The organism is Mesorhizobium sp. M7A.F.Ce.TU.012.03.2.1 (assembly GCF_004006095.1).
Lineage (GTDB): Bacteria > Pseudomonadota > Alphaproteobacteria > Rhizobiales > Rhizobiaceae > Mesorhizobium.
The window spans coordinates 2,197,331-2,252,971 of sequence record NZ_CP034779.1; the positions used below are offsets into that span (position 1 = coordinate 2,197,331).

A 55,641-nucleotide genomic window follows, 5' to 3' on the forward strand; every position below is an offset into this window, starting at 1 on the left:
GTGTATAAGAGACAGCCATAGATTCGCTTGGCATCCGCGTAGTCGCWGCTCCCCTCATTCCCATCGGACGCATTCATCGCCATATCGCGCGGGTCCAGATAGCCTTCGAATGCGGATTCTGCAAAAGGACCTGCCAGACACGCAACTATCACTTGGATCGCTTCATCGCGTTGGAAATGTCGATCCATATCGTTCTCGAAAATCGGCTTTCGCTCCGAGGTGAATCCTTGCGCTGAATAGAAAACCGTGCCTTCGACAAAACCACCGCACTCTCCGTCACCGGCGTCGGGGTAAATACTAACACTTGAGAAAGCAGGGAGTTCACGGTCGTCGTCGAACGTCTGACGGTGCAAAACGATGGCGGCCACCGCGTGCCCGGCTTCGTGATGCGCGCCACAAGCGGCAGATATTGGGAGGCTNAAACGATGGCGGCCACCGCGTGCCCGGCTTCGTGATGCGCCACAAGCGGCAGATATTGGGAGGCTACATTCATGCGGTGCGGCTCTCAGGTCTAGTTTCCATCCAAGCCCTGATATCGGATTCAAGCCATGCGACTCGGCCGGGGGAGATGCGACGCCGCTTAGGGAACAGGCCTGCCTTCAGAGTCGCGCGGTCGCGCTCGAACTGCGTTCCACTGAAGTGCTTCAGGGTCTTTGCCGACTGGCCGGCGGCCCAGGCAAGTGCCCGCTCGCCTTCCACATCTTCAAGCCAAAGATAGAGATCGTCGTCGGGAGCATCCAGCGTTGGACGGACATCAAATGCGTTCATGTCCGGACAGCCTTCAGAAAGAAGGGATAGAGGCTTCCGTTTGATCGGGAACGCTTAGTGTTGGTAGCGGCGCCCACATGTTCGAAAAGCGTGATCATTGATGAGTTCTTCCAGTCGGTGCGGCATCGCAGTGCTTTTGCGCATAGGACCGCAATTGTCGTGCCAACTGGGAAAATCGTTTCGGAACAACGCGATCGCTCTGGCAGCGTTGTGTCAGATGTCCGACATCGTCGAGAATCCGACAACGAGTGCTCCTCCTAATCACCGGATCAACCTCCGGCGCCAGTCGGTGACACCGCATTCCTCTGTCTTTCCAGGAGACGGCGTGGACATCAATGCCGTTCCTCACCGAACCCGCCTCCTAGCCCTTCGCCCATACGTCACGGCCGCCCCCCGGTTTGGCTTCAACCTGAAGGATTACGGCGTCCTCTTCGCAGAGAAGATCGGGTTGTTCGTGGCGCGCGCAGCGGAGCCCAAGGAGCTTTTCTGGGTTGCGGATACTGGCATGTCGATATTACGACCGTGTGTCCTTCGACAAGCTTGGTGGCTTCTTCAACCAGAATCTCGCCGCGGAAATCGAATCGTTATCTGCGCCGCAAAGTGCGGCCGGTGAGCGGCGTGGCCCTGCGTTCCAGTTGGCCACGGTCCTCGCTGGGACGAGCAAGTAAATGGCTTGCGCAGCAACGGTGCGATCACACCTGGAGCACGGCGTCATCAGGAAAGCGCCATCCTTGTGCGCCCACGACACCCTGGTCGCCATCGGCCGCATCGCGGGGGGGCACTGTGGGCGATAACCATTCATTGATCTGGGCGATTGAGGGTTCTGCCGGGGCGCTATTGCTGCTCGGTAGGGCTGCGGGCTGGCGAGTCTACCAAGGCGAGCAACGACAGGCGAGACGGCAGACATTACGTGACGGAACTTGATATTGCAGTGCAGCAAGCGTAGAGCACCGCGCGCTTATCGGAGTGTCGTCCATGGCCCTTACCAATGCTGGTAACGAGGCAGAACCTGTCGAACAATCGAGCCATTCTGAGGTCGAGCAGCACAGCACCAAGGCGCTGATGTTGGGCGCACTAGGTGTCGTTTATGGCGATATAGGCACCAGCCCGATCTATGCATTTCGCGAGGCGTTGCATGCATCAGCGGGTGGCAACGTCGCCAGCCGTGGCGACATCCTCGGCGTACTCTCGCTGATCATCTGGTCCCTGACGATCACCGTGACGATCAAATACATCATGTTCGTGCTCCGCGCCGACAATCGAGGCGAGGGCGGAGTGCTGTCGCTTATGGCGCTGGCGCGCAACAGTTTCCCGACCTGCTCTGCGGTGATCCTCGGCATCGGCATCGGCATCGGCATCGTCGGCGCGGCGCTTTTTTTTGGCGACGCCGTCATTACGCCGGCAATCTCGGTACTGTCGGCGGTCGAAGGTATGAATGTCGTCACGCCGACGTTCCAGCCCTATGTGGTGCCGCTGACACTGGCCATCCTGGCGATCGTGTTTGCGGTACAGCGGTTTGGCACCGGCGGCGTAGGATTGGTGTTCGGACCCGTTACCGCGCTGTGGTTCCTGGCCATCGGCCTTTCCGGGCTCAACCACATCATGGACGACCCGGAAATCCTGCTGGCAATCAGCCCGCATTACATCGTGTCGTTCCTGGTCAACTCGCCTGACGTCGCCTTCGTTACGGTTGGTGCAGTCTTCCTCGCCGTCACCGGAGCCGAGGCGCTCTACGCCGACCTCGGCCATTTCGGCCGCAAGCCGATCGTGCTCGCCTGGCTGGCGATCGTGTTCCCTTGTCTGTTGCTCAATTATGTCGGGCAAGGCGCCTTCGTGCTGGCAAATGGCGGCGTTGTCGGTCATCCGTTCTTCGAGATGAACCAGGGCTGGACGCTTATTCCGATGGTCGTGCTTGCCACGGCGGCGACCGTGATCGCCTGCCAGGCGGTGATCTCCGGCGCCTTTTCGCTGACCAGGCAAGCGGTACAGCTCAACATGCTGCCGCGTTTCGTCATCCAGCACACGTCGGAAAAACAGTCGGGCCAGATCTATCTGCCGCGCATCAACCTGATGCTGGCGCTGGTGGTGATGCTGCTGGTGGTCGGCTTCGGCGAATCCAGCCGGCTGGCCTCGGCCTACGGTATTTCGGTGACCGGCAATATGCTGGTGACGAACATACTGCTTTTTGTTGTGATGACGCGCATCTGGAAATGGCCGCTCGGCGTCGCGATAGCCTTAATGGCGGTGTTCGTCTTCATCGATACCGGCTTCTTTGCAGCTAACATCGTCAAGGTATTCGAAGGCGGCTGGGCCTCGCTTGCCATTGCCGCAGTGATCGTGATGACCATGTGGACTTGGATAAGAGGCAGCAGGTATCTATTTGACAAGACGCGCAGGAACCAGATTCCGCTCGATTTCCTTGCGGGCAATCTGTTGAAGAAGAAACCGCAGCTGGTGTCCGGTACGGCCGTGTTCCTGACCAGCGATCCCGCCAGTGCGCCGACCGCGTTGATGCACAGCCTGAAGCACTACAAGGCGCTGCACGAACAGAACGTCATCCTCTCTGTGGTGACGGCGCAGCAGCCCGTGGTGCCCGACAGCGAGCGGATCAAGATGGAAACGATCAATGAGCTGTTCATGCGGGTGACACTGACCTTCGGCTACATGGAACAGCCTAACATCCCGCGTGCGCTGGCGATCTGCCGCAAGCAGGGTTGGAAGTTCGACATCATGACGACGTCCTTCTTCCTGTCGCGTCGCTCGCTCAAGGCGTCACCCAACTCCGGCATGCCGGTGTGGCAGGACAAGCTGTTCATCGGCTTGGCGCGCACGGCCGCCGACGCGACGGAGTATTTCCAGATCCCGACCGGACGTGTGGTCGAGATCGGAACGCAAGTGGCCGTTTAGGTATGCCCGGTTAAGCAGAATCAATTGGCATTTCGCGAGCCGGTGAATGCCTGACCGGGCGGAGGCCACGATGCTTGCGCCAAACTGGGGTCCGGTTCCAGGCCTGAAGCTTCCGGCCCCGAAAGCCGTCCTTTACGCCTGCGATCATTTCCGTTCCGCATTGTCTTGCCGACCCACCAGTCGAGATGCGCTGAAACGACCTCGCCGGGCAGCAACTTATCATTTGAACCTAATCGATGTGCCGCAAGTCCGACCTTCATTCTTCAGTTCACAGGCTAGCGTTGCCAAAATCCGCGTGCCGCCTAACCGGCGCCGCACCGTGACCTGTCAGGATGCTATGCAGGCGCGAGGCAGAAGCTGGCTCGAGGCCGCCGGCCTGGTGCTGGTCCGGCAGCGGCCGGGCTCGGCCAAAGGCTTCATGTTCCTCTGGAGGATGAGACGGGTGCGGCAAACGTCGTCGTCTGGGTCAAGATCTCTCGAGAAATTCCGGCGCGTGCTTCTTGCTTCGGCCATGCTCGGCGTCCGCGGACGCATCCGACGGAAGAGGAGGTGGTGCACCTCGTCGCCCACGAGCTGACCGATCTGTCGGCCGGGCTGGCCAGCGTGGGAAACCGCAAGACGCCGTTTCCGTTGCCGCACGGCCGAGGGACGAGGCTCATCACGGCGGATCGGGCATCGATCCGCGCGGCATGCCGAAGGGGCGCGACATCGTCGATGCAGTATGACCATATCGACCCTATCAAGTTCAAGACGCGTAACTTCCGGTAGCGCTTCCGGAGGCCACTTCAGCAGCATGTTGTGCACACTTTTGTCGGACCCTGTTAACTGCCGATTGGCAGCAGGTCACCCCGTGCCGGATCCCAAATGTCGTCGCTCTCAAGCGCAACGACTGCCCGCACCCTTTTTAAGTCAGCGAGCACCTCCACCGCCGGACGCCGCCCCGTTTCCTGAGCCGCGGCGTAACGGGTGTATTTGTGACTGTCCGGCTCAAACCACTTCAACGATTCCAAAGTAGCCATGGCATCGCCCTTGCGGCTGCGCGTGATGCGAATGATCGTGATCCCATCCTCAGCGCTCGCGTCGAATGGAGACACGCTGCCAACGCTTCATCTGCTCTACCCCATCTTTGTTCCAAGGCGGTCGGATCATCTCAATGAGCCCTGCCTCGGGGTGGCCAAAGCATGCATATTTATCGTTCGGCCCCGCATCGAATTATCATCTGCGATGTGGGACTCGATCTTGGGTTGGCGACGGCTTAGCTCCGGGAGTAGACGTCGGACCACTGATAAGTGCCGGACCTTCTCCACAATTTCTCGGCGGACTCATCGTGAACGCTCGATTGGACGTAAATGCGGTTCGCGGAAACGCAGGTCTGGCCGGCATTGCGGAACTTCGCCTGGACCGCACCGTCAACAGCACCGTCAATGTCGGCATCATCGAAGATGGACGCATAGATCCAGGTTGACCACGCCATCGGGAAAGCCGGCCTGATGGCGAGAGCAAACATTGCACCTAGCCACGCCACGATAAGATCGAGCGCGGCTTCGTTGCGTGCGGGTCTGTGGTCAGTGGAGGGCGGAGGAAAAGCGCTCGGCGTGCTCGCCCTCGCGATACCACTGGTTCGCGCCGGCAAGCGCCCGTTTCTGAGGCAAATCGCCGAACAGCTGGTAGAGCCTTACTCTCAGGGCTTGGCATCTATGTCGCCTACGACCGCCACATGCAGCCCGTCGCGTGCGAAAGCGGCTTTGTGGAAGGCGCTTAGATCGGAGGGCGTTACGCTAGTCAGGCTCCCTTGGGCGGTCTCGAATACGGATGCGTGCCGTAGATTCCGCGCCGCCAGGCCAGCTCGGCGATCGCATGAGGTTCGCGCTCATTGGCAATGATTTCGGAGAGAAGCTGGGCGCGTATGCGGTCGAAAAGTGCTGGTGTAGCCGGCTGCGGGTCCCGCCACCGAGAATGTCGGCCAGCAGTCGAGCGCCGCGGCCTCGCACCAGGGACCGCCCATGAATGACTCATGCGAGGCGTCTCAAGGCTGTCCGCGATCCAGCGCCAGATCTCCGCCTCGCCCGAGGGGCGCAGAGCTGGCCGGTTGTGCAGGAGCCGTAGGCAATATCCGCCTTCCTCGTTCGGATGGGTAACGCTTGCGATACGGAGTCTTGACTTTGGCAGTCGCTCTGTGACATTACCTATATAAAGTTCGAAAGAAGGCGATATGGATCATGCATAGGTCACAGAGACCCGAATGAAGGCAACGTATAAACGCACCTATTCGCGCTACGCGATGGAAGCGCTTGGCCTTTTCGGTAAGACCATCCGGCTTGGCCGGATGCAGCACCGGTTAACCGCACAGGAGTTAGCCGAGAGAATCGGTGTTTCACGCAGCACCCTGCAGCGCATCGAGAAGGGCGATCCCAAAGTCGAAATCGGACTGATGTTCGAAGCTGCTGCCATTGTCGGTGTGAAGCTGTTCGATGCCGACGGCAAGGGCATCACAGCCCTCACAGGCCGCATGGACGATCGCATCGCGCTGCTGCCGAAGCACGTCTACAAGGCCAGCAAGCAGATCGTCGATGAGTTCTAAGGTCCCCAAGTACGACGAAGCCTATGTCTGGGTCTGGCTGCCGGGCGAGACCGCGCCGGTTGTCGCCGGGCGGCTATATGCCCATGACGGACTCGTCAGCTTCAACTATGGCAGGAGCTTTCGTGAACTGGGCAGCGCGATCCCGCTTTATCTCCCGGAACTGCCCCTGAAGGCAGGCGAATTGCCTTTGCTTCCTGGCCTAACCATGCCGGGATGCATCCGCGATGCTGCCCCTGATGCCTGGGGACGACGGGTTATCCTAAACCGCAAATTCGGTGTGAAGGGCGATGAAATCGCGCGGCTCGATATTTCAGAACTGACGTTCTTGCTGGAATCAGGCTCGGACCGCATCGGCGCGCTCGATTTTCAGTTTTCGCCCACGCATTACGAGCCGCGCGCACTGGCCAATGCCACTCTCGAAGAGCTTGTCCAATCGGCGGAGCGGGTAGAGAAAGGTATTCCGCTCACCCCCGAATTAGATCAGGCGCTGCATCACGGCAGCTCGATCGGCGGCGCAAGGCCAAAGGCGCTGATCGAGGATGACGCCGTCAAGCATGTCGCGAAATTTTCCTCGTCTGCCGACCTTTACAGCGTCGTCAAAGGAGAATTCATAGCCATGCGGCTTGCCGCCTTGTGCGGCATCAGAGCGGCATCCGTCTCGCTCGTTCGCGCCGCAGGCAACGACGTGTTGCTCGTCGAGCGATTCGACCGGATCAAGGTCACGGGCGGCTGGCAACGCAAATCCATGGTCTCAGCGCTGACGATGCTCGCGCTCGATGAGATGATGGCGCGTTACGCCAGCTACCAGGATTTGGCGGAGATCATTCGCCACCGATTCACCGCGCCGTCGGAAACTCTGCGCGAGTTGTTCAGCCGCATTGTCTTCAACATACTTTGCGGCAACACCGACGATCATGCCCGCAACCATGCGGCATTCTGGGACGGGGCTAAGCTCACCCTCACGCCTGCGTACGATATTTGTCCGCAGGCCCGCAGTGGCCAGGAGGCCAGCCAGGCCATGCTCATCAGCGGCAATAACCGCATGAGCCGGATAGCGTCCTGCCTTGAAGCGGCGCATCACTTCCTGCTCAGCGCGCCGGAAGCTCTTGCGATTGTTGAAGGCCAGCTCCGATGCATTGCGGAGAATTGGCCGCGTGTCAGCGAGGAAGCTACGCTATCCGGCATAGATCGCAATCTGTTCTGGGGCCGACAGTTCCTCAATCCCTACGCTTTTACGGCGCTGGAAGGAAGCGCCGACGTTCTCCGCGCTCTGGCTGACGAACTACGCAACAGTGTTCACGCCTGATCCGGCGCTGGATTTCGGACAAGCTCGGCAAGCGCAAGACGCCACAATATGGACAACCCTTGCCGTGCCAGGACGAAGATTGAACAAACGGCTCTTCAACAGTGACAACGTGCACTGCGGAGAGATGTTGAGCTGACACCGCAAAAGCCCAAGACGCGCGACTTCCCGCGATACAACTCCACATAACTGAGCGTCTACAAGCGGTGCAGCCAGCCAAACATCCAGCCATCAAAGCGATGATCGTCTGATCTTTTGCCGATGACATCACGTCGGGGAAGACTTTGTTCGAGCGCTTGCCGCTTCATATCGATACCGGCCTGGGCGTAGCGCATCGTTAGTTCAGCCCGAGTGGACTGGCCATCGACTGATGGTGGCGATGTCAACACCCGCCTTGACGAGGTGGATGGCCGTCGTGTCCCGCAAAGGGCGATGATGGATGCTCTTTTCCGCCATGGTGGTTCCTTCGCCCGCAGCCATGTGTGCGCAGCAAGTATCGAACACCGAACCGGGTGAGCAGTGTGGGGCGGTCGTTGCTTTGCTCGGCGGGACAGGGCGATACCAGACGAAGGTCACAATCGAAGATTCAGGATCCCTGAACTCGTGCATCCGTATTGAAACATCAGCGAAAACAGAGCGTAATCCCGCTGTCCAGAAGGCGTGCGGCGGTCGATACGCGCCAGGACGCTCTTGATTTCCGGGCTCATCGAGATATTCGACAGGTGCCACCCACGCGCCCTCTTGAAGGGAAGTGTCACCACCAGTTGCAGCGTATCCTAGTATTCGGGGTGCTCCGAAATCAGGAACCGCGCAAAGGCATGCATCGCCGCCAGCCTTGCATTGCGGGTCGCAACTGCCACGCTCGACCTCAAGTGATGTGAGAAAGCTGCCCATGCTGTCGGTATTGATGTCGGAGACCGCTTCTTTCAAGAATATCTTCCCGCTCTCCCGCGGCATGAGCCCGTGGCATGCTTCGGCCCAATGCTGTGGATTGATGTTTCTTCATGCCACAACCTCGCTGACGAGACCGCCGAAAGCCCCTTCAAAGCGGTCGGTGGCGATCTCTCGCAGCTTTGGAAGGTAGTGCATTGATTTTTCGTGGAATGGGGACCCTGTTTAAAGGGTGATTTTCGTCCAAACGGGACCCCTTAACGATGGGGTCATCAAGATGCCTCCGGCTTGATCGGAGGCATTTGTGTTTTGGATGTTGGTTTTAGAGACGATTGCAAAGATACGTCGGCTGTCGCTGGTCCAGGGGAAGTCGATCAAAGCGATCTGCCGTGAGCTGAAGATCTCGCGCACCCGCTATGACAGTCTCAGGAGGACAAACAGCCATGGAACGCACCGAGGTACTGGAACTGATGGGAGCGCTGAAGCTCTACGGAATGCGCAGAGCCTATGACGAGATCATGGGCGCGTCGCCATCAAGCGACGGCACGAGCCGCCCAGGATTGTCGGTGATCTCTTGCAGGCCGAGATATCGGAGAAGCAGGCCCGCTCCATCAAATACCAGTTCGCTGTCGCCAAGTTGCCGCTGGCCAAGGACATCGACGACTTCGACTTCGCCGACACGCCGGTCACCCCCTGATGCGCGATCTCGCCCGGCCGCGCCTTCGTCGCCGATCAGCGCAACATCGTCCTGGTCGGCCGCCTTCACGGGTCACCCAACTCGCGCGGAAGGTCGACCGCATTGCGACGGGCGCGTGTCGACTTCCCAACAATGTCAGACAGGAGACGCAACGCTATCGGAGCGATCGCATTGCCCGAAACGATTTTCCCAGTTGGCACGACAATTGCGGTCCTATGCGCAAAAGCAAACTAGACCTGAGAGCCGCACCGCATGAATGTAGCCTCCCAATATCTGCCGCTTGTGGCGCATCACGAAGCCGGGCACGCGGTGGCCGCCATCGTTTTGCACCGTCAGACGTTCGACGACGACCGTGAACTCCCTGCTTTCTCAAGTGTTAGTATTTACCCCGACGCCGGTGACGGAGAGTGCGGTGGTGNTCGTTTTGCACCGTCAGACGTTCGACGACGACCGTGAACTCCCTGCTTTCTCAAGTGTTAGTATTTACCCCGACGCCGGTGACGGAGAGTGCGGTGGTGTTGTCGAAGGCGCGGGTTTTTATTCAGCGCAAGGATTCACCTCGAAGCGAAAGCCGATTTTCGAGGACGATATGGATCGATGTTTGGAACGCGATGATGCGATCCGGGAGATAGTTGCGTGTCTGGCAGGTCCTTTTGCAGAATCCGCATTCGAAGGCTATCTGGACCCGCGCGATATGGCGATGAATGCGTCCGATGGGAATGAGGGGATAGTTGCGTGTCTGGCAGGTCCTTTTGCAGAATCCGCATTCGAAGGCTATCTGGACCCGCGCGATATGGCGATGAATGCGTCCGATGGGAATGAGGGGAGCTGCGACTACGCGGATGCCAAGCGAATCTATGGTGAGTTGCGGTTCCTGATGCCGCGCCGCCCCGATTGGGGGCGGATCGAAGATTGCACGGCCCGGCTAGTACTCGATCACTGGTCGGCCATCGAAGCATTGGCCGCGCATTTGCTGGTCAAGCATGATCTCCAATTCGATGAGGCTCTGACGATTGTTGCGCCGCATCTTCCGCCATGCCAGCAGCTACGCCGCCAGAGCGTCATCCGCAGCCTGCTTGATCAGCCATTCGATGTGATTTGACCACATCTGCAACACCTCGCGCTTCTCCTTGACGTTGCTATAGAGATTGTAGATTTCGCCAATGTCTGTCAAGGACGCCGCCTTGTGATTCAGTATGTGCTCGATGACGTGTGGCAATACCTGCCGCCTGCCGAGATTTGTCGCGAGCGTCCTGCGCAGATCGTGAAGGGTCCAGTTCTCCAAAGCCACCCCGTCAGTATTGACCTTGCCGTCTAGAGCCTTCTTGCCCTTCGCGTAGCCTGAGAAGTGGCTTCTTTCGTTGCCCCTCGCAGGGAAAAAAACGTGTCATTGGTCTTCGGTACCGTCTGGGGGACCGACACCGCCAGTGTGGACAGCGGAATAAGCGTAGGCTCTTCGTTCTTCGTGCGGTCACCCGATAGTTCCATGTTCCGGCTTCAAGGTTGAGGACCAACGCATCGCGGCAACTTCCGTACGCCTCTGTCCGGTCAGAATGAGCAGCTTGACGATGGAGCCGAACGAATAGCCGATATCGCCCGGTTCGGGCTCACAGCCCGTTCATATAGCCGCCAGTTCGGCATCGTTCACCACTCGCTTGCGCTTGACGATCGGGGCCGGATCCGGATTTTCCAATCCCTCGCGGGGAAACCGCGGATGAGCCGTTGCGGCGGTTTGCGACACCAGTTGAAAAATGCCCGCATACACCAGAAGGCCGTGTTAGCCGCTTGCGGGTGACCCCCGGCGACGATCTCCTTGGTGATGTTAGCAATGTCGGTGTCGATCACATGGTGGATAGAGCGACTCCCGAGGGCAGGCACAAGATACCGGTTCAGGCTGGCCTCGACCAGTGCGGTGTTTTGAGGGTCGTTACTCGGCGGCCTGGAGGTGACCGCCATCGCCGTCCTCGGTATCGTCAGCGCTGATATGCGCCTGATCGGCAAGGAAGGCTGGCAGTTCCGATGGAGCTATGCTGGAATTTGGGTGACGAGGCTGATCAAGCGGCGCTCTGCGGCTTCGTTTCGATGACCTGGATTCCGTCCAGGAACCTGGCATCTGCGATGAGTTTCGGCAACTGATTTTGTCCTTTCAATCGTCGCCACTTCCTGGCCGCGGCCAACAGCTTGAAGACCATCAGCTGGGCGGTTTTCGAGGATAGCGAGCCCTTGGTACGCACCGTGCGATAGCGAACGGTTGCAAAGACGCTTTCGATGGGATTGGACGTTCGCAGATGATCCCAGTGTTGGGCGGGGAAATCGTAGAGCGCCAGCGACGCAATATGATCTTTCGTCAGGCAGTCGACCGCCTTGGCATACGCCTCGGCCTCCATCTCGATCGCATGCGCAAGCAATTTGCGCGCGCCGCTGCGAAGTACATCCGTCAGGGTATCATCGATTTCGTCGGGCTGACGAAGGCGAACAATGTGTTGATAGTCTCGTTCATGGCGTATCACTCTCCTTGAGAGGTACTGGCAGGCTTCATCACCCGCCTCGATACGCCGCTCTCCTCAAGCCGCCATCATCCAGTTTCCGCCATGGCTCCCCCTGATTGATCCGCTTCACCTGTGCAACTGCACAGGCTGCCCTAGCGGGGAGATTGGCCTCCAATGGCGAAAGCTTGCCGCAGGAGACCCTCCGATGACCGTGCCTATGGCGCCGCCGCTACGACAACTTGCCGACAAGCAGCGTGCGATCCACTGCCGCGCTACTGCGCCTTCAAGGGACGTCTGGATCGCGACGCAGGAGCCGATGACTGTTACGGGATCAATTCCAGGTCGCGCTGGCCGTCGCTGTGCCAGTTCGACGGTCTGGTGGCAATTTGGGCACATCTTCTGTCGCCGACAGTGGCGATGGCTGACGCTTCAACGAAATGGGGTCTTCGACGTCTGCTGCCTTCGCCGATGCTTTGCGAAGTGGCATAATGTTTCGACGCACGCAGGCGCGGGCAGGGGATGTCAGTCATGAATCTCCTGACTGGCGCGGATCAGGCCGATTGGCGGGATGAAAGATCATACGACTACACCGCTGGCCTGACGCTGCGGGAGTGGGCTTGGGAGTTCTTACGCCGCAATCCAGCGTTCCAGCGCGATCTGACCGCTGCGCGCCAGCATTGCAAGACTTGGTCTCTCCAATCCTTTCTCGATATGGTCGCGTCGGCCGGCGACCTGTCACGCTGGGGTGTTCTGTTTCGCGGAGTCTTGTGGCCGCGCTTCGGTCGTATTCTGGTGTCCGCTCTGGTGCGTCCATGTGCTGCCGGTCATTGCGGAACGGTTGCCTGCCTCGTCGCCGACACCGCCGTTCGAACTCTCGGCATTGCCCTGTCGTGCAATCGTCCTGCTGGCGCCCGACAAGAGCCAGCATGTTCTTCTTCGCAATGCGGACCACGCGCTGCAGCTCGCCGTCTCGGGCGCGAATATCCTCCACCCTGTTTGCCTGCATACGCAAGCCATCTGGCCCGCGGTGCTTTTAAAGCATCGACTGAGGGGACTGGAGTGCCTCAATGCTCTCAGTCTAGGGCAACAGTTGCCCCCCCGCTTGTTTGCGCCGGAAAAGCGCGGCGTTCGTTTGTCCTTCGTTCTTCGTGCGCTCGACGGTTCGCTCGCCGGAGCACCTCATCGCGAGCTCGCCGAAGTTCTCATCGGTCAACGGCGCGTCCATGCCGACTGGGCGGATCCTCGCGATCATCTGCGCGACCGCATCCGTCGGGCCGTCTCGCGTGGCCGCGCGCTCATGAATGGTGGCTACAGAGATTTCCTAATTTGAAAAGCGACAGTCCGCGCTGTGCGTCGGTGGATGAACGTTCGCTCGCAGCTGTACCCGTCACCAACAGTTCGCCCGCCGACAGGACTGCATGGCGCCTTGCAAGTGCGCTCTGGTCTAGCTTGTCGATGCCGAAATGAGATGGGCGAGGGTGCCAAGGCGGTGGTTCATTAGGGCCGGCCTCGACCTGGACGCACATCATTGGTCGGAAAGCGGCGTGCACCGCAATGTCGCCATAGCAGCCAAGATCCTTTGAGGCCGGACCTGCAGTCCTGTTGGACCGGCGGGTGCAACAATATGGAGGGATCTGAGGCCTCACACCGTTCCCTGGTCGACAGCTCGGTCAACATAGCACCCACCGCTTGATTATGGAAATGGTGTGCCTGGAGTGCAGCGAGTAGCGGCTTGCTGCGCACTGTCCTAAGAATAGCAGTCATGACCCGTCTGGGGTTCTGCAACACGACGATTCAACCGCTTGGGCATTGTCGCATATCCCACAATGTAGAATGCGCAACAGGGCAAAAGCTGATCCATCGGCGGTTTATCAATGCTTTTTGGCTTGGCACGGCACATGCAACGCAATCGGCAAAAGGCGCACGAACTGAGTGGCCCATCGGCCCTAGGAGCGCTGACTTATGCCCTCCCAAGGCATGTCCGGCCCGGCAGCGAGCTCAGTCTCCTGCCGGGCATCCGTGTTTCAGGTCAACGGCGTTTGGAACTTCCAATTAGGTGGCGGCATTGACCGCAGGCCGCCCCCCGGTGGGGCGGAGAGACAGTGCAGCAGGTTTCAAATCCCGCCCATGCAAAGATATTTCATTTCCAGATAGTCCTCGAGGCCATGACGAGAACCCTCCCGCCCGATGCCGGATTGTTTGATCCCGCCAAACGGTGCCGCCTCCGAGGACATGCGTCCCGTGTTGATGCCAACCATGCCATATTCCAGAGCCTCTGCCACACGCCAGACCCGCTTCAGGTTTGAGGCATAGAAGTATGCGGCGAGGCCGTAGATCGTGTCATTGGCCTCGCGCACGACCTGATCCGCATCGTTGAAGCGAATGATCGGCGCGAGCGGCCCGAATGTCTCCTCTTGCGCGACTGCCATGACGCTGGAAATCTCGGTGAGGACCGTGGGTTCGAAAAACGTGCCATTCTTGCCGATACGCTGGCCCCCGCATCGTAAGGTCTGGCCGGCATTGCGGAACTTCGCCTGGACCGCACCGTCAACAGCACCGTCAATGTCGGCATCATCGAAGATGATGAAAGGTGCATTGCCGCCGAGTTCAAGGCTGACCTTCTTGATCTGGTCAGAGCACTGACGCATCAGCAGCCGTCCGYCCTCGMTCGAACCGGTYAAGCTGATCTTTRGAATCTTGYAATTGGTGCAGAGTTCACGGCCCACGCGATCACCTTCGGACGCATAGATCAGGTTGACCACGCCATCGGGAAAGCCGGCCTGATGGGCGAGGGCGAACATTGCGCCAGCCACGAGCGGCGTCTGTTCAGCGGGCTTGAGCACGATTGTGCAGCCCGCAGCCAAGGCCGGCGAGATTTTGCGCGCCACCATGGAGGCCGGGAAATTCCATGGCGTGATCGTGCCAACAACGCCGATGGGCTGCTTGATCACTAGCATTCGGCGGTCTGTCGAGGGTGCCGAGATCGTCTCGCCATAGACGCGATTGGCCTCCTCGGCATACCATTGCAGATACGCCGCCGCATGCGATACCTCTGAAATGGCTTCGGCAAGCGGCTTGCCCATTTCCGCAGTCAGAATCGCGGCGAGATCGCCTGCATGGTCGATGATCAGCTGATGCCATCGCCAAAGAACGTCGCTACGTTCTCGGGCCGTCAACGCGGCCCATCCCGACTGCGCAACATAGGCCTTGTCTACCGCAGCACGTGTCTCCTCCACGCCCATATCGGGAAGCTCTGCCAAAACTTCGCCGGTCGACGGATTGACGACCTCGAACGTCTTATTGCCAACTGGTCTGCCGAGTGCCGGCAGGCGGTCGATGGCTCCAAACAGGTGCGGGGATTTCAGACGGCGGATCATCGGCAGGCACAGGGGCAATACCGGATTCCTCCTCAACGCAGCGAACATCCAGGTCGACAGGCCGTCAGTGTGTATTCTGCACCAGTGGGTTCGTCGTAGGGCCTCGGCAAAGCAGCTGGTAGACCACGCTAGCCCGATGAAAAGACAGCAGTTTCGTTAGTTTGAGTGCCCGCGGTTCATCAATTGATGGATTAAGCAGTCGGATGTTTGCTTCATCCACCATGCCTGCTGTGCATGCGACTGAATTCTGCAAAAGGCGGCATGCATGCTGAGGAGCGCCTTTTCGGCGAGAGGCCCCTGGACCGCCAATGCCGCGCAAGGCCCGCGAAACGACTCCGCGGGTCTGCATGATCTGCTTGGCCCACCGGCCTCCATATTCGCTCTTCCCACGAGAAGCCCCAAGGAAGAAGGAAGGCGAGATGAGTTTCTTTACTCATCCTTGCCGCCCAGCGGCGGGCCGACCACCAAAATGGCGGGCTCGGCCGAAAGCAGCTTCTTGGCCGCCGCCTTGACCTGTTTGAGCGTCACCCGACCGATGCTGCGGGCGCGACGCTGGTTGTAGTCGACGTCGGCATTTTGAATCTGCAAATCCAGGAGCCGGTCTGCAATCGAGCGGGTCGAGCCCAGTTGGTCGATGGCATAGGCGCCGATCAGGTGCTTCTTCGCCGCCTTGAGCTCGGCCCCGGTCGGTCCTTGCTGCGCCATCTGCTTTACCACATCTCGCACGATGCTCAGTGTTTGGGCGGCGCAGTCCGAGCGTGTCTCTGTCGTAACCAGAAGCTTGTCAAGGGTCAGTTCAGAGCTGACGTGATAGGCAAGGCCGCGTTTTTGGCGTACCTCCTCGTAAAGGCGGGAAGTCAAGTATGAGCCGCCAAGGATGTCGTTCATCAGCACGGCGGCGTAGAAATTCGGCGCGCTACGCTTCACGCCAGGCCAGGCCAACGTTAGCGAAGTCTGCGGCAGGTCGTAGTTCTCCTCCACCAGTTGACCGAGTTTCGGCGCGACATCGTAGACGGGGACGAGGGTTTGTTGCTCAGGCAAATCACCAAACAGCTGGTCAAGCCTTTCCCTCAACGTGTTCGCGTCAATGTCACCCACCACGGCAATATGGAGCCCGTCGCGAGCGAAAATGGCCTGGTGGAAGGCGAGGAGGTCGGACGGCGTGATGCCGGCGAGGCTCTCTTTTGTGCCTTCTCCCGGCCTTGAACAAGGATGCGCGCCATAGATCGCGCGCAGCCATTTGCGCTGAGCGATTGCGCCAGGGTCTCGCTCGCTGCCGACGATGCCGGAGACAATCTCGGCGCGGACGCGATCGATCGGCCCCTGGTCGAAGCGCGGCGCGTTCAGCGCGAGCCGAAGCAGGCCGAACGCGGCGTCCTGCTTTTTGGAAAGCATGCACACCGATCCGTAGATGTCGTCGCTTTGCGCGTCCAAACTCATTTCGGCGCCGGCATCGTCGAGCTTCACCTGGAAGGCATCGCTGTCGTAATGGCCAGCGCCTTCGATGAACAGGCCGGCCATCAGTTTGGCCATCCCCTCCTTCCCGACCGGGTCCTGCGTGGTGCCGCCGTTGAAGGCAAAGCCGATGTTGACGATTTCCACTGTGTGGTCCTCCACCAGCCAGGCGATGATGCCCTTTTCGGACTTCACCTCCTGGATGTTCATCGCAGCATGGGGCTGAGCGCCGAGCGTCATCTCTTGATTCTCCGTCTTGGGCAAGAGATAGCCCGTGGTCGAACGGTCGAACGCGAGATAGCGGGCGGCAACTGCTTTGATTTGCGCGGCGGTAACCCTGCGGATGCGAGACGGCCGTTCCTCGACATCTTTCACGGTGCCGCCGGTGGCCAGCGTCGAGCCGTAGATGCAGGCGAGGTCGTCCTGGTCGTCTTCGGCAAAGATCATATCGCGCACAAAGCGCTCCTTGGCCTTGCCCAGTTCCTCGCTGCTGACACCATCCTTGGCAATGCGAGCGACTTCGGCAGCGGCCGCCGCTTCGAGATCGGCCAGCTTGGCATCGCCGCGCGGCGCGCCATAGATGGCGAACCTGGTGTCGTCGAGCATGGTGCCCTGGAAATAGGCGCAGGCGCTGGAAGCGATACCTTGCTGGACAGCGAGCGCCTGGTAGAGCCGGCCGCGGTTACCGCCGCCGAGAATTTCGGCCAGCAGGTCGAGCGCTTCGGCCTCGCCCGGCTTGGCGGTATGGTAGGACGGCACCACCCACTGCGTCGAAAAACTCGGCACGCTGACGCGGGCGTCTGAGAGCGTGACGGTGCGCCTGGTGTTCTGCTCGGGCTCAACCGGCCGGATGCGCGGCGGCAGGTCAGGTCCGCGCGCCACCTTGCCATAGGTCTTCTCGGCCAGCACCTTCACCGTCTCCGGCTCGACATCGCCGGCCACGATCAGCACGGAGTTGTTGGGCCAATAGTACTTTTCATAGAAGGCGGTGGCGTCGACGCGGCTCAGCTGCTCGATCTCCTGCATCCAGCCGATGATCGGGATGCGATAGGGCTGGTTCTGCCACAGCGTCGCGTCGATCTCCTCATGGAGCACGTCCTGCGGGTTAGTGTCGGTGCTTGAGCGGCGCTCCTCGATGACCACGTCGCGCTCGGTCTTGACGACATCGTCGGTCAGGATGAGGTTTCGCATTCGGTCGGCCTCGAAGCTCATCATCAGCTCGAGCGCCGACGGCGCCACTGTCTGATAGAAGGCGGTGTAGTCGGAGGAGGTGAAGGCGTTGTTGGAGCCGCCGATCTCGAACACTGCGCGGTCGAATTCGCCGCCCGCATGGTTGGTCGTCGCCTTGAACATCAGATGCTCGAAGAAATGGGCGATGCCGGATTTGCCCGGCGGCTCGTCGGCGCTGCCGATCTTGTACCACACCATGTGGGTGACGATCGGCGCCCGGTGGTTGGGAATGACGACCACCTCCATGCCGTTGTCGAGCACGAAATCCCTCGCCTTGCCGTCCTCCCATGCGACGGGGATCGGAGCCGTCCCCGCGCCGACCAACTCGGACGCAACGGACGTCCTGCGAAGCCCATGAGTGCGGGGCTTGCTTGGTAGTTCTGATAGGGAGAGTGGGGTTATGGGCTGCGTTCCTGGCAAAGTGATCTGTTCCTCATTTTGAAGGATCTATGTCTCCCGAATGCCTATTGGGAGAAAGTGGATCGGCACGCGACGCCGAGCCACATGAGCCGTCAGCGTGTTGCTGGGCCTGACGCGAGCCTCATCTTTGGATGCGTCCGGGAAACTTTCGGCATGGTGAGGCCATGGGAAGTCTGCTCGTTATCCATTGGGTGTTTGCGGATACCTGAGCATGCCCCGTGCCAAGTAAGAAAGCCCCGATTCGCAAGGTTTGATCCAACCTTGATACTTGCGATATCCGACATTGTCGGGCATCCGACAGAAAGCGCCTTTCGCCGGCGCGCCGGCTATGACGCTCGCCTCCTCCGGCGTGACGACGATCCTTTGGCGGGCGCCGCGCACACCGATCTGCCCGCCTATCAGCACCGCGACATCGAAGGACAGCGCGATCGTGACTGGATGGGTCTTACGCAAACATGCAGCAGTGCCACCGCGATCAGGACTTCATCCGCCCCACAAAGACCCGAGCGCGAGGGACGACGTGTAAGGCAACATGTCATCCTCGATAATGATGCCGCGCATAAAGAGGTAAGGTCCCTCGTCGTACCGGCGAGCCCCTTCGCTGGGTCTCGCGAGGGTCTGGTTTGCGAACGTCGACCGACAGCATCACGGCATGGGCGGCCCCATCGGTAGGCAAGCATTGACCGTGCCATCAGCGTTGAGGCAGCGCAGAGCCCAATTTCCCGGTGCCAGCCGGTACGTTGGAGCTTCAACTGTGGCCAGCCAAGCGGGCCGAGGCCGTGAAACTCCTGATACCCTGGACCGTCCGGATTGCAACGCACGGACGCGCGACGACCCATGTGGACCTTGGATTTCACTACGCACTTACGCTGCTTTGGCCTTGTCAGCAGCCTGAGCATAAAGCGTGCTCAGCTTTCAGGGCGAGCCTCTTTCATGTTGATAGCATCTGTCGTCATTCAGGATCGCCCCATTTTAGCATGCCGCTTGCAGCTTCAGACTGTTGTCAGCCAGGGCCGCCATAAAGGGTCTCGTTTAACGCATTCGGGAGGCTTCATGACTCGACCACATTAATTTCGGGCGGTTCGCCGGCGCTCCGAATGGCACTTAACACCAGATCCTCTCCAAACCCGTGATGATCCAAGAGGAAAACGAAAAATCCCTAAATCAGAAGCACCGATACGGTCGGCTCCAGGCTGATGAAATTGCGGTCTCACTGGCCACGCACGATACTTGCGATGGCGATGGCCATTGCAAAGGCCGGTCAAGCACCCAAGACGCTGACAAGCACGCCTCCGACCAAAGCTCGATCGTTGGCAGCCTTTCTAGCCGTACACTTGGGGCATTTTGGGTCGGCGATCCGGACGCCGATTAAAACCTGCCGGTCGTCTAAATGGAATGGTTGGTCCGGGTCCTTACTGGACCTGCGCCAACCCGATCGGGCCGGCGCACAGGGGCACCCAGACAATTGGACACGTCGCCTATGCGCGGCGGCTTGCACTTTCTCGGATGGCCTTTTTTCTCCCCGGGCGAAATCGAGCGAGCGGTGAGGCGGAGCCTTCGATTTTGCCGATCATGTCGTGTCGCTTCGATCGAACTGCTCAGACGATGATAGCGGCATTGATTGCCGCGGCCGAAATGCGTTGTGTGAAGTACGATTTCTACGCCGTATACATACTGCCGTACAGTTCGCCATGTCAGCAGCCTTGCCAGCAATCCGCCCTGTGTCCAACTGTCATTGAATTCACCGGTGTCATTGAGGAATTCGTATGATCGCCTCGAAACCATCATTGCGACCGCGGGCGGGCGACGCAAGCTCTAGACTGCCACCGATCCGCTGGATAACCATGTTAGCGATATGTAGACCAAGGCCTGAGCCCGCAGCAGGAGTAGCACCACGACTAAATCGCTTTGTAAGCCCTTCGAGGTCGGGGAGGGGCACCACCGGTCCGGCGTTTGCAATAGCGATGGTTCCATCAGTTTGGACGGAAACTGTTGTCGGAACAGTGGGCAGTCCATGTATCAGCGCATTCTCGATCAGGTTACGAAGGAGGATCCCAAACGCATCGACATCCACTTTGCGCATCAAAGTGGGGCAGCCGTCGACGTTAAGATGCAGGCGTCCGGCATATTGCGGCTTTTTCCTCAGGTCGTCGATTTCCAGCCGAACCGATCGGACAAGATCGATCGCGTGATCCGCCATGCCAACCCCCGATTCGGCTTGAGCGAGCTGAAGCACTTTTTCGACAAGGCGGCCAAGGCTCGACAGCGCTTGCTCGATGCCGCGCGCACGCATTTTGGCCGACCCATTGGGAAGCTCGGCCACTAATCTCTGCATCTGAGCGATTGAACCTGCGATCGGCGTGCGCAGTTCATGCGCACTGTTTGCGGCGAACTCGCGTTCGGCCTCGAGAGCCGCCCGCAGACGATCGAGAAGCCGATTGACGGATGCCGCGATTGGAGCCAACTCTGCCGGGAAATCGCCCAAGTCCATTGGTGACAGATTGCCGCCGTCGCGCGATCCGATCTGCTGTCGCAGTACCTCGATTGGCCGCAGCGAGCGCCGGATCACGATCCACCAAACAGCTAAGCTAAAGGGCAGGAGCACGAGTGTCGGAAGGAAGACAAAAAGTGCGCCCTTCGCGATTGTGGTACGGCGGCCATGAAGCGGTTCGGCCAACTGATGATACACGCCGTCTTGGATCTCCTCTGTGTAGACGCGGTAATCAGCGTTTCCCCAAAAGCCGTTACTCAGGGGAGCATCAGGGAAGGGCTGCTGACCCTCTTCCGGTTCAGAAATAAGCACTACCCCGTACTTATTAATAACCTGCTCACGATAGGTCCAGTACTTTTTATAAGTTGGCAAGTGGTTATTGTATTGATCAACGTGTTTTCCATTCAAGACCTTGATCAGCTCTGGTTGTTTGTACTTTGCGCTCGCCTGGAGCAAGTCATCCGAACTTTCGTTTACATTATTGCAAAAAATGAACGCAGCAATGGTTGGGGCGGCGATCCAAACCAGGAGCGTTGCCCCGCCTAACCACGATATCAGCTTTCTCGTCATGCTGTTCGAGTTCGTCATGTGACCACGAGCCTGTATCCGGAGCCACGCACGGTTGCTATTCTATCCCCGCCGATCTTCTTGCGGAGCCGGCTGACATAAACCTCCACTGTGTTGCTCTCGAACTCCGAATTGAATGAATAAAGCGCGTGCTCGATCCTCCCCTTTGAAACGACCGAACCGGGCCGGCGTAGAAGGCAGTCGAGCACCGCCCATTCGCGTCCAGACAGGTGGACCTCCTGCCCGTCGCGGAAGAGGCGTCGCTCGGCTGCCTGTATGGAAAGCGTCCCAACCGAAAATTGCGGCTCCGGAAAATGCCCTTGGCGACGTGCCACTGCACGGATGCGTGCCGAGAGTTCCCCCAGATCGAACGGCTTGACCAAATAGTCGTCGGCGCCAGCGTTGAGCCCCTCGATGCGATGCGAAATCCGATCGCGGGCTGTCAGAATGATGACCGGCGTTGGCCCCTTGATCAGCTCCCGCAGATAGTCGATGCCATTGCCGTCCGGCAGGTGAACGTCGAGCAAAATAACGTCGTAGCCGGCCACAGCTGCATGACCGCGCGCTCCGGACAGGCCCTCGGCCCAGTCGACCGCGTGGCCACCAGCCACCAAATGATCGTGCACAGCACTTCTAAGGTCCTTATCGTCTTCAATGAGCAGTATTCGCATCAGGCTGCCGAGCTCCGGTATGAGGGCAAGGCTCCTGCCTTATTGATCGAAGCTGACAGTAGGCTGAACCGGCGCCAGCGAATATCTGGGGGCTTTCAGGCTGCTGTCAGCTACAATTGCAAGAAAGGGGTCGTTAACAAAGCCAAACGAAGAGGCCTTATGAAACCCCTCCTGATCTCGGCACTTTTGCTCAATGTGACCACCGGCGGCTGTACACTGGTTGGCGGGCAATTCGACGTGGCGGTCAACGAATGGCAGCCGCGCCACGCGTCAATGTCCAGGCTTGAAACTGACAGGTGTCTTAAATACGAGGGCACCGTAGCGGGTGCCTCCAGTTATCGAACAGTGCCTAGCAGGTCAGAAGTGCACTTTGACCATAGGGGTCGTCCGTATTTTCGGCGCTCGCGAACAGAGTCGACGGTCAATCGATGCGCCACTGCCAGAGTCTGGAACGGTCAAGTGTTTGTTATCCCCCGTCCGGGCCATATTCTCTGCCGAGGACCAAGAAGGCCCTATTTTCGGTGCCCACGAACAGAGCCAACGGTCAATCGATGCGCCACTGCCAGGGTCTGGAACGGTCAAGTGTTTGTGATCCCCTGTCCCGGCCGTGTTCTCTGCCGAACTCGCCCTTGTAGTCGGCACACCAAAGATCGTTAGGGCGACAGCCGTTTGAAAGTGGTGCCCCGTCGCCCTGTTGCGCCTGCGCTTGCGGCGCTCGACCATGCCGTGGCGGTCGAGCACGGCATGCACGGTCGAGATCGCGGGCCGGTGCACATCCGGATACTGCCGGGCCAGCCGCTCGCGTATCTTCGGCGCACCCCATGTCGGCTTGTCTTGCTTGAGGCGCACAATCAGCTTCTCGATTTGAAATGGAAGCTGATTGGCGTGGCGATAGGGCCGCCGCGATCGGTCCGTCAGCCCCTCCAGGCCGCTGTCGTTGTAGCGCGTGAGGATCTTGTAGCCGGTCTTGCGCGAGATATCGAACTCCCGGCAAAGCACCGCCATCTTCTCGCCGTCCAGCAGCCGGGCGACGAACTTCAGCCGCTCTTCCATGACGTTACACTCCTTCCAAGGCACCTTGCTCTCCTTGCAAAGGGCCGAAAGTGTAACCCATCTATCCGGAATGAACTGTCACCCATCTCTCGGGAAGGGCAGTCATGGCCAAGGCAACTGGAAGCCGAATTTTCTTTTGGAGTATGAATCAGCGCCGTCTGCCGAAAAGCGCGTCCACGATCTTCCCTTTTGAAACGACCGTGCAGGGCTGGGGCAGACGGTAGTCGAGCACCGCCCATCCGCGTCAAGTCAGGTAGACCTCCTGCCCGTCGCGGAAGAGGCGTCGCTCGGCTGCCTGTATGGAAAGCGTCCCAACCGAAAATTGCGGCTCCGGAAAATGCCCATGGCGACGTGCCACTGCATGGATACGCGCTGAGAGTTCCCCCAGATCGAACGGCTTGACCAAATAGTCGTCGGCTCCAGCGTTGAAGCCCTCGATGCGATGCGAAATCCGATCGCAGGCTGTCAGAATGATGACCGGTGCCGATTCAAGTTCCTTGATCAGCTCCCGCAGATAGTCGATCCCATTGCCGTCCGGCAGGTGAACGTCGAGCAAAATAAGGTCGTAGCCGACCACAGCTGCATAATCGCGCGCTTCGGACAGGTTCTTGGCCCAGTCGACCGCGTGGCCACCAGCCACCAAATGATCGTGCATAGCACTTCCAAGGTCCTTATCGTCTTCAGTGAGCAGTATTCGCATCATGCTGCCGAGCTCCGGTATGAGGGCAAGGCTCCCATCTTATTGGTCGAAGCTGACAATAGGCTGAACCGGCGGCAGCGAATTATTTGGGGAGCTTTCAGGCTGCTGTCAGCTACAACTTGCAAGAAAGGGGTCGTTAACAAAGCCAAACGAAGAGCCCCTATGAAACCCGTCCTGACCTCGGCACTTTTGCTCAATGTGACCCCCGGCGGCTGCATCAGCAAATTGATTTGGGAAACAGGCGCGCCGGTTCTAATGACCGACGCAGGCCGAGGTCTGGAACAGCTGGACCAGCGAACGGCGTCTTCGGTTTTTCAGGCAACAGCCACATGGAAGAATATGATTGGCTCGACCATGCGCCGAGCTTTGTCGAACGGATTGGTCGCGGGCGCACCACCACAGATTATGGCAGGTTTACGCCCTGGCCTTGACACCCGGGGTGATCGTCACCGGCGGAGCCGCGGCGTACTGATCGGATATCCAACGTCGCTGAGTCTCTCGTCGGTGCAGTGGATCTCTCGGCTTAGCCATCATGCAAAAAACGACGGTTCCGCGACACCACTTTTCAGGTCCGTGACACAGGCTTTGTGAGCCGATCTGTTGTTCTTACCCCAGGCTAATGGCTGAACAGCTCTGTCGCCGGCTCGATGCGCCAGATGGCGCGATGTTTTGAACCCTTTCACGAGGCGACGGCAGCAGCCGACCGGCTCTCCTATCGCGGCTCCCGCGATCCACACACCCAACAAGGGAATCTACCATGGTAATGAAGGCACCGGTTGCCGACGCTAGGAATGGGTCGGTAGTAGATCGGCTGGTCGGCATCGACCTCGCTCGGGGCCTGGCTGTCTTCGGGATGTATGCCGCCCATCTCGGTCCCGACCCCGGCGAAGGAGGACTAGTCGGGTTTCTGATGGAACTAACCCATGGGCGGCCGTCGGCCCTGTTTGCCGTATTGGCCGGTTTTTCAATCCTCCTGATTACAGGTCGCAAGGCGCCGAAGTCGGGGATAGCCGGTAGACAGGCCATCGCCAGAGTCGCAATTCGTGCCCTTGTTTTGCTCGCGCTTGGCTCAATCCTGGGCTGCCTCGGTACCCAGGTCGAAGTCATCCTAGAATACTACGGAATTTGCTTCTTGTTGGTATTGCCGCTCCATCGGCTCAGCGCATATCAGCTGGGCTTGATCGCTGCCGCTACGGCATTAGTTCTCCCGCAAGTCCGTTCCTCCCTTCTGTCGGTTGCCCCCAACCTCCTCGACCCGGTCTTCAACCTCATGGTCAACGGCTACTATCCCGCGGTGACCTGGGTTCCTTTCCTCATCGCTGGCATGGCCATCGCGCGCCTTAATCTTAATACGCTAGCAGCGCATTGGCGCCTTGGTCTGGCGGGGGTCGCGCTGGCCGTGTTGGGCCATGGGGGATCCTTGCTCGCGCTGAGTTCCCGCGCTTTGACTGAAACTTCCTTGTGGTGGTCTGACGTTGACGGCGCTTTTGAGCCTTCCAAGTCGTCATTTATAGTCAAGTCGTCATGGATAGCCGCACCTCATAGCGAAACGACGCTTTCGATCGTGGGCAGCACCGGTTGCGCAATGATCATCTTGGCGGCTTGCATGCTCGCTGTGGATGCGCTCCCGCGTCTGCGAAAGCTGGTCTGGCCAATAATCGCAGTCGGCTCGATGTCTTTGACGGCCTATGTGCTGCACATTGCGGGAATAGCCTATCTTATGAAGATAAACATTTTCAAAGACGAGAGCCTGTCCACGCTCTTTGGCTTCGTTGTGGTTATCAGCACTTTTGCGGTGCTTTGGCTGCGCGTCTTCCAGCGAGGACCGATGGAAGTACTGATGGGTTGGGTCGCAGATCTCGCGCGTCACATCCGCTGAGCACCGCCGCGCCCCGGCCTCCCGATCACATTACGGACAAGGTGGGGCTTTGTCCAAAGCTTGTTCGCGGCAGGGGAGGGTACTTCCTCCCACCCTGCCGCCTTGTTGATGGAAGCTAAAACGGTCGCGCAGGCGCTAGAGTTGCATCGGCATAATCAGCTTAAACTCGCGAAGTTAAACCCGCGGTTGGTCTATCTCGGCCCGCCTCACCTGAAAGGCTAAGGTATCCGTTTCGGTCAAGGGTTTTAGGGGCCATTTTCGCTGCGCCTTGAGGAGAGCGTTTGCTAGGATGAGGAGCTTTCGCAACAAGATGATGACCTTTGCGGGTTTGCCTGCCGCCTTTAGCGCCTGGTATTTTGCCTTGAGGTCGGGGTTGAAGCGCAGGGCGAAGGCCGGGCATGTAGAGGGCCTGGCGAACATTGGCCCGGCCGCCCCGGATGAAGGCGCGGCCGCTCCATTTTGCCGAGGCCGGCGAGGCTTGCGGCCTTTGGTTCCGAGTTCCGGCATGTCGATGGTGAGTGTGCAGGCGGTGGCATCCGATGCGCCATATGCTGGTCAGGATTTCGCGGCGCTGGACAGCGTCGGGATCGGCTTTCATGAGGGTAAGCATCGTCTGATCGATATCGCTGAGTTCACGTGGATCTGCTTCCAGCCACTCGTTGTTGTGGCGCCTGAGCAAGGCAAGCGGTCAAGGTCTGGCTCTGGTGCTGGCTGCGGTGCGATCCCCGCACGGGCCAGGTGCCGATCGTGTCGACGATCCACCTCGCCGCAACCAGAGAGCTGCTACTCTCTTCCGCTGTTCATTCTGGCCTCTTCGCAATGAATGTCATAAAATCACCTGTCGCAATTAATGGTTTTTGATTTGGCTCCAACAGCTGGCAGATATCGCCTAGAGTTCCGCAGAGAGCGTCGAAAGTTTTGGCCGCCTTCTTCCCCAGCCGCGCCTTGAGTTTTGAGCAGACCTGTCTTGATCGGGTTGAGATCGGGCGAGCATGGCGGCAGGATCAGGAGCCAGTGCCCCTTTGGCCAACCAGTGGGCGGCGCGTACCTTGCCGACAATCTGGGGTTCCGAACCCGACAGTTGGTTTTCAACCCGACAGTGGCCCGCCTCAGAGCAGGCTACCGCCCTTCGGAGCAGGCAGAAGCTAATCGAGGTTCGCGGGTTCCGGTTTGAATGTGCAGGTCGCTGCGCGCCTGATCTTTCGGTCTGGCGGCACATGACAAAAACCCTCATTTTGGCCGACGATACCCGGTCAGGAGCGGGTATCGCAGTCGAGAAGCGACCCGAGCACGTCCACAAGATGGGCCGAGTTTGCAAGGTGTGTCATTGTTTCTGTCAACGTTCGAGCGACAGCGCACGACGAAACGTCTGGCATACGCCTCGTCTGGCACGCGCCTCGCATATGTTGCAGTTGCTGCTGGAGATCAGGCGATCGAGTGGGCCTTGCAATTTTCCGATTTTGCTGCGCCTAAAGTCTCGTGTACAAATCAGGCTGGCGTGAATGGCCTGCCTAAGTTGCGACTTATTACAAAGGAATGGATATGGCGACTGGAACGGTGAAGTGGTTCAACAGCACGAAGGGTTTTGGTTTTATTCAGCCTGACAACGGCGGTCAGGATGTCTTTGTCCACATTTCCGCTGTTGAACGAGCGGGCCTGTCGACCCTTAATGAGGGCCAGAAGATCAACTACGAGGTGGAACAGGATCGCCGCACGGGAAAGTCCTCTGCAGGCAGCCTCAGCAAGGCTGGCTAACGGTCCGGGAAAGCCTTGGCAAGGTTCGTCATCGCCGGAACGCATTGACGGCTCGAAACCCGGGCCGGAGCATGCAAGTTAATGCCGCGGCAGGGATTGCTGGAGCCATCATGAATTACTCTGGAAATGAGGCTCTTGGACGGGAAAGGCGGGGCTCATCCCCGCCCTTTGATTCCGCGCAGATTGGGCCTACGGCTGCTGCGCGTCCGAACGACTGTTGATACGGATTTAGGCTGCGACCTTCTTGCGGGTCCGTTTCGCCGGCGCCGTGGCTGGGGCTTCCGGCTCTTTAGGTTTGCGGCCGAGTCCCATGGTCTTGGCCAAGGCGGAGCGCGCAGCGGCGTAATTCGGCGCCACCATGGGATAATCCGACGGCAGACCCCATTTGGCGCGATATTCGTCTGGGGTCAGACCATAGTGCGTCGCCAGATGGCGCTTTAGCGATTTGAATTTCTTGCCGTCTTCAAGGCTAATGATGTAGTCCGGTTCGATCGACTTTTTGATCGGGACAGCAGGTTTTTTTACAGGCACAGGCTCTTCTGCCGGTATGAGTCCAGCCGTGCCGTTTAGAGCCCCGTGCACTTGGGCGATCAGGGCAGGAAGCTCCCCCGCCGGGACGGGGTTGTTGGAGACGTAGGCTGATACAACATCGGCAGTGAGCTCGATGAGGATGTCGGTCTTGTGGGGTTCTTCTGTCATAAACTTCTCCGGGCAGCTTGAAACACAGTTGGGCGAAGTGTCGCTTCATAGTGGCGGTTGCCGCTGAAAGCAAATGGATCGACGGGTGCGCTGCTCCTCCACCATTGAAGTCTCGGCGACGCATCCCGTCATCGTCCATCGCTAAAGGCAGCGTATTGAATTATGGGAGCGGTCGCGCCCGCCCCACCATAGCGATACAGCAAGACAATCAAAAAAGCCGGTCTTTGCTTGGCCCCAAATCTTTTCTCCTTTCGTGAACGCTGAGCTGCCAAGCTGCTACAGTTCACGTCGCGGGGCAACCGTGCACAACACAGGAGTCGCCCGAGCGATACATTCTTCACTTGCCGCTTATCAGCGCTGGTGATTGCACTTTGCAGCCTGCCTCCGGACCCGCAGCGCTCACGCTGTTGGTTTTGCGCCTGCAGGCGTCGGAAGTCGGATCGCCGCAGCTAATTTCCTCAGGCGGACGAATTCAACAAATCGATTGTTTGGATCGAAGGCATCCACACCATCGATGCCTCTAGAATATGATCCAGCTACAATCACCGTGCTGTAATGGCAGGGACGGCCAGCACAAGCGCGACACGATCCGGCGGGTCCATCGCTGCGTTACGTGGCTACTGCATCGGGCGCTCGGTCGACCGCCTTAAGCCAGGTCGCCGCATTGCGAGACGGTGACCGGCGAGGGAGAGGGCGCTCTGGCAACGAAGCGAGGCGGGTGGCCTTGCGGGTGGCCGCGTGATGTCATCCGGCTCTCCTGCCGATCTCTGCCGGCCAGATCTGGAGCAACTGTTTTGCATAGATATGGCTCTCTTCAGGGGGCCATCTATGATGGGAGCCGAGCGCGTGTTCGAGCCGGGGAACAGGCTGCGCATGCACTGTGCCCACCTATTGCGATCGTGCTAACCTTGGTTGTTCGGACTTGCCGTTAAAGGCAAGCGACAGATTGAAGTTATGCTGCACCATCTGATTGCCTGGCTCGTTTTCGAGAGCTCGCCGATACAGGGCCTGTGCCGCGTCATGCCGCCCCTCAATGTCCAAAATCACGCCCTTCGCATTCAATGCACGTACGTTTCCTGGGGCTGCAACCAAGACGCTGTCGAGCACCTCAACCGCTTCGTGCGGGCGCTTCTGGCCCACCAAGGCATTTGTAAGTCGTATCGCCGCATCAACATTGTCCGGGTGCTGCTTCACCTCATCCCGCAAAGCCCGCTCTTGAACATCCTGACCAACTTCGCGCAAAATGCGTTCGCGCATAGCCGGATCGATTTGATCGGCGCTGAGCAACTCGGGGGAAGATGTCTCCTGCACGGAAAGAGCCGGCTTTTGCCAGCTGGCGCAACCGCCCAAAGGCAGAATGGCGAGTACGGCAAAAAGAAGTGAGTTCCGGCGCAGAAACATAGGCGATGGAGAAACTGTATTACTATTCATGTTATCTCTCAATTATCGGGGAGGCGCGTGGCGTTCAGTTAGGAAAGGTGGGACTACTCTAACAATCCGCTGTTCGATCCGTGCGGGAGTGTGACGGATCCTGCGGGGCGAATTGTAAAGTCGGAGGCGAGGTCTTGATAAGACAGCACGGCGAGATCAACCCCGTTTCGCGTCAGAAAGCCGCGGACGAAACGTCGGACATCCATCGACGTCAACAGAATAGGGCGGGTTTGACCCGGTTCTGCGTTCGAAAGGACCTGACGTATCTGTGATAGCATCGCTTCGCTTTGCCGATCCTCCAGTGCGAGATAGGGGCCTGCATCCGAATCTCGAACCGCGCCACGCATCACATCCTCGCTCTCGCGCTCGACGACCAGGGCGGACACTATGCCCTCCGTGTTGGCATGGCGGTGGCAGATCTGTCGCTTCAAACCAGAACGGACATATTCCGTCAGCAGGGCAACGTTTTGCTCACGCTCGCTCCATTCGGCCAATGCCTCCAACACGAGACGGGTGTGGCGGATTGGGATACCTTCCTCCAGGAGGCGGCGCAGAACATCGGCAATCCGAGGAATCGGCGTCGTGCGTAGCACCTCTTTCACAAGCTCAGAATATTCCTGCTCCATTCGGCCCAGGAAATGTCGGGTCTCTTGGATGCCCACCAATCGCGGTGCGTAGCGGGTCAACGCTGCATGGACGCGCAAGGCGAGGAGTTCGCCGGGAGCCCTATGCTCCGTGCCGGCGCCCGTAAGGGCCTTTGCAGGGGTATGTTCAACCGGGAGTCTGTCCGTTTTCGGCTCACGTCTAAGGGGGACACCGCTCGAGTCGACGTGCGCTACATCGGCTCGGAGCGCCATCTGGTTTGGATCTAAGGCGTCCTGTTCGACTGGCACGCCCTCGACATCAATTCGGAATTGCGATGCAGGCAGCTGCTCGTCAACCAAGACAGGGATGCGAGGAACGATAATGCCCAGATCGGCTGTGACCAGGAGCGAAACGCGCCCAATATGTTTTTGCAATTCGGCTTGATCGACCGCCTGCATAAGATCTGGCGCTAGAAAAAATGCGATCGGGAATTCCTTCGCAGGCGCGGCTTGCTTAGGCTCCGCTGCAGTTCCACCTTTCGCATCGGCAGTGCCGGCGCCCAGCACATCAGCCTTGACAATGCTTACCGCAGCGAACACTGCGGCCAGCATCAGAAAGACGGGGAGGGGAAACCCAGGAACGAACCCCATTACAACCAGGACGCCGGCCGCCAGTCGCAAGGCTCGAGTGCTGGCCGTGAGCTGACTGACCATTTCTGTACCGAGGTTGATCCTCGCCGTCCCAGTCACACGGGTGACGATGGTCGCCGCAGTAATGGAGAGCAGAAGGGCCGGAATCTGCGATATCAATGCATCGCCTATCGTCAGCAGAGTGTAGTGATGCAGTACCTCGCCGAAGGACATGCCCTTGGAGAGCAGGCCGATCGAAATTCCACCCAGCATGTTGATGCAGATAACCACCAGCCCGGCGATGGAATCGCCCTTCACAAATTTCATCGCGCCGTCCATCGCGCCATAGAGTTGGCTTTCCTTCTCCAATTCGGCGCGCCGCCGGCGGGATTCGTTGGCATCGATGTGGCCGTTGCGTAGCTCTGCGTCGACCGCCATTTGCTTGCCCGGCAGAGCATCCAGCGTGAAACGCGCCGCCACTTCTGCCACCCGTTCGGCACCCTTCGCGAGGACCATGAATTGCACCATGGTGACGACCAGAAATATGACGAAACCCACCACGATATTGCCTGAAATGACGAAATCGCCAAAAGTATGAATAATGCTGCCGGCCTCCCCCTCGGCCAGAATCAGTCGCGTCGTTGCGACCGTGAGCGCGAGACGGAATACAGTGGAAATCAAAATAACGCCGGGCAAAGAGGAAAAATCAAGTGGAGTACTGACATACAGGGCAACCATCATCAGCAGTATGGCCAACCCCATATTGAATCCTATCAGGGCGTCGACCACCACGACCGGGATAGGCATGACCATCATCGCGACAGCCAGAAGCAGCATCAACGCAACCATTAAATCCGGGCTGGCCGGCGCACGCTTGATGAAGTCACGCAGGACGTTGGCCATCGAGACACCTTTGCAATCGGTTGAGACTTACTCTGCTGTTACGCCATGAAACGTGGCTTTCGAACTCCGAAGGCGCCTCAGCCTTGGCCAGCGCGTGACCCTGCATGAGAGCCACAAGCAGGCGCGAAATGGCTGGGCAGCAAATGTTCCAACGCAGCCAGCTTGTCAGCACCGAGCGCGGCAGGATGTTTGGCTGGCCATAGAGTGCTGCTTGATGGGGCCTGCGAGCTTTCAATATTGGAGAGCAGCAATGCGGCCATTCCTGCTCAGCAGCACACGGCTGTCCTCAATACGTTCGACCACCCATCCATCAGCCAAAATGGCGCCGACAAAATACTTCTCGCTGTCGATGACAATATATGGTTGGACCCCATGCCACACAGCTTCGACCGCGATTGCGGATGGCGCCTTCTCCTCTTTGATGAGCACTCCGTTCACCAGTGTTAGAGTACCCTTGGTGCGACGATCGAACGATTGCTGAAGCTTCTGCCAGCTGATGACCGATTCAGACGTGACGGTGCCTTCGGCGGTCACAACACCCTTTGCCGACCCAATCTTGACGTCGAGAAGACCCGCTCGATCGACTTCCTCCTGCAGCTCTTGGGCCGCTGCCTCCGTAAGTTCATTGTCAGCGCGGTGACTGATCGTTCTGGACGCGACTTCAGCCCGAAGTGAATTGGGGCTCGATCCACTTGCATTGCCAAGATAGGAGATCGTGCCTGAAAGCGCGCCGATCCCGAGTGAGCTGATTATGACCATGGCGAGCACACCGATCGGTAGGCGCGGTATGCCGGTCGAACCAGGCGGCTCTGCATCCTGCACGGACAAAGCAATGGACATCTCGCCTAGGAGCAGGACGACAGGAAGGGGCACAACAACGGACTGGCCTGCGGCGATATTCCGGTTGCCCTCGATACTGATTCCGGGTGCAAGCGCCTCCAGTTCGATCGACTTGCCAAGAAGAGTTACACGAAGGTGATGCGGTGCCAGTCCCTGCTCGACAAAGACCAAATCGGCATCGAAGCCGCTGCCGATTAAACACTTTTGAAGATCCGTCTTGCCGGTCAGACCGCAATAGTGCCCCGAACGCACTTCGAAACGGAGGGAAACGGCGTCATCCACAGAGCATCTCTCAAACAGGATAGAAGCCGCATGGCAATTGCCATGCGGCTCATTTCGGGACTACGTCGCGTCAATAAGGAGACGCGCTAGGGGGCAGTCTAAAACCCGCCTCCGACATTACGAAACGCGTTCGTCGGCGGCCTTCTTGATGGTCTGGAGATTGGTCGTTAGAGTGCGCAACTGGACACTCCTTTTCGTCGCCTCCAAGCTAACATTGGTTAGTTCCTGCACTTGCGCCTGAAAAGCAGTAGCATCAGCTCCGCTTGTATTGCCGGGAGTGCCACTGTTAGTTTTATCGGTATTGCCGGCGCTACTGGTATTGGTATTGCCTGATTTTTTATTATTATCAACTGCAGCCATGATCATTCCTTTTTCTGTTGGAGTTGTGCCGTCAATAACGGCCTGTATGACCTCACGCCGGATTTTCCCGCGTCAGGCATCTTCTGTGTCATCCAAAGCTTCATCGGCCTCAGCCATCGCATCGTTCGCGAATTGGAACGCGAACGATCGCAGGATACTTTGGAAGGCTTCACTTTGTGCTGCAGACTGTGAGTTGTCTTGAAGTTGATCATTTGAAACGGTCCGGTTATCCGCCCGATCGTTCCCGCCAGCTGCCTTGCCATCATTCCCACCAGCTGGCTTGCCATCATTGCCATCAGCCGGCTTGCCATCACCAGAATGCTCGGATTTCGAATCCCCATGGCCCTTTCGGATCAAGGAAGTCCCGAGGTTGCCAACTCCACTCCCAATTGCTGCTATCATCAGGTACTCCGGCATTTGCCATTGGCGGCGACGTGTTAAAGGTTAACCTCGATCAAGCTAAGGGCGGGAGCTTTCGAGAACCTGACGGCTTTTGACAAAAACCGGCCAGCGCAAAAACCGTATGCTCTGCAGGATGTTGCTCTCGCATCGAACAGTCGACCACGATCTCGGCTGTTCGGCCAATCCCGCCGTCCACGCATGCCGCGACCGAATGGCAGCCGCAGCAGCTGGTTTGCATCTCGATGCTGTGGTGTCGAACAGGAGGCACGGTCCACGTGCTGCATGACCGCAATGACCGTATTCTTGCTGGCTCCACGGGCGCACGCAACGAGCAGGAACTCGGTCTTTGCATCACCATTCTCTCGCCTGCACATCACGGCCCGGCGCGGTGAGCTCATTGGCCTCGAGAAGGTCGGCGACCGTACGAACATGGGATGGTCTGCCGGCTTTGGGAGGCCGGTGCGGATCCTCTTCTCACCATATCGAAAGCTTGAAGCGGTCGGATTTTCTTGCCCTGTTCGTGAGAACTCCCATCGTCAGCTAATCGTCAGCCAAGCGGTCTATCTAGGCCGGCCGTGCCTGACCTTCGGATCCAAAGGTCCCGTCTCGACACTTTTTGTAACTATAGATCGAAATGGTTTCCCGCGCGATACGCAACGCACACGCTTCTCTGAAGCAAATGTGTGACTTTGTCGGTGGCGAACGAGAGGAGTGACGCATCAATAAAATCGTCAGGCACGTGTCTAGGAAGGGGAGCTGGCCGAGTTGGTCTGATTTCATTCGCTGTTCCTGGAAATCGGCGGACTGAAGCGCTGATAATCTCAGGACATCGATGGCAACGTTGCGAAAGTCCTGTGAGCTCGGGCCAATCTTGGCCTGCTACTGAGAAGCACTTTGGCGGGAACATTACGCCGTCGCGGGTCTGGCTGACCGTGACGTTAACCGAAAGATGCCGCTGGTCTCGTCAGCCGCCAGCACAATAGCAGCACATTCTCGCCTACTACGGAGACGCAATATGAAGGGCATTGGCCGACCACGGAAATCGCAGGCTGAAACTGGAGCCAGCCGCGCGGGGCGGGCGAGCAGTTCCCTTTCGCAATCAAGTCTTGCTGCGGGAGAAGGTGGACAGTCATTCGATTCCGTTGTGGAGCAGATGCGCTCTGGGGACGCCGATAGGAGGCCCTCCTCCCTTCCAGTTGCGCGCGGTCCAGGCGATGCCCGCGAAAGTCTGCCAGGCGCCTCGATTGGCGAAGATCAAATCCTGAACACACCGCCACGTGGAGCCGCTGCGCCACCACGCGGAACCGTAGCGCCACGTGGCGCAGCCGCAAGGCGGCGCGGTTCTCCCTCCATGTCTGAGGGCGAAGCCATGGCGCCGGTCGGTAGCCAACTATCAACCGCGCAGGTGGAAGGCACCAGCTCATCGTCAAATGAAGATATCAGTCCGACACAGCTCAGAATGAACAGTCTTGTTCAACAACTGACTGATTGCGAGGCTGCGGCCAGGAAAACCGACGTTCCCGAGGAGGCGGTGGAGCTGATCAGTCGGGTCGTCGGTGCAGCCTCAGCAATTCTGGAGTACCGCGCTAGCCTGCCTGCGGCTGAGGCGCAGACAATTATGCCAGACGACAAGGTGCGTAGATGTTGCCAGATCGTGTGCGACGCCGCGAATGAAGTAGACCAACTTGGCCTGTCGACGATCACGAAATTGGACGAAAAGACCAAGATAGCGGCAGGTATGGTCGATAGACTCTACTCCTACTCCCAGGCGGACCGGCAGGAGCTGTTGATTTTAAATGTGGAGAACCACCATACGGCGGCAATTAAGTGGTGGGAAAAAAAGGCATGGCGCTCCGAACGACAGCGATCCGCCTGCGCTGCCACCGCTAGCCTATCCAGTGGAACGCCCGTGATGCGGGAAGCCGAGCGGTGCGCACTGCGGCTGCGTGCCGGCTCGGTACTGAGTGTCAGGATCTGGCTGGTCCGTGAGCGGATCGGTCTTGCGCGGGCCAAGATTGAACTGCGGGCGAGCAGGTTCGAGCCAGATTTGAAGGAACTCCTCGTCGGTCGAAATGGAGTGGTGCAGCTGATGGCAAGCGCCGCTCAAGAAGCTCTTCGCGCCCTCTCTTTGGCGAAGGGCATAATGGATGGCAAAACACTCAACGCTCATGATTGCGCGGTTGTAGAAAAAATCATGGAGCGGCTTTCGGATTTTGGATTGGCGTTGCACGAGGTGCATACCAAGCTAAGCCATACCTACCCAGATGCCGGCCTCCCATTGAAACTGTTCGAACGGATCGTGGACGATGCATGGATCACTGCGCACGATGCCATGCACTTGTTGAACCTGCAGTCTCCGCCGTCAGCCATCATGGCGCCACAGGCCCAGGCGGGCGCTGCGATGCCGGCCAGGGCAGGCGCTGCGATACCGGCTGACACTGCTGGTACGGCTGCAGTGTCAGAAGGCACTACAGCGCGAAGGAAAGGGAAGTCAAAGCATAAGTCGGCAGCTCGCGCCGGGACTTCTGCCGCCGGGCAGCCATCAACACCAGTCGCTTCGAACGCCGGCACAGTGCCAGCAGCCAAGGTTCTCGCGCGCTCGGATCAAGTTGCGAGTACACAGGTGAGAGCGCAAGAGGTGGCTGCGAGTTCGTCGGGGGCAGGCTCGACAATCGGGGGCGCCGCGTTGTCAATGGAGGTATTGACGGAGCGGCTCAAACGATTGGACGAACTTTTGCAGTTCGATCTGGCCGGTCAGCAAAGCGTCGTCTCCCAAGTGCGCCAGATGAAGCCTGAGGAGGCCGGTAAGGTCGTGGACGATGTGGCCCAGTACCTGCGAGCCCAGGCCATTGAGATGCAAACCTGTCTCGCCGGGTTGCAGGGGCGTAATGTACGCCTGCTACTCACCTCCACCCAGCTACCCAAAGTGCACGAACGCACAGACCAGCTCAAAGGGTTGCTGAACATGGTGCTGGGACAGGCCAACGCATTGAATGAAGGAAAAGCCGGCATTACGACTGATTGCATGAAGACCTACGCATTTCCGGCGCAAAAATACCTGGAACATTTGTGCAATGCCGACGAATTGATGCCGCCGGAGGCACCGGTCGCGCTGCGTGGCGAGCCAGGAAAGCTGTTTGAGATGAAGCTGCAGCCCAAGATGCTGGTCAATGGTGCGATGCCGAGCCCGATGTGGGTGCACATCCACACGAGTCGCCCCGTCTTGGCCAGAAACTTAGAAGGGCTGGCTGATTCCGAATTCACCGCTTGCCACGTTAAATCCAACGAACAGCGCGGCTACAATCGAGAGCGAGAGGAAGCCGATGCTAGGTCCGGTCGCGAGAAGGTCATAATTCATCGCGGCAAACTCACCCCCGCTTTCTGTAAGTCTTTGTTGACCTCGGGGCTTGGCCGCCAACCACGCAATTCGCGTGCCGAGCTCCCGTCGGCGCAGGCTGCATGACAGGGCACGTACTTTGGGGTCTAGGGCAGAATGCGGCCGGCCACGCTGTGAGTCAGCGAGCATTTCTCCTGGCCAAACCGCGAATGCCGCTGCGCGAGTTGCGGTCCGGCGATTGGAGTCGATCGGCTACCGTCAGGGCCGATTTGCGATGTCGCGTTACCTGCTGTTGACGTGGCGGCGTATCTTGCCTCCCATCCAACTTATCGCCGAGATCGCGCCGCCAAGATCGAGGCGGAAGGTCTTCCTGCGAGCGCGGAGCAGGCATAGCCGATCCGATCGGGATCGGCGCATCGCAACGACCCAACGGTGTGGTGGAGAAAATTGGATTCGGGAGAGCTCGTATCCAAGAGGCGGAGTTCCGGCCCGAATACAATCCGCTCGCAAGCACCCACGATGCGCATCCGCAGTTTATTGTCTGGGAGATGGGCTGGATTGCTCGGCGGCGCTGGCGCTAAGGCGGGGCTGTCGCCGGACAATTAGCATTCACTGCCAACAGCCTTGCAACCGTCACCAGTTGCAAGGCTCGGCGGCGGGTCGACAAATCACATGAAATCGTCGTCGGACCCGCTATCGCTGCTGTCGCTGTCCTCGGTTTTGTGGAGATAGAGTGGAGGTTTGCCTGCACGCTGCCACTCACCGGCACTGTTCTTCGTCCATTTGTCGGGATGCTGCGTAGGGTCAAGCACCAGGTCGCCATGATCCACTTCAACAAACCCCATCGTCTGCGCGCGCGCTTGTGCTTCCGGATTAGCCGCACGCCAATTCAGCAACGGTCGGTCGCCGTCTATCCGAAGTTGATGCTCCAGCAGAATATCGCCCGCATTTTCGACGAGCGGATGGGCGACTTGAAGATCCACTATGGAAGTGACCTCAGTTCGACCAGGAAATTGTTCCCGCCAACTTTCCGATTCGAACTCGTTCATGCTGAATCCGCCTTCCATTCTCAGCAGTCCGGCACTCCGGTCTCCCAATTGGTAACTGAAATATCGCGCGTGCTCCGTATCTCGACGGATGCCATATTGCTGAGCAACGTCCGCGGTGCGCCTGGCTCGTGACGATACGAACTCTGAATACTCTTGAGGATTGTCGGCGATGTGCGTGATTTCATCACCATGAAATTGCCTCACCTGTCTCCTGAAGGAAGTCCTGTTGATCTCCACCACAGGAGGTCGGGAATTGAGGGAGTATGCTTGGGGAGCCGCCGATGATGAGGCGCCGCTACCTTCCGATCCGGATAAGTGCATTCGGGCGAATGTGTCCGCGAACCCTTCGCTTCCTGCATCCGATTGCTCGCCGGCATTATGCGCGCGGTAACTATCGGATGAGCCACCAATTCGACCATACATGACGATTCGTACTCCTATGTTTCGCAACCGAGCTCAAGTTAGCACGGCTGTTCAACATAGGGCGCTTAGTTGACGACTAGCTGACGAGGGCATTCCAACGGCTGCACCAATCAAATCCGTACTGCCGGCCTCAAAACCTCGGACTGCGCCACGCACCGGCCAGCAGAGGCTGCAAGGTCATGCCCGGAGGACTTGCCGTAGTTGCTGGGTGGCAGATCCGAGGGGAGTGATTGCCCCAGGCCCGCGGTTGCGCGGTTGGCCTGACAGAGACACTGGGGCACGGATGGCCAGCCGACATTTGCCACTAGCATGGAGCCAGGTCAGTTTTGAACTGGCAGTCGTGGACTTCCAATGACTAGGCCAAGCCTGCGGCAAAGAATGCTTTCGCGACAGGCTGGAAATATTGCATAGGAACCGCGTGGCCGAGTTTTGTAGTGCCTATCAGCTGACGCGCTAAGACATGGTCATGGACGATCGTCAGGCGTAGTGCCCGCGCCTCGCTCAACACATGTGAAACGCGCTCACCTTCGGCACGGCAAACTAAGAACGGCACCCCGGTTTCACCGCGAACGTAACGCAGACCGATCAGGACCGCCCTTCCTGTTAAGACCAGCGTGGCGCGATGCACGCCAAGCGCAGGCTCGTCGGCCGCCTCCTCGCGGATGCGACGCTGTTCACCTTTCAACTCTGGCGCTCCTTGCTGATCCTTCGACTCGCGCGTCACTTCGGTATTGGTCATGCGCATTTCGCGCAGATACAACGCGCGCTGGAGCAGGAGATCGATCAGTCCGCCGACCAGCAGTGCGCCGGCGCCAATTCCCATCAGCAATTTTGTCTCCATAAAGATGAGGCCAACACAGCCCATGCCGCAGATCGGCAGAGGGACCATTGTCTTCCACATCCCGAGAAGGACAATGGAAAAGGTTGCGCTGAGAACCAATACCTTGAACATGGTCTTGCAGACTTCGACCATGGAACGAGCAGACCCCAAGCGCTTCAGCCCTTCAAAGGGGTCAATTTTCTTAAAGCTGAGCTTCATCGGCTCCAGAGAGAAGACAAATCCACCATTGGCTAGCAGGCTGGCCAAAATCACCGCGGCGACGAGGGTTCCAAGCAGCGGGCCAACAGCCGCGACGGTGAGTTGGACGAGCACAACCAATGCCTGCGGCACCGCGGTATCGAAAGGTAGGCTCTGCAACTTGGTGGCTAATAGGAGCGCTTCCCGGCATTTGTCCTCGATCACGCTGCCTCTTAGCCAAAGGTAGCCGAGCCCAGCGCAAGTCCCGACCGCGCGGACGAAATCGGAGCTACGTGGCAGCTGTCCTTTTTTGCGCGCTTCACTTAACTTCTTCGGGCTGGCGGCGTGTGTCTTCTCTTCACTTGTGTCGCTCATGGCAGCAATTTGTCGAACCACTCCAGCACGCCGTTGGCACGTGTGACCTCCAGTTTCATGCTCTCCACCAGATAGGCAGCGTAGGTGACCATGAGAACTGGAAAGACAATGTTCTTGATTGCCGGAGACAGTTGGCTCGCCTTAAATTGCGGGGCAAAGCGACGCAGCAGCATCATCGATATATCAATCAGTATCAGGAAGAACACGACAGGCCCCGATACCAATAATGCCGTGCGCATTATGCTGTCGAGAAGCCCCAACAACTCCATTGCTCCTGGCCCGCTCAGTGTCGGGTGAAACTGATACACCGGCCAGATCAAGTAGCTGCGGTACAGGACACTGATCAAAGTTTCCAGGCCTCCTGATCCGACGAATATGGCAATCGCAGTGATCCCCAGAAAAACGCCCATCGCGGAAGCCTGACTGTTCGTCGCGGGATCGGCCGAAGCGGTCGGGCTGCTGATGCCGCGTTGGTTGTCGATAAGCTCCCCGGCAGCCTGAAGGCCCCAAAGCGGAATGCCAAGAAAAGTGCCAAGGAGTACACCGACAAAAACTTCCTTGAATCCGAGCAGGGTTAGCTGGATCAGGCGTGTATCAGGATCCAGCGCCGGCAATCCGCCACTGACATGTGCCAGGCATGGTAGTGCGAAGCCAACAGCCAAACAGCCCCGGATCAGCCCACTGATCTGCGAGCGTGTGAATACGGGAAAGATCAGCATGATGCCCATCGCGCGGGCTGCCCCAAGACCTGCCGCAACGACGAGTTCGAGAGCCGTCTGGATCAGAATTTGAATATCGGCCGATGGCGCGTCCATGGGGCGGACTAGTAGCTAAGTGTCATTGCGGGAAACTCGGTGAAGATCTGATCGGCTAGCTCTATGAGCGGGGCGCTTAGCACAGGAGCAAACAGCCCAATCACCGCGACAACGACCAGAAGCTTCACGGTGAGCGGCAAGCTTTCATCCTGGATCTGCGTCGCCGCCTGGAGGATGCCGATGACGAGGCCGACAACCACTGATGCAATGAGCGGCGGTAGAATCCAGATCATGAAAACCACCAGTGATTGGCTCATAAGAGTAATGATGCTGGATTCAGTGATGATCAGCCTCCCGGTAACGTATAACTCAGCACAAGCCCATGCATCAATTTTGACCAACCATCAATGGCAACAAACAAGAAGATCTTGAACGGGACAGATATAACAGTTGGTGAGACCATCGACATGCCCATCGCCATCAAGATAGTTGTCACTATCAGATCTATAACAATAAAAGGCAGATAAAGTAGAAATCCTATCTCAAATCCACGCTTCAATTCCGATAGCAAGAAAGATGGTACAAGTATTGCAAAGTCATCAGGCGTGGCTGCAGCGTGCATTTCCTCTGGCCAGACCTTTTCTGTCGAAGATAGGAAAAATCGCCGCTGCTCTTCATTTGTGAATTTCTTGAGATGCTCGCGCAAGGGCTCACTTCCGGCTTTAGCGGCGCTTACCCAGTCGTCGAATGTCTGATAGTGGAGCTTGGGATCCGACATGCGGTCATAGGTCTGCTCAGCAACGGGCGCACTAACGAACATAGTGAGGATCATCGCCGCGGCGTACAGCACCACATTGGGTGGTATGGTCTGGGTCCCGAGCGCATTGCGGACGAGGAAAAGAACAATTGATACCTTTACAAAGGCCGTTGTCGTGGCAACTGCTAAAACCAGCAGACCGAGTCCGGCGGTAACCGCAAGAAGCGCCAGGATTGTCGGCTGAGCTTCACTCATTGCATGCAAACCCGCCACGCAGCCTGATGCCCAGCTCTTCTCCGATGCGGACAATGTCGCCACGCCCGATACGCTGACCATTGGCCACTATGTCGACCGGGCCGTCGATCGGCCATCCAAGTTCAAAAATATGCCCTTCGCCGGCACTTCTTAATTCCCCAAGAGAAATAGGCCAGCGGCCGCATTCAAAGACAAGCACGATCTCGACATCGTCGAGATCCTTAGTAAGCTCCAGTTGCGATCCGGGTTGTGTCATATGCGCACTCTCCAAAGGACACGGTCGCGGGCGGAAAGGCCCCCGCAAGATTAATTCATCGCCGTCAAGATCCGCCTCGGCGCACAACTGGCCGACAGCTAGGGTGATCTGGCCGCGGCCGAACGGCGCAATATCGGGCAACAATGCATCACCGACACATGCGCTTCGAAGAAGCGCCGCAGGAAGGCGAAGCGTGCCGACCTCTCCTGCAACAATGAGCGGGAGCTCTGGAGGCAGCCCGCCCAGCTGCCGCGGCAACTGGGCAAGCAGTTCGCCTAGCGCGCGAAACGCAGGCGGTACTAAGCCGTCAAGTGGCGTGAACAGGAATAGACGGCCCTTGCCCTTGACCGCGCCGAAAATGATGTCGAGTTCAAGATGAGGAGCCAGCATCGTGGCTTCGCATACCCGCACGAGTTGCACGTTCAGACGCGTCGTCTCCTCCAGTCGAGTGACAAGCGGCTCCAGAGCGAGTTCGAGAATTAGCGAAGCAGTTGGCTCGGAAGGGAAGGCCAAGCCGTTCTGCACTGTCGTGATGAACTCCTCTACGAGCGGGCGCGACAGTGACAAGATGACCGTTTCGGCTCCCACTCTCCAGACGCAGTCAAGCATCGGAATGGCAGCAGGTTCCTGCTGCCAGACAAGCCCTGCCGTTCGCACCGATAGCGGCACCTCGTTGATCCGGCTTTGAAACGGCGTGCGCGGCGCTGCTGTATCATTGAGCCACGAGACAACCGTGTGGGACAGTTTCAGAACTGGTTCGAACATGGCGGGTGTGACCACAGCGCCTATCAAAGACTGCACGGTCGTGTCATTCGGACGACCTCTTGCGACCGTCGAATCCGGTTGCGCGGCATTTAGGCAAGCGACCCCCTCGCATATTTCAGCAGTATCTCATCGTCGGCCTCGATCTCGGCTGCGGCCTCCGAATGAGTCTCGACGGCGCGCCGCACGTCGTCCTCGATTTGTTGCCATTTGTCCCTTGCCGCCGAACATATGACCCATAGCTCCCTCGTCCTGGACGCCGCCATCTCAGCCTCCTCTTGAGCGATTTGGGTATCATCAAGCATCTGCCGTCTGGAATTGATCTCAGCGGCAAGCTGTTCAGTGTGAAGGCGGTGACGGTCGAGCGCTGCGCTAGACAAGTTGTCGAGTGACATCAGATGCTGATAGAGCGCTGCTTCTTTTCTTGAACAATGTTGCTGTATCATTGCAAGCTCCCTAGAGGCATTTTGTACGGCTGAGGCGGCCACATCGCGCTGGGCTTCCTTCTTGGACAGCTCGCCAAGGGCACGACGCTCTTGCATTTCCTTCAGAAGCCGTAACCTCGAAGACTGAATCCAGTTTACGCGGTCAGACGCGACATCCATGCGACCGTCTCCTCGAAATCTGACGCGTCATCTTCGCTCTGGCGCAGAAACTCCCTCAGTTCGTCGATTGACGCGACAGCCCGGTCAGTCAGGGGATCTCCACCTGGCTTGTATTCGCCAACATTGATCAAGAACTCGGTCTCGGCATAGCGCGACAGGAGCTCGCGGAAAATGGATGCTGCCTTGCGATGTGTCCCCGAAACGACTGCATCCATGACGCGGCTGCGACTCTGCAGCACATCAATAGCGGGGAAATGCGATCGCGCCGCAATAGCGCGTGAGAGGATGACATGGCCATCGAGAATACCACGCGATTCCTCGGCGATTGGATCACCCGTGCCATCACCCTCTACAAGCACCGTATAGAAGGCCGTGATTGAGCCCCGCTCACCCATGCCGGCGCGCTCGAGCAGGCCTGGCAGCATGCCAAAAACGGAAGGAGGAAAGCCCCGTCGCGTCGGCGGCTCACCCGCAGCAAGGCCTATTTCGCGCATAGCGCGGCAGAAGCGCGTCAGCGAATCCAGCATGAGAGCAACGCGTAGGCCTTGATCTCGGAAATATTCCGCGAGCGCAGTCGCCATTGGAGCGCATTGCGCACGCTCTACCGCCGAGCGGTCGGATGTTTCAACCACGACGACTGTACGGAGAAGGCCCTCTTCACCAAGATTCCTTTCGATGAATTCACGAACTTCCCGTCCACGTTCGCCTATGAGCGCCACTATGACGACGTCAGCGGCGGCACCCTTTACGATCTGTGACAACAGCGTCGACTTGCCACCACCTGGCTCGCCATAAATCCCGATCCGCTGGCCCTCGCCGCACGTCAGCAGACCATCGAGGACACGGACCCCAAGCGGGAATGGCCGCTCAATCATGCGCCTCGTCATCGGATTGGGGGCTCTGCCATGCAGGGGCCGAGTTTCGACGGTCTTGATTTCGCCTTTGCCGTCCAATGGGCGGCAACGACTGTCGATCACGCGACCGAGCAAATCGCCGCCGACGGGCACCTCACGCATTCGGCCAGTGGCCACGACCTCTGCGCGGCTGGATAGGCCCACCAAGTCCCCGATCGGTGTCAGCAATACACCATCACCCGACAGGCCGATCACCTCGGCCTCGAGCGACAGCCCGGTTCGCGGGTCCTCTAGGAGGCAAAGTTCCCCAATACGAGTGTCTGGCAAGACGGCATGAACCAGTGTGCCGATAGCCCGCGTGATCCGACCGCGCACCGCACGCGTGTCAATTCGCTTGGCCGCAGCCCTCAAAGACGAGATTGCTGGAACGAGAGCTCGAGTGTCGGCGTCAGCGTTATGTTCTGGGACGGGCTTTCTCATAGCTCGCCTTTCTCACAGAGCGTCCCGAAACCAAGGCGCAGCGCGCGCATCTGGGCGTCAAGTCCAAGGTCAACATTGCCGTACTCGCTCCACAGCACGCAGCGTTGCGGCGACAATGTCGGGTCGGGCTCGATCCGCACCCTTGGTCGACCATCCTGGCCGTCGCATCGAGCAAACTCTCGTGCAAGCATGTCGACTTGCATGGGAGAAACATGAAGGCAAACGTCGGCGCCGCTGTATTGACACTCTATGGCGTGACGAACAGCCCTCACCAATAGCTCGCCCGGATCGAAAGCGCCGATAAGATCGCTCAATATTTCCATCACGAGCTGCGGCAATTCCTGCTCCAGAGCCGCCTTTCGTCGCGCGATTTCGGAGATTGTCTCCGCAATCAACCCTGCCATCTCCTCGGTGCCTGCATTCGAGCCCTCCATGTGGCCGCGCGCCCACGCCCGCTGGTAAACCGCGCGTGCCCAGTTTCGAACGCGCTGCCGATGCCGTTCTGCCGCGGCAAGGGCTTGCGCGGCGCTGTGCCAGGTTTCGAGCTCGCTCGCGGGTATCAGTGGTCCGACTGGACGCATCTGCGGCGCTATTGGCCCCTCGGAAAGTTCGACTGTCATTTCACCGGGGTCTCTGTCTCAAAATGAGCTACTACAAGTGAAAGCAATTGGCCGGCGTCGGTCCAATGCTCAGGTGCTGGAGTCTCCGCGGCAGTCCCCTCGGGCAATCGAAGAAGCACGCGGTTACGCTCGGTAGCTGAACTGTCCTGGAGCCAAGCCCCAAGACATGCGTGTCCATCGTATTCGATTTGCTGAGCGAGTTTTTCTGGGTCCGAGATCAGTCTTTTGTCAACAGCATGCAGCAGGTGTCGGATTCCGAATGCGTGTGCCTCCACGCCGATGCGTTTAACAAGGATGGCAAGCTCAGGCTGAGAGACAAACGCGACCAGCGAACGGGCATGCCAGATACTACCAGCAAGAAGGGCCGCTCGATATGGATCATGCCCGCGTAGAAGGTCCGGCCTGCAGCCGATGTGGTTCAGATCCACGTCATCGTTGCCCAGCAATTCTGCCAGCCTTGGATGCAGTCTGGAACACTTCTGCAACTTCACTAACGTTTCGGCCGATAACGCTGGATCAAGACGCGCCGCAAGACGGGTTGGATGGGCCGAAGCCGCAAGCTCGCTCGCGCCCGGAAAGTGCGGACCATCAGGTCGGGCGGTCTGTATAGGCATTGGCAATGAGATGTCACCCACGTCCAATTGCAGGCATTCTTTTGCGAATGGCCTCGACAGCAGAAGCATCCCGGCGCCCCTCGACCTTGGAAACGCCGGTTGATTGCTTGCGCCGACGCGTAACAACGCCGATCAAGAGATAACAGGCCACGCCGAATACGGCTGCGGCAAAACCTGTTACGGTCGCCAGAAGTGGCGCAGGAAGAGGTAGTGATGCTTGTGGCAAAACAGCAGTCGGATCGGGCCGTTGCTCGTGTGCGGACCGTTCTACCGGCACCAAAACCACTTCCACCTTATCGTAGGACAGGCCTTCGATGCTGTCGGCTACAAGCATCTTTATCTTTGGCAGCAGAGCCGCGACATTTGTTTTTGCGTCGTGCCTGATAAACACCGAGGCCGAGGATGGCGTGGCACCGGCTCGCACAAGGTCGTTATGCGGCAGCACGACGTGAACACGTACAGAAAAAACGCCATCGATATCGCTGATCGTCCGCGACAACTCTTCGCTCAGGGCATACACGTAACGGGCACGCTCTTCGGTCGGCGAGGCAATCAGGCCTGATCCTTGGAATATCTCACCGAGGTTCTTGAAGGATTGGCGCGGCAGCCCCTTGGCGTTCAGAAGGTTGATTGAGAAGGCGAGCAGCTTTTCGTCAACCTGGATCGTGCTGGTTCCATCCTTGGCGACCACCCGGATCGCGGCGACCCCGTTGTCTTCAAGAAGTGCGAGCATTTCATTTGCCTCACGCTCTTGCAATTGCGTGTAGAGGTCGGCTTTGCAAGCAGTGAGGGCGACGAGAACTGGCAGCATGACAAGTCTAACCGACCGCCACCCTGACAGGCCACGCATGATTTCGCCCTCGGCCAAGCCAATCATGCGCGCGGTTCAGCCTTCCTTCAAAAGTTTATTCACGGATGATGTGACGCCGCTGACGCCTTTGGAGATAAGCGCCACCTGGGTGACGCCGTTGTAAACATCCCGAAGACCAGCCATCATCGTTTCGAAGTCTTGCCCTTGTTGGGGAATGCCCGAGATTCCGGTTCCCGCCTCACCTGGAACGGGAAGCTTCTGCGCCGGTCCCGGTAGAGCGCCCTTCGAAAGGGCTATGTCATGGTCGAGCGCGGGGAAGGAAACAGTGTTGTGTGGATATAGGGAGGAAATCGTCTGCAACACGCGATCGCCCATGCCGCTCGTCGGCGCAGCCGCGCGCTGAACATCCATCGCCGCAGCAACTGGCGCCGCACTCGCTGGCCCCGCGGCGGCATCGTTTTTCAGCGAGTCGGCTGCATGCCCTAAGGCGCGCTCAAACTGGGCCTGCTCGACAATCGACGGTGATCCGACCCTGGGGAGGCCAGCCGTTAGAGTGGCAGAGATCGACGTGACAGGCATCATCATGTAAGGACTCGGTTGCTCTCTCTGACCGGGCGAGCCCCGCCCATTCATCACCCGGTGTCGGCGCAACACTCCTAGGGGGGCAAGCTGACAACAAGCTGACTAACGGCGGCGTCATTTCGACAATCTAAAATCTCTTCGGCAATTTAGTCACTTGTGATGATTTCAGCGTTTGGTTTATCAGTGCGACATGCCGAGAACGCTTATCCAACCCGTCACCCTGCATGTTTTGAGACTTCTTTGTGCCGGGTTTTTTCTGTCCACCGGGATTCACCCGGCGCATGCAGTCCCGCTGTCCCTTCCGGCGACACCCTATAGATACACGGTTCTGGATCAGGAGCTCGCTGCAGCGTTGCAGGAATTCGGCAACAACCTGAATATCAGGGTCAACATCAGTCCTGCGGTGAAGGGGCGAATTCGCGGACGTATGCCTGATTTGCCACCGCGCGCGTTCCTCGACCGCTTGACGAACCTTTACGGTCTACAATGGTACTATGACGGCCTTGTGCTCTATGTGTCTGCTGCACAAGAATCGCAAACTCGAATGCTTTTGATGACGTCGATTCGCTTCGATGCGTTCAAGGGGGCTCTCGACAAGCTTGATATCTCCGACGAGCGCTATGTGGTCAAACCCGTGCCAGGCAATGGCCTCGTCTTCGTTTCCGGTCCACCGCGCTTCGTCGCACTCGTGGAGCAGACCTTTAACGGCTTGGTGGCGCAGGCGCAGGCGCAGACTCACATAGCGGCAACGCCAAAGGAATCAGTGCTGATCTTGTTTCGCGGCTCCTCCACTACGGTCGTTCGCGACGGACGACCGGATGCTTCTTATTCTTCTGACATCCCACAACAGGATAGCGTTGGCGGGAAGCCTGAGCTGGGCAAGAAATGAACATTGAGGATTTCCCGCAGCTCTGAAGAACATGACTGCGGCTACCCCTTTGTGAACTCTTCGCAAACTCGTCAGTTTCTCGAAAGCTAATCCGCTCATGATGAGTCCCGGCAGCTCTCGCGGTGACTCCGGCCATTGTGTTGGACCGAACCTTGGAGCCGGCCCGGAACACAGCAATTGAAGGCAGGGCAGGCGCATTCGTGACCTGCCGACGCTTGGAATTGTCGAATTTTGTGAAACGCAAGGGATCTTCTGTCGGGGTCTCTTGTGGGGATTTCAACGTCACGTCTGAGGATGCATAATGTCGGCCAGTAATCTTTCAACTTTCTACCGCTCAAATTCGCTACAGTCCGCAAGGGGTTGGCCGGGCCTGAAAGTTTCCCATTTTGCGACCCAGCATCAGCAAAGTGCATCGTGCTTCGAAGCGATGCTGTCCACTTGTGTGCTGGCAGACAAGCCCGGCTCTTTCGCGCAAGGGGATCTGCCAGCGTCGAATCTTGATTCGACAATGGATAAATTGCGGCAGGACCCTTTGGGCCATATGGCACCGGATGTCTTGACATTGAATGGCTTGGAGCAACACCCACTGGATCTGCTGCCGCCAAATATGAGGGCGGCTCTCAAGGAGGACCAATCGCAACGCTCCAAGGCGACTGAAGCCCAACATCTGCTCGGCGTCACTCCGAAGATCGAGCCGGCTCCCAGGGCGAGCCCCGGAATCACGTGGAACGGTGGGTCGCTGACCACGGCTGAGTTGCAGATTGTTGCGGTACTCAACCGTCACAAGGACCAATGCCCGCTTACTTGGAAGTCGTTGACCGACAAAGCCAATGATCCCTCTACGCCACCGGATCTGAAAGCGGCGATCCAGGGACTGCAGCAGGATTCGGGACTTTTTTATGCGATTGGCTCGCAGGGCGACGGCCGCTGTGGAGGCAAGATCAACGCCAAGGACTTGGCCGGATTTTCAAACCACCACCCACAAGTTGCTGCATTTCAGGAAGCCCAAGCGCGAAGCTACGAGCAGAACTACATACCATCCGACGGCAGCGGAGGTTTGCAGCCTTCGGTCATGACCTTGAGCGATGCCTTGCGGGAGTTTTACCGGTACTCCGAAAATCTGTCCAAGGACCTGAGTCTGGATGAGTTCAAGAAAATGGTCGGCGGCGAATCGAAAAACGGCAAATTTCCGCCCCAGGTCATTGCGGCGGCGCAATATTTCCTCGATCACCCCGATGCTTGGAACCAGTTGTGCGGTGGCTCGAAAGGGAAGATGCACAAAGAGGATTTCCTGCAAGTCGCCTCATCGTCGATGAGCCTCACGCAAACTGAGCTGAATACGGTCGAGATGATCAAGGACCATCAGGACACGTTCTTTGGAAGCGGTGTTCTGACTCGCGACAAACTGGCGAAAATGAAAGACGACAAGAGCCTTGATCCGAAAGTGCGGGAAGCAGCCTCTCAGCTCCTTTCAGATCCTCTTTTGTTTGGCCTCCTGAACAATTCGATCACGGGCTATAAGACCCATCATAAATTCTTCGACTTTGGCGGCGGGCATACGGTTGATTCCGGCAATATCAGCAAAAAAGACTTTGCCCATTTTTGCACAAACATGTCGTCTGCGAACCGCAACGTTCAGCAGCCAATCACCCACGGCGCCCAAACCGCAGAAGAGCAGAATGCCGTCGCGGACATGAAGATGGGCCTGATGGACCAGCCTGACATTAAGTCAGCCAAAAAGAACGGCGGGGCCGTCATGCACGTCGTCGACTCCGTGCTCAAAATCGAGACGAAAGTGCTCGACTTGGCGGCAACGGCGGTGGGACTGCTCAGCTTCATTCCGGGCCTCGGACAAGTAGCCGATCTTGCCTCGATGGTTCTCGAGGCTGAGTCGCAAGCAGCCAATCTCCTGCGTACGGCCATTAACGGAGGCGATATGAAGCGAGCGCTGGAGGAAGCTGGCCTCAATATGGCCGCGCAGGCGATCGGCCTTATCGCAGGCCCCGAGGTCAAGCTGGCCATTCGAAATGGGCTCGTAAAGCACCTGATGGAAGAGGCCTTGGCGGCAGGCATTGATCTTTCGGTCTCGACGGCGCAGGACTACGCAGAAGGCTATGTGAATAACCTCAAAGCGCGCCTTGCAGGCGGCCCTGAGCAAAGCCTAGGCCTTCCGAGCATGCCATCATTCCAGAGTGTGGCAAGCAATGTGCCCTTCGTCGGCATTGCCTTATCCTAGCCGTCGCCTTGCGCGGAAGCTTTGGCTCGCGCGCTGACATAAGGGTCATTGTGGCACAAGCAGGGGTTCATCCGCATCAACGCAAGCGGTGTTCCTGACGCCATCTGGATCGGGCTGTGAGGGGGATGTCCGAAGTCTGTGAAGGCTTCGGTATATGACGACTTCAGAGTTACGCTGAGCCCAGCCATCTCGAGCCGGTGCGCCGGGTCGAGGTTTTCACGGGCGCCGGCCGGTAGCGGGAATGGTCTCCGGAAGGCACGGCGCGGATGGTGGCGGAGCGGCGCAGCCGAAGGAACGGCTGTCGCGCGCCCAGGGCGGCCTCCCGAACAGCAGACGATGATCTCCTGCCTTGGGCCTATATCCTTGTGCCCACGCTCAAGGCAGTCGGCTGAAAACAGCGCTGATTTAAAACAGCATTATCCTGCACTGCACCCTCGATCCTTGCGCTCACCGATCGCTCGTCGACACGCACGCGGTCAAGTCGTTATCGGCGCTATGCCGATGGGCTTCGAGAGCAAGGTGGACGCTGAGCGGTGCGTCAGCCTCAGGGCGCGGCTGGCCAGCTTTGGGTCTCACGCTCTATGACGGCAACACCCGGCTGATCCACTTGGCCTGTTCGCGGGCTCCCGGCAGCGGCGCGGAAGCCACGGTCCGCCTTCCTCGGCTTCAGGCCAAAGATACCGCAGCATGCTCCAGAGCTATGTCTGCCGCCTTCGCCCCATCGTCGCTGGTCATGTGGAAAGGACAAGCAGGCTACGCACCCTATAATCCCGTCGGGCAGGATTCGACAGTCGACGGCGAGACATTCGCCAAACCTCCCCCTTGATCTCAGCAACGTTAAAAAAAATTCACATAATGTTCGTGAGTGTAGTCTCCTGTCAGGTGGTACATTAGCCCCAATATCTGGCGTCTTAGTCGTAGAAAGGACTGTGATCTATCTTCCATTAGCATCCATACCAGCGGATTTACAGCAAATGACGAGAGAGGTCTCATGCGGATTGATGGGGATAGAAGGGCTAGCGGCTGGCTGCATCCCGTCCGGGTTGATGCCAACCAATGTTGACACTGGTAAATCGCCTAAGGACGGCAGCGCATCTTGATCGCCTTCGAATCCTGGGCCTTTGCGCGCATGCGGATCTAACCGTCGGCGAGCTGGCCGATATTACCAGTCTGCCTCGCGAGCAGGTTCGACGCCACGTTCGGCGGCTGGTCAGAGCCAACTTTCTTTGCTGCAACGAACAACGTCCGCAGTCTTCGTCCCATATGCAAGCAGGAGGCAAGGATGGCGGGCTGGCTCAATTGGTGGTCGATCTCCTGCCCCACGATGATGGCCATCATAAAAGAGACCTACAACGCCTGGAAGCAATACAAGACGCGCGGTTGAAGGGACCGCCTGCTTGATCGTGAAATAGATCAGTCCAAATGGAGCGCGACTACCATGGATAACTCCGCCGGCGGCGCCATCGCGCAGCCCGACACTTACGGGCGGCCTCACTTAGCCGCCGTCGACTCCCGCGTTCACGAACTGCTTCTAAGACAGGAGCGTCAGGAGCGGACAACTCTCAAACTGATCGCCTCCGAGAACTTTGCCTCCTCGGCGGTGTTGGAAGCGACCGGGTCGATTTTCACCAACAAGTATGCCGAGGGATACCCCGGTGCGCGCTACTACGCCGGAAACGAGATCGTCGATGAGCTTGAGACCCTCGCGATCGAGCGCCTGAAAGCGCTATTTGGCAGTGAACACGCCAACGTCCAGCCTTATTCAGGCTCGCCAGCCAACCAGGCTGTCTATCGCGCGCTTTTGAGCCCCCGTGACAAAGTCATGGGCTTGCCTTTACCCGAAGGCGGCCATCTGACTCACGGTTGGTCCGTCAATTTTTCCGGCAGCGATTATCAGCGCGTCCCGTACAGGCTGCACGAAAAGACACAGCAAATTGACTATGACCACTTGCGCGAGACCGCCAAGCGGGAACGCCCGAAGCTAATTTGGGTCGGCGGAACTGCTTATCCGCGTATTTTTGACTACGCGGCAATGGCCGAAATTGCTTCGGAGGTGAACTCGTATCTGGTGGCTGACATCGCCCACATCTGCGGCCTGGTTGTCGCAGGAGTGCATCCGAACCCCGTGTCCCATTGCGATGTGGTCACCAGCACCTCTCACAAGTCGATCCGCGGTCCCCGGGGTGGCTTCATTTTATCAAGGAATGAAGACCGTTATCAGCCCCTCCATCATCCGAAGAGCAAACACAATCTGGCCAAACGTATAGACCGCGCCGTGTTCCCTCTTCTGCAAGGCGGACCGCATATGAATACTATCGCCGCGCTTGCCGTCGCTTTGCAGGAAGCAGCGAACTCGTCCTTTCGTGTCTACGGTCAGCAGATCGTCCACAACGCCAAGGCTCTGGCCCAGGCACTTCTGGAGCGAGGTTATGAACTCGTCACCGGGGGCACTGACAATCACATGCTGATCCTTGATCTTCGGGACCGGTCGCTGTCAGGCAAAGCCTATGCGGAGCGCTTATCGCGTGCAGGCATCATTGCGAATTTCAATATGGTCCCGGGCGACCGGCGGCATCCGGCGCTGACAAGCGGCATCCGCTTAGGGACACCAGCGGTGACGTCCATGGGCATGCGCGAAACGGAGATGGTGCAGATCGCCGCTTTCATCGACTCGGTCTGCCGCCAGCCCGATGACCAGGAAGTTCATGCGAGCGTACGAAGAGACGTTGCCGACTTCTGCACTGCGTTCGATGTTCCCGGCATCCCCGACCGATAAGCCACCCCAATCCAGAAACTCCTCACTAACTCCAGCACTTGAAGCGAGGGCATTTTTATGACCAGGCAGTTCGTGTTCTCTTCCGAATCCGTCGGCGCGGGACACCCCGATAAGATGGCAGACAACATCTCCGATGCCATTCTCGATGCGGTCCTGCGCACCGATCCGAAGGCGCGCGTCGCCTGTGAAGTGTTGGTGAAGACGGGGATGGTCGTTGTGGCTGGCGAGATCACCAGCCATGCCCACATCGATTACAGCCAAGTCGCCCGCGATACGATACTCGATATTGGCTACGACGATGATGCGATTGGCTTTGATGGTCGACGTTGCGCCGTCGTTCTGGCCCTCACCGAGCAGTCGCCCGACATAAGCCAGGGCGTTGATGAAGGACGAGGGCAGGATCTCGGGCAAGGGGCAGGGGATCAGGGCATCATGTTTGGATTCGCATGCAACGAGACGGATACATTGATGCCCCTGCCGATCCAACTCGCTCACCATTTGACGAAAAGACAGGCCGAGGTCCGGAAAGCGGGACAGCTTGGCTGGCTGCGTCCGGACGTGAAATCTCAAGTGTCGGTACGCTACGAAGGGCTCCGCCCGGTGGCGCTGGATACCATAGTCCTGTCAACGCAGCATGACGAAGCGGTCTCACAAGCCATGGTCCGCGAAGGCGTCATTGAGGAGATCATAAAACCGGTCCTGCCGGCCCACCTGGATACTTCGGGGATCAGATTTCTGGTCAACCCAACAGGGCGGTTCGTGGTCGGTGGGCCTGCCGGCGACTGCGGCCTCACAGGACGGAAGATCATCGTCGATTCCTACGGTGGGACCGGGCGTCACGGCGGCGGTGCCTTTTCGGGCAAGGACCCATCCAAGGTTGACCGCTCGGCGGCCTATGCCGCCCGCTATGTCGCGAAGAACATCGTTGCCAGCGGCCTTGCGGAGGTCTGCGAGGTTCAGCTTGCCTACGCGATCGGCGTGGCCAGTCCGGTTTCTGTCATGGTCAATACCTTCGGAACCGCAAGGATCGAGGAAAAAAGGATCGAGCGCCTTGTTCTCGAGGTTTTCAATCTCCGACCGAAAGGCATCATCAAGATGCTTGATCTCTTACGGCCGATATACCGCAAGACGGCGACATACGGACACTTCGGGCGTGAAGAGCCTGAGTTCACTTGGGAGAAGACGGACAAAGCTGACGATTTGCTGCGTGAAGCCGGACCGGCAGCTGCGTGAGGGCGGCTGGATCAAGCGCATGCGGCAACCCATTTCAACTCGCGAGACCACGCCCGGCCGGCGTGGCAAGAAGCCGGCTCGGGTTTTGGCGGAGATTTTGATGCCGGATTATGACGTGCTTTGCATCGGCAATGCCATTGTCGACATCATCGCCCNGAAGCCGGCTCGGGTTTTGGCGGAGATTTTGATGCCGGATTATGACGTGCTTTGCATCGGCAATGCCATTGTCGACATCATCGCCCAGTGCGACGAGGTATTCCTCGAGACCAACGGCATCATCAAGGGCGCGATGAACCTCATCGACACACAACGCGCCGAACTGCTCTACAGCCGCATGGGCCCGGCGATCGAGGCCTCCGGCGGCAGCGCCGGCAACACGGCGGCCGGCGTCGCCAGCTTTGGCGGCCGCGCCGCCTTCTTCGGCAAGGTCTCCAACGATGCGCTGGGCGAAATCTACGCCCACGACATCCATGCGCAGGGCGTCGCCTTCGACACCACGCCGCTCAAGGGTGAGCCGCCGACGGCGCGCTCGATGATCTTCGTCACGCCCGACGGCGAGCGCTCGATGAACACCTATCTCGGCGCCTGCGTCGAGCTCGGACCGGAGGATGTCGAGGCCGACAAGGCGTCCGGCGCCAAGGTCACCTATTTCGAAGGCTATCTGTGGGACCCGCCGCGCGCCAAGGAGGCAATCCGCCAGACGGCGAAGCTGGCGCACGCGGCAGGCCGAGAAGTGTCGATGACACTGTCGGATTCGTTCTGCGTCGACCGCTACCGCGACGAATTCCTCGACCTGATGCGCTCGGGCACGGTCGACATCGTCTTTGCCAACAGCCACGAGATCAAGTCGCTCTACCAGACATCGTCGTTCGACGAGGCGCTGGCGCAGATCCGCAAGGATTGCCGGATCGCCGCCGTCACCCGCTCGGAAAAAGGCTCGGTGATCGTGCGCGGCGACGAGACCGTGGTGATCAAGGCGACCGCCATCAAGGAACTGGTCGACACGACGGGCGCCGGCGATCTCTATGCCGCCGGCTTCCTGCATGGCTACACGCAAGGCCGCGACCTGCAGACNATCAAGGCGACCGCCATCAAGGAACTGGTCGACACGACGGGCGCCGGCGATCTCTATGCCGCCGGCTTCCTGCATGGCTACACGCAAGGCCGCGACCTGCAGACTTGCGGCGACCTTGGCTCACTGGCAGCCGGATTGGTGATCCAGCAGATCGGCCCCAGGCTCCGTCAGAATTTGCGCCGCGAGGCCGAGCAGGCGGGGCTGACCATTCCGGACGTTCAAACGAGTTAGTGGCCTACCTTCCCGTTGTGCAGGCTATCTCGCCAGAAGCGCAATCACGGAATAGGGAAATCCTGATGTCGAACATGATGAAGGCGCTTGTGAAGGCCAAGGCCGAACCGGGCATCTGGATGGAAGAGGTGCCGGTGCCGGAAATCGGCCCCAACGACGTGCTGATCAAGATCAAGAAGACGGCGATCTGCGGCACCGACGTGCACATCTACAATTGGGACCAGTGGGCGCAGAAGACGGTGCCGGTGCCGATGGTGACGGGCCATGAATTCGTCGGCACCGT

General features: G+C 58.5%; 43 protein-coding genes and 5 pseudogenes. 16 read left to right on the forward strand and 32 right to left on the reverse strand.

What is annotated here, in order from left to right; genetic code table 11:
* Both EJ079_RS33245 and EJ079_RS10570 read right to left on the reverse strand, forming a co-directional pair.
* The coding region (locus tag EJ079_RS33245) for a hypothetical protein (protein WP_164873762.1) at nt 1-368 on the reverse strand (368 nt) is incomplete at its 3' end.
* A gap of 121 nt (nt 369-489) precedes the next feature.
* Complete coding sequence (locus EJ079_RS10570) at nt 490-768, reverse strand: AlpA family phage regulatory protein (RefSeq protein WP_127309512.1); 279 nt, start codon at nt 766-768, stop codon at nt 490-492.
* A 975-nt stretch (nt 769-1,743) separates the two neighbouring features.
* On the opposite strand from EJ079_RS10570, the gene EJ079_RS10575 reads away from it, so the two are divergent.
* Both EJ079_RS10575 and EJ079_RS10580 read left to right on the forward strand, forming a co-directional pair.
* Nucleotides 1,744-3,675 (forward strand): potassium transporter Kup, encoded by a 1,932-nt coding sequence (locus EJ079_RS10575; protein ID WP_063169287.1) that lies wholly within the window; start codon nt 1,744-1,746, stop codon nt 3,673-3,675.
* Between the two features lie 304 nt (nt 3,676-3,979).
* Nucleotides 3,980-4,443: pseudogene (locus EJ079_RS10580) on the forward strand (OB-fold nucleic acid binding domain-containing protein); the annotation flags it as partial.
* 53 nt (nt 4,444-4,496) lie between these two features.
* Here EJ079_RS10580 and EJ079_RS10585 read toward each other — a convergent pair.
* Complete coding sequence (locus EJ079_RS10585; RefSeq protein ID WP_127266913.1) at nt 4,497-4,769, reverse strand: hypothetical protein; 273 nt, start codon at nt 4,767-4,769, stop codon at nt 4,497-4,499.
* A 215-nt stretch (nt 4,770-4,984) separates the two neighbouring features.
* Nucleotides 4,985-5,203: pseudogene (locus EJ079_RS33250) on the reverse strand (aldehyde dehydrogenase family protein); the annotation flags it as partial.
* A 714-nt stretch (nt 5,204-5,917) separates the two neighbouring features.
* Between EJ079_RS33250 and EJ079_RS10600 the strand changes: the two are divergent.
* Nucleotides 5,918-6,256, forward strand: coding sequence for a helix-turn-helix transcriptional regulator (locus EJ079_RS10600; protein WP_236383572.1), 339 nt, complete (start codon nt 5,918-5,920; stop codon nt 6,254-6,256).
* Nucleotides 6,246-7,562 (forward strand): HipA domain-containing protein, encoded by a 1,317-nt coding sequence (locus tag EJ079_RS10605; RefSeq protein ID WP_127206482.1) that lies wholly within the window; start codon nt 6,246-6,248, stop codon nt 7,560-7,562. The genes EJ079_RS10600 and EJ079_RS10605 overlap by 11 nt, the downstream gene beginning before the upstream one ends.
* A 194-nt stretch (nt 7,563-7,756) precedes the next feature.
* On the opposite strand, the gene EJ079_RS33255 is transcribed toward EJ079_RS10605, so the two are convergent.
* A complete protein-coding gene (locus EJ079_RS33255) occupies nt 7,757-7,894 on the reverse strand; it encodes a hypothetical protein (RefSeq protein WP_164873763.1) in 138 nt (45 codons plus the stop codon).
* A gap of 7 nt (nt 7,895-7,901) precedes the next feature.
* The gene (locus EJ079_RS10610; protein ID WP_127808957.1) at nt 7,902-8,489 is read right to left on the reverse strand and encodes a hypothetical protein; all 588 of its coding nucleotides are present in this window, start codon (nt 8,487-8,489) and stop codon (nt 7,902-7,904) included.
* A gap of 404 nt (nt 8,490-8,893) precedes the next feature.
* Between EJ079_RS10610 and EJ079_RS33850 the strand changes: the two are divergent.
* A pseudogene (locus tag EJ079_RS33850) lies at nt 8,894-9,207 on the forward strand (ATP-binding protein); the annotation flags it as partial.
* 1,994 nt (nt 9,208-11,201) lie between these two features.
* Here EJ079_RS33850 and EJ079_RS10635 read toward each other — a convergent pair.
* Nucleotides 11,202-11,657, reverse strand: a complete 456-nt coding sequence (locus EJ079_RS10635; RefSeq protein WP_281040155.1) for a transposase — start codon at nt 11,655-11,657, stop codon at nt 11,202-11,204.
* Between the two features lie 793 nt (nt 11,658-12,450).
* On the opposite strand from EJ079_RS10635, the gene EJ079_RS10640 reads away from it, so the two are divergent.
* The gene (locus EJ079_RS10640; RefSeq protein WP_224570032.1) at nt 12,451-12,966 is read left to right on the forward strand and encodes a DUF2285 domain-containing protein; all 516 of its coding nucleotides are present in this window, start codon (nt 12,451-12,453) and stop codon (nt 12,964-12,966) included.
* A 784-nt stretch (nt 12,967-13,750) separates the two neighbouring features.
* Here the strand turns inward: EJ079_RS10640 and EJ079_RS10645 are convergent.
* From EJ079_RS10645 to EJ079_RS10675, 7 genes and pseudogenes are all read right to left on the reverse strand, one after another.
* Nucleotides 13,751-15,013 carry an NAD-dependent succinate-semialdehyde dehydrogenase gene (locus tag EJ079_RS10645; protein ID WP_245481857.1) on the reverse strand — a complete coding sequence of 421 codons (1,263 nt, stop codon included), beginning with the start codon at nt 15,011-15,013 and terminating at the stop codon, nt 13,751-13,753.
* A 429-nt stretch (nt 15,014-15,442) separates the two neighbouring features.
* Complete coding sequence (locus EJ079_RS10650) at nt 15,443-16,708, reverse strand: pitrilysin family protein (RefSeq protein WP_348629738.1); 1,266 nt, start codon at nt 16,706-16,708, stop codon at nt 15,443-15,445.
* A 9-nt stretch (nt 16,709-16,717) separates the two neighbouring features.
* A pseudogene (locus EJ079_RS10655) lies at nt 16,718-18,022 on the reverse strand (pitrilysin family protein); the annotation flags it as partial.
* A gap of 1,846 nt (nt 18,023-19,868) precedes the next feature.
* Nucleotides 19,869-21,197: a HAMP domain-containing sensor histidine kinase gene (locus tag EJ079_RS10660; protein WP_127808960.1), complete on the reverse strand. Its 1,329-nt coding sequence runs from the start codon at nt 21,195-21,197 to the stop codon at nt 19,869-19,871.
* Nucleotides 21,194-21,847 (reverse strand): response regulator transcription factor, encoded by a 654-nt coding sequence (locus EJ079_RS10665; protein WP_127808961.1) that lies wholly within the window; start codon nt 21,845-21,847, stop codon nt 21,194-21,196. The genes EJ079_RS10660 and EJ079_RS10665 overlap by 4 nt, the downstream gene beginning before the upstream one ends.
* Before the next feature lie 619 nt (nt 21,848-22,466).
* A pseudogene (locus tag EJ079_RS10670) lies at nt 22,467-22,900 on the reverse strand (helix-turn-helix domain-containing protein); the annotation flags it as partial.
* Between the two features lie 244 nt (nt 22,901-23,144).
* A complete protein-coding gene (locus EJ079_RS10675; RefSeq protein ID WP_224570033.1) occupies nt 23,145-23,603 on the reverse strand; it encodes a response regulator transcription factor in 459 nt (152 codons plus the stop codon).
* A 754-nt stretch (nt 23,604-24,357) separates the two neighbouring features.
* On the opposite strand from EJ079_RS10675, the gene EJ079_RS10680 reads away from it, so the two are divergent.
* Together EJ079_RS10680 and EJ079_RS10685 are read left to right on the forward strand one after the other, a co-directional pair.
* Complete coding sequence (locus EJ079_RS10680; protein ID WP_127808962.1) at nt 24,358-25,479, forward strand: DUF418 domain-containing protein; 1,122 nt, start codon at nt 24,358-24,360, stop codon at nt 25,477-25,479.
* Nucleotides 25,480-27,021: 1,542 nt separating this feature from the next.
* On the forward strand, nt 27,022-27,234 hold the full coding sequence (locus EJ079_RS10685) for a cold-shock protein (protein ID WP_008874821.1): 213 nt from the start codon (nt 27,022-27,024) through the stop codon (nt 27,232-27,234).
* Nucleotides 27,235-27,462: 228 nt separating this feature from the next.
* Here EJ079_RS10685 and EJ079_RS10690 read toward each other — a convergent pair whose 3' ends face one another.
* From EJ079_RS10690 to EJ079_RS10715, 6 genes are all read right to left on the reverse strand, one after another.
* Nucleotides 27,463-27,933: a MucR family transcriptional regulator gene (locus EJ079_RS10690; RefSeq protein ID WP_024505385.1), complete on the reverse strand. Its 471-nt coding sequence runs from the start codon at nt 27,931-27,933 to the stop codon at nt 27,463-27,465.
* Nucleotides 27,934-28,821: 888 nt separating this feature from the next.
* Nucleotides 28,822-29,364 (reverse strand): tetratricopeptide repeat protein, encoded by a 543-nt coding sequence (locus tag EJ079_RS10695; RefSeq protein ID WP_082826568.1) that lies wholly within the window; start codon nt 29,362-29,364, stop codon nt 28,822-28,824.
* A gap of 53 nt (nt 29,365-29,417) precedes the next feature.
* Complete coding sequence (gene sctV / locus EJ079_RS10700; protein ID WP_127270994.1) at nt 29,418-31,481, reverse strand: type III secretion system export apparatus subunit SctV; 2,064 nt, start codon at nt 31,479-31,481, stop codon at nt 29,418-29,420.
* Nucleotides 31,482-31,712: 231 nt separating this feature from the next.
* Nucleotides 31,713-32,603, reverse strand: coding sequence for a hypothetical protein (locus EJ079_RS10705; protein ID WP_127808963.1), 891 nt, complete (start codon nt 32,601-32,603; stop codon nt 31,713-31,715).
* 117 nt (nt 32,604-32,720) lie between these two features.
* Nucleotides 32,721-32,963, reverse strand: a complete 243-nt coding sequence (locus tag EJ079_RS33855; RefSeq protein WP_224570034.1) for a nodulation protein NopA — start codon at nt 32,961-32,963, stop codon at nt 32,721-32,723.
* Nucleotides 32,964-33,035: 72 nt separating this feature from the next.
* Entirely contained in the window at nt 33,036-33,365 is a 330-nt protein-coding gene (locus EJ079_RS10715; protein ID WP_081714433.1) for a hypothetical protein, read from the reverse strand.
* A gap of 1,351 nt (nt 33,366-34,716) precedes the next feature.
* Between EJ079_RS10715 and EJ079_RS10720 the strand changes: the two genes are divergently transcribed.
* Complete coding sequence (locus tag EJ079_RS10720; RefSeq protein ID WP_245463577.1) at nt 34,717-36,828, forward strand: hypothetical protein; 2,112 nt, start codon at nt 34,717-34,719, stop codon at nt 36,826-36,828.
* A gap of 542 nt (nt 36,829-37,370) precedes the next feature.
* Here EJ079_RS10720 and EJ079_RS10725 read toward each other — a convergent pair.
* The 12 genes from EJ079_RS10725 to EJ079_RS10780 all read right to left on the reverse strand — a co-directional run bounded on the left by EJ079_RS10725 (nt 37,371) and on the right by EJ079_RS10780 (nt 46,921).
* Entirely contained in the window at nt 37,371-38,174 is an 804-nt protein-coding gene (locus tag EJ079_RS10725; protein WP_024505378.1) for a hypothetical protein, read from the reverse strand.
* A gap of 355 nt (nt 38,175-38,529) precedes the next feature.
* On the reverse strand, nt 38,530-39,567 hold the full coding sequence (locus tag EJ079_RS10730; protein ID WP_024505377.1) for an EscU/YscU/HrcU family type III secretion system export apparatus switch protein: 1,038 nt from the start codon (nt 39,565-39,567) through the stop codon (nt 38,530-38,532).
* Nucleotides 39,564-40,382, reverse strand: a complete 819-nt coding sequence (sctT, locus tag EJ079_RS10735) for a type III secretion system export apparatus subunit SctT (protein WP_024505376.1) — start codon at nt 40,380-40,382, stop codon at nt 39,564-39,566. Before sctT ends, EJ079_RS10730 begins: the two co-directional genes overlap by 4 nt.
* 8 nt (nt 40,383-40,390) lie before the next feature.
* Nucleotides 40,391-40,666, reverse strand: a complete 276-nt coding sequence (locus tag EJ079_RS10740; protein ID WP_024505375.1) for an EscS/YscS/HrcS family type III secretion system export apparatus protein — start codon at nt 40,664-40,666, stop codon at nt 40,391-40,393.
* Nucleotides 40,667-40,668: 2 nt separating this feature from the next.
* On the reverse strand, nt 40,669-41,334 hold the full coding sequence (gene sctR / locus EJ079_RS10745) for a type III secretion system export apparatus subunit SctR (protein WP_029354851.1): 666 nt from the start codon (nt 41,332-41,334) through the stop codon (nt 40,669-40,671).
* Nucleotides 41,327-42,355 carry a type III secretion system cytoplasmic ring protein SctQ gene (sctQ, locus tag EJ079_RS10750; RefSeq protein ID WP_095769044.1) on the reverse strand — a complete coding sequence of 343 codons (1,029 nt, stop codon included), beginning with the start codon at nt 42,353-42,355 and terminating at the stop codon, nt 41,327-41,329. The genes sctR and sctQ overlap by 8 nt, the downstream gene beginning before the upstream one ends.
* An 89-nt stretch (nt 42,356-42,444) precedes the next feature.
* Nucleotides 42,445-42,957 carry a hypothetical protein gene (locus tag EJ079_RS10755; RefSeq protein WP_032899688.1) on the reverse strand — a complete coding sequence of 171 codons (513 nt, stop codon included), beginning with the start codon at nt 42,955-42,957 and terminating at the stop codon, nt 42,445-42,447.
* Complete coding sequence (gene sctN, locus EJ079_RS10760; protein ID WP_024505372.1) at nt 42,933-44,291, reverse strand: type III secretion system ATPase SctN; 1,359 nt, start codon at nt 44,289-44,291, stop codon at nt 42,933-42,935. The genes EJ079_RS10755 and sctN overlap by 25 nt, the downstream gene beginning before the upstream one ends.
* On the reverse strand, nt 44,288-44,911 hold the full coding sequence (sctL, locus tag EJ079_RS10765) for a type III secretion system stator protein SctL (protein ID WP_024505371.1): 624 nt from the start codon (nt 44,909-44,911) through the stop codon (nt 44,288-44,290). Before sctL ends, sctN begins: the two co-directional genes overlap by 4 nt.
* The gene (locus tag EJ079_RS10770) at nt 44,908-45,594 is read right to left on the reverse strand and encodes a nodulation protein NolU (protein WP_250888651.1); all 687 of its coding nucleotides are present in this window, start codon (nt 45,592-45,594) and stop codon (nt 44,908-44,910) included. The genes sctL and EJ079_RS10770 overlap by 4 nt, the downstream gene beginning before the upstream one ends.
* A complete protein-coding gene (sctJ, locus tag EJ079_RS10775) occupies nt 45,539-46,402 on the reverse strand; it encodes a type III secretion inner membrane ring lipoprotein SctJ (protein ID WP_127248569.1) in 864 nt (287 codons plus the stop codon). Before sctJ ends, EJ079_RS10770 begins: the two co-directional genes overlap by 56 nt.
* Nucleotides 46,403-46,411: 9 nt before the next feature.
* Entirely contained in the window at nt 46,412-46,921 is a 510-nt protein-coding gene (locus tag EJ079_RS10780) for a nodulation protein NolB (RefSeq protein ID WP_024505368.1), read from the reverse strand.
* 187 nt (nt 46,922-47,108) lie between these two features.
* Between EJ079_RS10780 and EJ079_RS10785 the strand changes: the two genes are divergently transcribed.
* From EJ079_RS10785 to EJ079_RS10820, 7 genes are all read left to right on the forward strand, one after another.
* Entirely contained in the window at nt 47,109-47,807 is a 699-nt protein-coding gene (locus EJ079_RS10785; protein ID WP_024505367.1) for a secretin N-terminal domain-containing protein, read from the forward strand.
* A 301-nt stretch (nt 47,808-48,108) separates the two neighbouring features.
* A complete protein-coding gene (locus EJ079_RS10790; protein ID WP_127317695.1) occupies nt 48,109-50,043 on the forward strand; it encodes an HrpF/NolX family T3SS translocon protein in 1,935 nt (644 codons plus the stop codon).
* A 1,056-nt stretch (nt 50,044-51,099) separates the two neighbouring features.
* Entirely contained in the window at nt 51,100-51,444 is a 345-nt protein-coding gene (locus tag EJ079_RS10795; protein ID WP_127808964.1) for a helix-turn-helix domain-containing protein, read from the forward strand.
* Nucleotides 51,445-51,481: 37 nt separating this feature from the next.
* Nucleotides 51,482-52,819 carry a serine hydroxymethyltransferase gene (gene glyA, locus EJ079_RS10800; RefSeq protein WP_063169266.1) on the forward strand — a complete coding sequence of 446 codons (1,338 nt, stop codon included), beginning with the start codon at nt 51,482-51,484 and terminating at the stop codon, nt 52,817-52,819.
* 57 nt (nt 52,820-52,876) lie between these two features.
* Nucleotides 52,877-54,052, forward strand: coding sequence for a methionine adenosyltransferase (gene metK / locus EJ079_RS10805; protein WP_127808965.1), 1,176 nt, complete (start codon nt 52,877-52,879; stop codon nt 54,050-54,052).
* A gap of 187 nt (nt 54,053-54,239) precedes the next feature.
* Nucleotides 54,240-55,358, forward strand: a complete 1,119-nt coding sequence (locus EJ079_RS10810) for an adenosine kinase (RefSeq protein WP_245481894.1) — start codon at nt 54,240-54,242, stop codon at nt 55,356-55,358.
* A gap of 65 nt (nt 55,359-55,423) precedes the next feature.
* On the forward strand, nt 55,424-55,641 hold a 218-nt coding region (locus tag EJ079_RS10820), incomplete at its 3' end, for an alcohol dehydrogenase catalytic domain-containing protein (protein WP_164873935.1).

Bases quoted from the DNA above. Each gene is read 5' to 3' on its own strand.
- EJ079_RS33855 (WP_224570034.1), bottom strand. From the start codon at position 32,963: ATGGCTGCAGTTGATAATAATAAAAAATCAGGCAATACCAATACCAGT.
- sctR (WP_029354851.1), bottom strand. From the start codon at position 41,334: ATGAGTGAAGCTCAGCCGACAATCCTGGCGCTTCTTGCGGTTACCGCC.
- sctV (WP_127270994.1), bottom strand. From the start codon at position 31,481: ATGGCCAACGTCCTGCGTGACTTCATCAAGCGTGCGCCGGCCAGCCCG.
- EJ079_RS10570 (WP_127309512.1), bottom strand. From the start codon at position 768: ATGAACGCATTTGATGTCCGTCCAACGCTGGATGCTCCCGACGACGAT.
- EJ079_RS10690 (WP_024505385.1), bottom strand. From the start codon at position 27,933: ATGACAGAAGAACCCCACAAGACCGACATCCTCATCGAGCTCACTGCC.
- EJ079_RS10660 (WP_127808960.1), bottom strand. From the start codon at position 21,197: ATGACGAACTCGAACAGCATGACGAGAAAGCTGATATCGTGGTTAGGC.
- EJ079_RS10575 (WP_063169287.1), top strand. From the start codon at position 1,744: ATGGCCCTTACCAATGCTGGTAACGAGGCAGAACCTGTCGAACAATCG.
- EJ079_RS10650 (WP_348629738.1), bottom strand. From the start codon at position 16,708: ATGACGCTCGGCGCTCAGCCCCATGCTGCGATGAACATCCAGGAGGTG.
- EJ079_RS10790 (WP_127317695.1), top strand. From the start codon at position 48,109: ATGTCGGCCAGTAATCTTTCAACTTTCTACCGCTCAAATTCGCTACAG.
- EJ079_RS10715 (WP_081714433.1), bottom strand. From the start codon at position 33,365: ATGATAGCAGCAATTGGGAGTGGAGTTGGCAACCTCGGGACTTCCTTG.
- EJ079_RS10785 (WP_024505367.1), top strand. From the start codon at position 47,109: ATGCCGAGAACGCTTATCCAACCCGTCACCCTGCATGTTTTGAGACTT.
- sctN (WP_024505372.1), bottom strand. From the start codon at position 44,291: ATGAGAAAGCCCGTCCCAGAACATAACGCTGACGCCGACACTCGAGCT.
- EJ079_RS10755 (WP_032899688.1), bottom strand. From the start codon at position 42,957: ATGGATGTCGCGTCTGACCGCGTAAACTGGATTCAGTCTTCGAGGTTA.
- metK (WP_127808965.1), top strand. From the start codon at position 52,877: ATGACCAGGCAGTTCGTGTTCTCTTCCGAATCCGTCGGCGCGGGACAC.
- EJ079_RS10730 (WP_024505377.1), bottom strand. From the start codon at position 39,567: ATGAGCGACACAAGTGAAGAGAAGACACACGCCGCCAGCCCGAAGAAG.
- EJ079_RS10600 (WP_236383572.1), top strand. From the start codon at position 5,918: ATGAAGGCAACGTATAAACGCACCTATTCGCGCTACGCGATGGAAGCG.
- EJ079_RS10795 (WP_127808964.1), top strand. From the start codon at position 51,100: ATGTTGACACTGGTAAATCGCCTAAGGACGGCAGCGCATCTTGATCGC.
- EJ079_RS10780 (WP_024505368.1), bottom strand. From the start codon at position 46,921: ATGATGATGCCTGTCACGTCGATCTCTGCCACTCTAACGGCTGGCCTC.
- sctJ (WP_127248569.1), bottom strand. From the start codon at position 46,402: ATGATTGGCTTGGCCGAGGGCGAAATCATGCGTGGCCTGTCAGGGTGG.
- EJ079_RS10770 (WP_250888651.1), bottom strand. From the start codon at position 45,594: ATGCTTCTGCTGTCGAGGCCATTCGCAAAAGAATGCCTGCAATTGGAC.
- EJ079_RS10685 (WP_008874821.1), top strand. From the start codon at position 27,022: ATGGCGACTGGAACGGTGAAGTGGTTCAACAGCACGAAGGGTTTTGGT.
- EJ079_RS10695 (WP_082826568.1), bottom strand. From the start codon at position 29,364: ATGAATAGTAATACAGTTTCTCCATCGCCTATGTTTCTGCGCCGGAAC.
- glyA (WP_063169266.1), top strand. From the start codon at position 51,482: ATGGATAACTCCGCCGGCGGCGCCATCGCGCAGCCCGACACTTACGGG.
- sctT (WP_024505376.1), bottom strand. From the start codon at position 40,382: ATGGACGCGCCATCGGCCGATATTCAAATTCTGATCCAGACGGCTCTC.
- sctQ (WP_095769044.1), bottom strand. From the start codon at position 42,355: ATGTTCGAACCAGTTCTGAAACTGTCCCACACGGTTGTCTCGTGGCTC.
- EJ079_RS10725 (WP_024505378.1), bottom strand. From the start codon at position 38,174: ATGTATGGTCGAATTGGTGGCTCATCCGATAGTTACCGCGCGCATAAT.
- EJ079_RS10675 (WP_224570033.1), bottom strand. From the start codon at position 23,603: ATGATGCGAATACTGCTCACTGAAGACGATAAGGACCTTGGAAGTGCT.
- EJ079_RS10680 (WP_127808962.1), top strand. From the start codon at position 24,358: ATGGTAATGAAGGCACCGGTTGCCGACGCTAGGAATGGGTCGGTAGTA.
- EJ079_RS10605 (WP_127206482.1), top strand. From the start codon at position 6,246: ATGAGTTCTAAGGTCCCCAAGTACGACGAAGCCTATGTCTGGGTCTGG.
- EJ079_RS10720 (WP_245463577.1), top strand. From the start codon at position 34,717: ATGTCTGAGGGCGAAGCCATGGCGCCGGTCGGTAGCCAACTATCAACC.
- EJ079_RS10665 (WP_127808961.1), bottom strand. From the start codon at position 21,847: ATGCGAATACTGCTCATTGAAGACGATAAGGACCTTAGAAGTGCTGTG.
- sctL (WP_024505371.1), bottom strand. From the start codon at position 44,911: ATGACAGTCGAACTTTCCGAGGGGCCAATAGCGCCGCAGATGCGTCCA.
- EJ079_RS33255 (WP_164873763.1), bottom strand. From the start codon at position 7,894: ATGCGCTACGCCCAGGCCGGTATCGATATGAAGCGGCAAGCGCTCGAA.